Here is a 54,754-nt window from a genome sequence, read left to right as displayed (position 1 = left end):
GCGGCCGCCCTGGATCATCCGATGCCATGGCCCGTCCTCGTCGTCGGCGCGCTGATCTGCGCGGGAGCGGCGCTCGCGCCGGACCTCGACCACAAGGCGGCGACGATCTCCCGCGCCTTCGGGCCGTTCTCACGCGGCTTGTGCGAAGTGGTCGACAAGCTCTCGTACGCGGTCTACAAGGCGACGAAGAAGCCGGGGGACAAGCGCCGGACCGGCGGTCACCGCACGCTCACCCACACCTGGCTGTGGGCCGTGCTGATCGGCGGCGGCACCTCGGCGCTGGCGATGACCGGAGGGCGCTGGGCTGTCCTCGCGATCCTCTTCGTGCACCTGGTGCTCGCCGTGGAGGGACTGCTGTGGCGGGCCGCACGGGTGTCCAGTGACGTCCTGGTGTGGCTGCTCGGTGCGACGAGCGCCTGGATCCTGGCCGGCGTCCTGGACAAGCCGGGCAGCGGAGCGGACTGGCTCTTCACCGGACCGGGTCAGGAGTACCTGTGGCTGGGGCTGCCCGTCGTCCTCGGCGCCCTGGTGCACGACATCGGCGACGCCCTGACGGTCTCCGGCTGCCCGATCCTGTGGCCCATACCGGTCGGCAACAAGCGCTGGTACGCGCTCGGGCCGCCCAAGGCGATGCGCTTCCGGGCCGGCAGCTGGGTGGAGCTGAAGGTCCTGATGCCCGCCTTCATGCTGCTCGGGGGAGTGGGCGGCGCGGCCGCGCTGAACTTCATCTGAAAGGGGCGCCGCAGGTTCCGTGCGACACGGGCGCCGGCGCCCGTGGGCGGCCCCCGCATCGATCGGGACGGCCGGCCCCGAACGGTCGTGCGTCCCGTACAGGGCGGCCTTTCGGCACGGCCCCTCGGTGCGGCACGGAGGACGGGGCACCGCGTGCGGCGTTCGGCCCAGCAGCGGGTGCCGGTGCCCGCGACCGCCGGTAGCGTCCCCGCCGTGAGCACACCGACACCCGAGTGGGAGGACGAGTCTCCCGGTGCGATCATCGGGCCCGATCGGTTGCTCGCGTTCGGTGACGCGGTCTTCGCCATCGCGATCACCCTCCTCGCCCTCGACATCACCGTGCCCGGCGATCTGGAGGTCGGCGCCCTCGGTACGGCGCTCCACCGGGCCCTCTCCGACATCGGCGCGTATCTGCTGAGCTTCGTCGTCATCGGTGTGCTGTGGCTCAGCCAGCACACCCTGTTCCACCGCGTCGCCCGGCTCGACTCCTGTCTGCTGTACCTCTATCTCGCGCTGCTCGCCGTGATCGCCGCACTGCCGTTTCCCACCCGTCTGATCAGCGAGTACGCGGACACCACGGCGGCGACCGCCGTGTACGCCGGATCCATCGCCGTCGCCTCGGGCCTGATCACCGCGATGACACTGCGGCTGCTGCTGCGGCCTGCCCTGGCCACTCCGGGCACGGCGCCCCGACGGCTGCGTATCGCCGTGTACGAGGGGCTGGTCATGGTGGTCGTCTTCGCCGCGTCGGTGCCCCTGGCCTTCGTCTCGCCGAAGATCGCCCAGTACTGGTGGCTGGCTGCGATCCCGGCGCGCGTCTGGCTGTCCCACCTGACCCGCTCGGTCCCGCCCCGGCCCTGACCCGGCTAGCAGGCCGGCCCCGGGCCTCCGTCGAGCAGCGCCGACAGCAGTCCGCCGAGCACCTCGCGCTGTGAGGAGGTCAGGGGCGCCAGGATGTCCTCCGCGGCCGCGCGCCGGGCGCCGCGCAGCTCCCGCAGCGTGGTGCGTCCGAGGTCGGTGAGCTCCACGCGCACCACGCGGCGGTTCGTCGGATCGGCCACCCGGCGGACGCGGCCGCCCGACTCCAGCCCGTCCACCAGGCTGGTGACGGCGCGCGGCACCACCTCCAGGCGGTCGGCCAGATCGGCCATCCGCGGCGCCCCTTCGTACTGGGCGACGACCCGCAGCAGCCGGGCCTGGGCCGGGGTGATGCCGATCGGCTGCAGATGCTGCCGCTGAATGCGGTGCAGCCGCCGGGTGAGCCGCAGCAGCTGCTCGGCGAGCACGCCGTCCGCGTCGGGAACGGGGCCTGGAGTGGTCATGCACGGACGATATCAGGACGATGTTCATTGTGAGTATAGGTAATAATGAGCTATGCTCTTCGAGCTGTCAGGTCCTGATCCGCGGAAGGAGCCCATGCGCACCCACGACGGTCCGTCCTGGACACCTCCCGATCGGCCGCTGGACCCCACGCGGCCCGCCCAGCCCGCCCAGGTGCGGCGCATCCTCGGGCTCTTCCGTCCCTACCGGGCGCGGCTCGCCGTGGTGGGGCTGCTGGTCGGAGCCTCGTCGCTCGTTTCCGTCGCCTCGCCGTTCATGCTGCGCGAAATCCTGGACACCGCGATCCCGCAGGGCCGCACGGGCCTGCTGTCGCTGCTCGCCCTCGGGATGATCGTCGCCGCCGTGACGACGAGCGTGTTCGGTGTTCTGCAGACGCTGATCTCGACCACGGTCGGCCAGCGTGTGATGCACGACCTCCGCACCGGCGTCTACGCCCAACTGCAGCGCATGCCGCTCGCGTTCTTCACCCGGACGCGGACCGGCGAGGTCCAGTCCCGTATCGCCAACGACATCGGCGGCATGCAGGCGACCGTCACCTCCACGGCGACCTCACTGGTCTCCAATCTGACCGCCGTCGTCGCCACCGTCGTGGCGATGCTCGCGCTCGACTGGCGGCTCACGGTCGTCTCCCTGGTCCTGCTGCCGGTCTTCGTCTGGATCAGCCGCCGGGTCGGACGCGAGCGCAAGGCCATCACCACCCAGCGGCAGAAGCAGATGGCGGCCATGGCCGCCACGGTCACCGAGTCGCTGTCCGTCAGCGGCATCCTCCTCGGCCGCACGATGGGCCGGGCGGACTCGCTCACCCGGTCGTTCGCCGACGAGTCCGAACGCCTCGTCGATCTCGAGGTCCGTTCCAGCATGGCCGGCCGCTGGCGGATGGCGGTCATCGGCATCGTCATGGCCGCGATGCCCGCCTTCCTGTACTGGGCGGCGGGTCTTGCGCTGCAGTCCGGCGGATCCACGATCTCGATCGGCACCCTGGTCGCCTTCGTCTCACTGCAGCAAGGGCTGTTCCGCCCGGCCGTGAGCCTGCTGTCCACGGGTGTCCAGATCCAGACGTCGCTCGCCCTGTTCCAGCGGATCTTCGAGTACCTGGACCTGCGGATGGACATCACAGAACCGGAGGATCCGGTCCGGCTGGCCGAGGTGGCGGGGGAAGTACGGTTCGAGGAGGTCGGTTTCCGCTACGACGCCAGGAGCGGGTCGACGCTCGAAGGCATCGGGATCACCGTGCCGGCCGGTGGGAGCCTCGCCGTGGTCGGGCCCACCGGCTCCGGCAAGTCCACGCTCAGCTATCTCGTGCCCCGGCTCTACGACGTCACGGAGGGCCGGGTCACCCTGGACGGCGTCGACGTCCGCGACCTCGACTTCGACACCCTCTCCCGGGCCGTGGGCGTCGTCTCCCAGGAGACGTACCTCTTTCACGCGTCGGTCGCGGACAATCTGCGCTTCGCCAAGCCGGACGCCACCGATGCCGAGATCGAGGCGGCGGCGCGGGCGGCGCAGATCCACGACCACATCGCCTCGCTGCCCGACGGCTACGACACGCTCGTGGGCGAGCGGGGGTACCGGTTCTCCGGCGGTGAGAAGCAGCGGCTCGCCATCGCCCGGACGATCCTGCGCGATCCACCGGTGCTCATCCTGGACGAGGCCACCAGCGCGCTCGACACCCGCACCGAGCAGGCCGTTCAGCAGGCGGTCGACGCACTCTCCGCCGGACGCACGACGATCACCATCGCCCACCGGCTCTCCACCGTGCGCGACGCCGACGAGATCGTCGTCCTCGACGGCGGGCGGATCGCCGAACGCGGGACGCACGAGGAGCTGATGGAGCGGAACGGGCGCTACGCCGCTCTGGTGCGCAGGGATGCCCAGCTGGCGCCGGTCGCGTCCTGAGCGTCCGGTCGTTCTTCCCGCCGGCCGCCGTGCAGAGAGCGGTGCCGTGCACTGTGCCGTGCGTCGCGCCCCGACCGTCGAACGTGAACCGGGCCTCTGCCGTCCGTCGTCACTGGGCCGGTTCACCGTGGGGGTGACGGCGCGGATTCTGTTGTGTGTGGTTTTGTCGGGTTAGCGTGCCCTTATGAAGAGGGAGTTCCCGAAGGCCCGGCGCCGTCGGCGCCGGCTCCGTCTGACGCGCCGCGGCCGACTGCTGCTGTTCGCGGGCGTGGTCGGCCTGATGGGTGCGGTGACGGCCGTCGTCCTGACGCTGCTGCCCCAGTCGAAGAAGAGGGCCACCGAGCCCCAGGCGCGGCCGAAGACCCTGCTCGTCCCGGAGGGGTGGCGTTCCTCCCAGGTCTACGCCGCCGTGGACAAGGCGCTCGGGGTCCGGGCCGGCACCACCCTTCGGACGGCGACCGCTGCGGGCTCGCGGTTGAGGCTTCCGGCGGAGGCCCGCGGGAATCCCGAGGGCTATCTCTTCCCGGCGACCTATCCCGTCGGCCCCGAGTCGTCCCCGGGCAGTCTGCTCAGCTTCATGGTCAACACGGCGGGCCATCGTTTCGGCACCTCGTCCCTCACCGACGGGGTGCGGCGCCATGGCATGACGCTCCATCAGGCGGTGATCGTCGCCAGCATCGTCCAGGCGGAGGCGGACAGCGCCGAGGACATGGCAAGGGTGGCACGCGTCGTGCACAACAGGCTCGCCCGGAACATGCCGCTGCAGATGGACTCGACCCTCAACTACGCGCTGAACCGCTCCACCCTCGACACCACCCGTCAGGACACCGGACTCCGGAGCCCCTACAACACCTATGCGCAGAGGGGGCTGCCGCCGACGCCGATCGGGAACCCGGGCGAGGCGGCGATGAAGGCGGCCGTCGGGCCGGCGGAGGGCGACTGGCTGTACTTCGTGACCGTCCAACCCGGTGACACGCGCTTCACCGCCGACTTCGAGGAGCACAACCGCAACGTCGCCGAGTTCAACAGGATCCGCGGGAGGGCGGGGTCCGACACCGGGTGACCGGTCGGACCCGGCCCGGGGGCTCCGGGTGCCGCGGACGTCCTGCGAGGGCGCCTCAGCCGGGGAGGGCGGCCAGGTCCCCGGCCGCCTCGTCCGGCGGCAGCGGGTCCCCGGACGACACGGCCGCGGGCCCGTGGCCCAAGAGCCGCATGATCTCCCGGACCGCGGCCCGTCCGGCCCGGTTGGCACCGATCGTCGAGGCGGACGGACCGTAGCCGACGAGATGGACGCGTTCGTCCCGAACCGCGCGGGTCCCCTCCACCGTGATGCCGCCACCCGGCTCTCGCAGCCTCAGGGGCGCGAGATGGTCGATCGCGGCGCGGAACCCGGTGGCCCAGAGAATGACGTCCGCCTCGACCGCTCGGCCGTCGTCCCACACCACGCCCTCCGGGGTGATCCGGTCGAACATCGGCATCCGGTCGAGGACGCCCTGCTCGCGGGCCCGCCGGATAGCGTCGTTCAGCGGCAGGCCCGTCACCGACACCACACTCCGCGGCGGCAGCCCCTTCCGGACCCGCTCCTCCACCAGGGCGACCGCCGCGCGACCCTGCGCCTCCCCGAACGGGCCCTCACGGAACACCGGCGGCTTCCGGGTCACCCAGGTCGTCCCCGCCGCCATCTCGGCGATCTCCATCAGGTGCTGGGTTCCCGACGCGCCGCCGCCGACCACGACCACCCGCTGCCCGGCGAACGCCTCGGGGCCCGGGTACTGGGCCGTGTGCAACTGCCGACCGCGGAAGGTCTCCTGGCCCGGGTAGTGCGGCCAGAACGGCCGGTCCCAGGTGCCGGTGGCGTTGATGAGTGCCCGTGCGGCGTACGTGCCCTCCGACGTCTCGACCAGCAGCCGGCCGCCCGCGCCCTCGCGCACCGCCCCGACGTGGACGGGCCGGTGCACCCGAAGCCCGAAGGCGTCCTCGTAGCGCGTGAAGTACTCGCCGATGACCTCGGAGGACGGACGGCCCGCGTCGGCGCCGGTCAGCTCCATGCCGGGCAGCGCGTGCATGCCGTGGACCTTGCCGTACGTCAGCGAGGGCCACCTGAACTGCCACGCACCGCCGGGTCCCGGCGCGTGGTCGAGGACCACGAAGCCGACATCGGCGCGCAGACCCGCTCGCCGCAGGTGGTAGGCGCCGGACAGCCCGGCCTGTCCGGCGCCGATGACGACCACGTCCACGTCTCGCACCGCGAAGTTGTTCACGGTTCTACCAACGATGGGGGAGTCGTGGATCTTCCCGTCCGGAGAGGACAGCGGGGGCCGCCCCGGACCGCGGGCGGGACCTCGCAGGCGGGTCGTTCACGATCAGAGGAAGGTGACCCCCTGGGCCAGCGGTAGCTCCTCCGAGTAGTTGACGGTGTTCGTGGCCCGGCGCATGTACGCGCGCCAGGCGTCCGAGCCCGACTCGCGGCCCCCGCCGGTCTGCTTCTCGCCGCCGAACGCGCCTCCGATCTCCGCCCCGGAAGTGCCGATGTTGACGTTGGCGATCCCGCAGTCGGAGCCGTCGGCGGCGAGGAACCGCTCGGCCTCCCGCTGGTCCCGGGTGAAGATCGAGGACGACAGGCCCTGGGGGACGTCGTTGTGCAGTGCGATCGCCTCCTCGAGCGTCCGGTAGGTGAGGACGTACAGGATCGGCGCGAACGTCTCCTCGCGGACGATGGGCGTCTGCCCCGGCATCCGCACCACCGCCGGGCGCACATAGGCCGCCGAGGGCGCCTGCTCCCGCAACCGGCGATCGCCTCCGGTCAGCAGCTTTCCGCCGTCCGCCTGCGCCGTGTCGAGGGCCTTCGCCATGGCCTCCAGGGCCCGCTCCGAGATCAGCGGCCCCACCAGGGTGTCGTCCCGGAACGGGTCGCCCACCGGCAGCCGGGTGTAGGCGTGGACGATACGCGTGGTGAGATCGTCGGCGACGTCCTCGTGCACGATCAGCCGCCGCAGGCTCGTACAGCGCTGACCGGCCGTGCCGGCCGCCGAGAAGACGATGGCACGCACGGCCAGGTCCAGGTCGGCGGCCGGGGTGACGACCGCTGCGTTGTTGCCGCCGAGCTCCAGCAGGCAGCGCCCGAAGCGGGCGGCGACCCGGGGGCCCACCTCCCGCCCCATGCGTACCGACCCGGTGGCGCTGACCAGCGCCACCCGCGGATCGTCGACCAGCCGCTCGCCGCATTCACGGCCGCCCAGCAGCAGTCGGTGGATCCCGTCCGGGGCACCCGTCTCCGCGGCCGCCCGGCGAAGCAGGGCATCGCACGCCACGGCTGTGAGCGGGGTCAGCTCGGACGGCTTCCACACCACCGGGTCGCCGCAGACCAGCGCGATCGCCGTGTTCCACGACCAGACCGCGACGGGGAAGTTGAAGGCGGAGATCACCCCGACGACCCCCAGCGGGTGCCAGCTCTCCGACAGCCGGTGGCCCGGTCTCTCCGACGCCATCGTGCGCCCGTACAGCTGACGGGAGAGACCGACCGCGAATTCGCAGACGTCGATCATCTCCTGCACTTCGCCCAGAGCCTCGGAGCGGATCTTCCCGGCCTCGACGGTGACGAGCTCGGCCAGGTCCTCCCGGTGCGCGGCGAGCAGCTCACCGAGGCGCCGGACCACCGCTCCGCGGCGCGGGGCCGGAACGGTGCGCCACTCCCCGAAGGCCGCCGCAGCCTCCGCCACGGCCCGGGCGGTGTCCTCGGCCGAGGTGGCGGGCAGGGTGAAGAGCGTCTCCCCGGTCAGCGGCGTCCGGGCGGAGAGCCCGCCGGCCGGGCCCCCCGATCCGGCCCGGGGCACGGGCGCGCCGCAGCGGTGCAGCGCCCTCGCGGCCCGGTCCCGAAGGGCGTCCGTGCCGGGCAGTGCGGTGGTGGTCATGCTGCGCTCTCCTCGGTTCGTCGTGGTCGTCGTGTTCGTCGTGTTCGTGGCAGGCTCTCGGGCCGGTGGTCCCGCTCCACCCGGGCTCCGCCCCGTCCGCCGTACGGGCCGCTGCTCATCGCCCTTCGGGGCACGGGCGGGCCCTGCTCAGTGAGCCGGCCTGCTGGGCGGCGTAGAGGTCGAAGGGGTCGTGCACGACGCGTCCGATCGCCCCGGACAGCCACGCCTGGTCGTAGTGGGCCCCGGTCTGCGCCGCGTCGCGGGCACCGGGGTCGGTGAGGTTCGACTGGAAGATCCCGGCCGCCGAGCGCGGCAGGAAGTCCTCGTACACGATCGGGCGGGCGGTGACCCAGCCGCCGTCAAGCAGGCCGCCGACATCATCCGGGGGCGTCCGCCCGTCCCGCGGCCGGTGCCGGACGGCCTCGTAGGTGAAGTACCCGAGCCCGTCGGCGGCCAGCCGGTGCTCGGTCCGGGGGAAGTGCGCCGCCCAGTCCTCCACGGGCCCGTCGACGAGCCGGTCGTACAACGCCCGGCCCTCGCGGCTGAGGGCGATGCCGCGTGCCTCGACCTCACCGAAGCGCACCCTCAGCGAGCCCTCGGAAAGGCTGCCGTCCGGCTCCCGGAACACACGGGGTTCCGCCAGCGCGCGGAAGGACGTCTGGCGCAGCAGCACCTCGGGGCCGTCCCATCGCGGGGGCCCCTGGATCCGGTCGATCATCGAGACGCCGAGGGCCTCCATCCGGTGGTAGAGGTCGTCGATGTCCAGCACGCGCGGGGTGAGGTGGTTGACGTGCGTGCTCGTCACACCGCCGATGTCGGCGGCGACCGCGGAGACCTTCTCCAACTCCGCGTACCAGACCCGGTCCACGGGCTCCGGGGACAGCTCGAACGCGGCGACCGCGAGGTGGAGGAAGCGTTCGGCACGATCCCCGTCGAGCCCTCCCTCGCGTTCGGCGCGCCCGGCCAGCTCGAGCAGTTCGGGCGGGAACAGTTCGCGGCGGTCCAGGAACGCCTCCAGCCGTCTGTGCAGGTCCGTGTCGAAGAATCGGCGGTCCGCCGGCGTGAGCACGGAGGTGAAGACCCGGAACGGATTGCGGGCCAGCTCTTCGGGGGTCACCGGGCGGAACGCGGTCGAGACGACCGGTACGGAACTGGCCGCGGCTTCCCGCAGATCGTAGAAGCCGACCGGCTCCATACCGAGCGCGGCGAAGATCTGTGCCGCCCGGCGCAGTTCGCCCGGGGTGCCGACCCGGATGGCGCCGTGCCGTTCCGCCGTGACCCGTTCGATACTGCCGAATCGCTGGGCCCGTTCCCCGCCCGCCGCCCGCATGACCGTGGCGTTCACCCGGCCGGCCACCTCCACCAGCGTGGTGTAGGCCGGCACCTCCGCTCCGTACATGGCGGAGAGCCGGCGGGCGAAGGCGGCGCGGAGCCGCCAGGTGGGGACGGTCGTCGCCATGGGAGCCTCCCGGGCGGTTCGGGGCCGAACGGCGGGGCCGTCCGGTCGGCCGTCAGATGATGTGGGCCTCCGGGCGGGCGGTCGCCCGGGAGCCGGCCGGGGCGAAGCGGGTCGCGGCCAGCGGGCCCACGTCGAGGAACGGCTCACGCCCCAGGTACAGATCGCGCACGATCTCGCCCACCGCGGGCGCCTGGAGGAAGCCGTGCCCGGAGAACCCCGTGGCGTACAGGAAACGGCGTGCGCCGGGCGCCTCGCCGATCAGGGCGTTGCGGTCCGGCGTCATCTCGTAGAGCCCCGCCCAGCCCCCGCCGGCCGGCTCCAGCTCCGCCAGCGCGGGTGCGACACGGGCCGCGGCGGCACGGAACGGCTCCAGCCACTCCTCGGTGAACTCCCTTCCGAAGCCGGGTTCCTGGCGTGGGTCGGAGAGCCCGAGGACGAGACCGCCGGCGTTGTCGCCGTGGAAGTACAGGGTGGACGTGAAGTCCAGGGTGAACGGTATGCGCGGCGGGGCCGGGACGACCGGTCCGGTGAGGGCGATCTGGCGGCGCAGCGGGACCACGGGCAGGGAGAGGCCGGCCAGCGCGGCGATCTCGCCCGACCACGCTCCCGCAGCGCAGACAACGGTGCCGGTACGGACCGTGCCGGCGGTCGTGCGCACGGCGGTCAGTGCCTCGCCGTCGCGCTCGAACCCGGTGACCGCGCAGTGCGTGCGCACCCTCGCCCCGAGGCCCCGGGCCGCCCGCAGATATCCGAGCACGGCGGGCCCGGGCAGCGCGAAGCCGTCGTCGGGGGAGTGGGCGGCCGCGATGATCGCGTCGGGGTCGAGGAAGGGGCACAGCCGGTGGGCCTCGCGTGGACGGACGAGTCGGCTGTCCACACCGAGCTCCCGCTGCACCGCTGTGGCCTCGCGGAACGCCGCCACGTCCTCGTCGCGGCGCAGCAGGAACAGATAGCCGACCCGGTCCAGTCCCACGTCCGCACCCGGCCGGTCGCCGAACTCCCGCCACGCCCGCAGACTGCGCTGTCCCAGCCGGATGTTCAGCGGATCCGAGAACTGCGCCCGCACACCGCCGATCGGCTTTCCCGAGGAACCGGAAGCCGGTGTGTCCCGCTCCAGGACCAGGACGTCACGGACTCCCGCCTCGGCGAGATGGAACGCCGTGCTCGCGCCGATGACCCCGCCCCCGATCACCACCACCTCGGCCGTGCGGGGGAGCGGCTCGGAGCCGTGCGGTTCCCCGAGGGCCTGACGAGCGGTCTCGTGAGCCATGAGGCCATGGTGACCGCGGGGACGCCCCCGCGTCCATGGAGCGTGCGGAAGCGCCCCGTGCCACCGGCGGTCGAAGGCGGCTCCACGCGGACGCGCGATCCTGCGGCGCGGGCGGGAGGATGGGACCATGCCCCAAGCCTTCACCACCCGAGTCCTCGACCTCACCACCGGCACGGCGGAGGCCGTGACCGATCTGACCGGCGCGTGCGAGAAGTTCCTCGCCGAGGCCGCCGACGGCCGCGACGGCCTGCTCAACGTGTTCGTGCCCCACGCCACCGCGGGCATCGCGCTGATCGAGACCGGCGCGGGCAGTGACAACGACCTGCTGTCCGCGCTGCACGTACTGCTTCCCGCCGACGACCGCTACCAGCACCGCCACGGCAGCCCGGGCCACGGCCGGGACCACGTCCTGCCCGCGCTGGTGCCGCCTCACGCCACCCTGCCCGTCGTCGGAGGGAGGCTGGAACTCGGCACCTGGCAGTCGATCTGTCTGGTCGACACCAACAGAGATAATCCGGAGCGTCAGGTGCGGCTGTCGTTCCTCGGGTAGCGGCGGGTGCGGGTGTCGTTCCTCGGTATTACGGCACCGTAGGCCGGATCTGCGGCCCCACCAACTGACAGTCCGGGCGTGCTCGGAGTGGGCATCTCGCCGCCATCGGAGACGCCGCGTGGGCCCACGCCGACGAGCGTCGAGCGCTGGAGGGTATCCAGTCCATGAGCGTCCTTTGTGAACTGCTGTTGCGCGAGACCGTTGCCGGACGCGTCTCGGCTGGTCTCGATGCCGCGCCGCGCGCCCGGCAGCAGACCGAGCCGCGCGAGGAAGCCGCGGGCGCCGTTACCCCGTCCCTGCTCCACTCCGCCGCCTGAGACCTTACGGAGTCCGCTGTGACCGAGCGTGCCGCGGAGTCCACTGGCCCTCGCATCCCCATGCCCGAGAAGACCCCGGCCGCGCTCCGCGTTGCCGTCGGGCGCCTCGACCCGACTGTCCTCGCCACGTTTGATCAGCAGTGGGATGAGGCGATGCGCCAGGCCCGCGATGAGTACACCCTCTCGCCGCCCCGTGCTTTCGTCGAGCACTGGTGGTCATGGGTCGGAGTCGCCCGCTTCCCGCGGCGCCTGGCCCGCTTCCGTGAGTGCGAGCGCATCGTCAGCGAGTCGGACGATCGCGCCGAGCGCCGCGCCGCCGCGAGTGAGCTGGCTTCGCTCCTCGCCGAGGCCGTCGCCGCGTGAGTGACCAGTGCCGGCGCCGGTGCTGGTCGACGCCTTCCATGGACTGGTGGTGCGCGAAGTGTGAGAGACCCGTCACGCCCGCACGGCAAGACCTGGCGCCCGGACGCCGGCCAGGCAGCGTGTGCCCTGAGCGCCGCCGACCGCGGCCGCACGCCTCGGTCGCAGGGCAGGGCGCCTCGGTACGCCGGCGCCACGACTGTCCCGACGCAGCGTCCGAGCCGGCGAGCTGGTTTGCCTCCGACCGAGTGCTCGTTGGTACGAATCGAGAGTCGGCAGAGGGCATGTTGGTGACGCCAAGCCCGTTTCGCGGAGTCTTCCATGTTCGGGAGGGCGGTTGGTGCGAACAGTCCGTCTTTCCTTGGGGGATCGAAGCAGCATGGCCGACGAGCGTCGCTGCCCCGCACCAACGCCCCCGGCGCCTGCCGCCGTTGGGATGTGGCGCCCGGGCCGGCCCGGTCCCTCGTGAGGGTGCGCCGCCACGGTCACCGTGCCGGTCTCGTCCGCTGTCCGGGTGCTCCGCGCGGCCACCGGCCTGTCACGCCCGCCGCTGCCGTACTCGGCGGGCGCCACGGCGTCACAGGGCCGGGGCCGACCGCTCGATCCAGTCGTACGCCGCCTGTGCCGTGAACTCCGCCTGTCCGCCCGGAAAGATCAGCCCGGCGGTGCGGAAGGCCTCGTCCGTGGCGGTGTCCGGCAGGTAGGGGACGGCGATGCAGCGCATACCGGCTGCGTGCGCCGCCGCGGCCCCGGGTGGGGCGTCCTCCAGGACCACGCAGCGAGCCGGTTCCGTGCCCAGCCGGTGCGCGGCCTCCAGGAACACGTCGGGACTCGGTTTCCCGTGCGCGACCTCCTCGGCGGAGACGAGTGTGGTGAGGAACGCGTCGAGACCGGTACCGGCGAGCACCGCCTCGATGGCGGCGCGGGAGGAACCGGAGGCCACGGCCATGGGTACGCCCGCCGCGTCGAGCAACTCCACGAGCTTCCGCATTTCCGGGTGGACATGTATGCCCGTACGGGCGAGCTCCAGATAGGCGCGGTTCTTGCCGGCCAGCAGATCATCGATGGACGCCTCGAGCGCGTACTCCTCGTTCAGCCGCTCCAGGGTCTCGCGGGTGCCGATTCCGATGAAGCGGGTGTGGTGCTCCCATGTGAAGTCCGTGACGCCGTACTCGGCGAGGACGCGCCGGCCCGCTTCGTAGTAGTTCGGTTCGCTGTCCACCAGCGTTCCGTCGAGATCGAAAATGACCGAAGTGTGCGCAGTGCTCATGCTCCCAGGATGCCAACCTGCCGTCCGGGCCGGGGTCAGCGCACCATGCGGGTGCGTCGGCCGACCGACTCGACCAACGGCAGCATCCGGTGCGGCACCCGTTCCCGCAGTGCCATCTCCGTCCGTGTGCGGACGACGCCCGGCAGATTGATGAGGCGCTGGATCACGTCCTCCAGATGGCCGTTGTCCCGGGCCACCACCCTGGTCAGCAGGTCTCCGCCGCCCGTGATGGAGAACGCCTCGACGATCTCCGGCACCTCGGCCAGCGCGTCGCCCACGTCGTCCAGATGCCCCTGAGTGACCTCGATGTGGACGAATGCCAGCACCGGATGACCGAGCGCGGCGGCGGACAGCACCGGGCCCGTGCCCGTGATCACACCGTTGCGTTCGAGACGGTCGATCCTTGCCTGGAGGGTTCCGCGCGCGATACCGAGGACGCGCGCGTACTCGCGCACGCTGGTGCGCGGCTGCTCGATCATCAGCCGCAGGATGCGGGTGTCGAGTTCGTCCACCGCCATGGCCGTCGGCCTCCCTGCAGCGCGTCGTTCCCCTCCGCGACTGTACCAATGGCACAGTCGTACGGTCCGGCCCTCCTCAGGTCTCCTCCTCCAGCCGGATGGCGGCTTTGAGGTCCTCGTGCGCCCTGCCCGGCTCGCCCTCCTGGGATTCGAGCAGCGCGGCGGCGATGGCGTCCAGCTTCCGCTGGAGCGCACGCTCGCTGCGCAGCTCCGAGTTCTTCAGCAGCGCCAGAAGCATCAGGGTGACAGCCGTCATGCACTCCCCGGCGAAGATCTTCCACTTCAGGGAGACGTCCGCGAAGTGCACCGCGACCACGCCGGCGACCACCAGCAGACAGAGTCCGAAGAAGGCCGGTGAGCTGGTGAAGTTCGAGGCCCTCTCCGCGAGCCGGTCGAACCTTCCCGGCCTGGGCCCGCCGCGGTCGGCGGGATGCTGCGTCGTCATCGCCCGCTGCCTCCTTCCGGGCCGCCGAGCGCATCGGCCGCGACCCGGGGGGCCGCCACCGGCCCTTGGTGCGCCTCGTCCAGGTCGTTCGCACGCAGTGCGGCCGAAGGGCGGATCGTCGCCACCCGGCCACGGACGTCCGGGACCGTTCCGCCGTCCTCGCCCGGGACCGGCCGCGGCTGCGGTGCGCCGCATCGGGCGGAGCCCCGGAAGGACGAACCGAGCGGCGCCCTCCCCGCGGACCGGGTCCGTGTCGCGTCCCGGAACAGCGGGTGCCCGCGGCTCCCGGCGGTGGCCTTCCGCTGCCCGGTCGGCCGTGCGCGCCGACCGGTGAGGAACGGCGTGGCGTCGTGGTCGACCCCGTTCCGCCCCTTGCGCCCACTCGCCCGCCGTACGGCCCGTCCGACCGTTCCACCCGTGGCTCCGGTCATCGAATCACGCTTCCCTTCGTTCCCGTGGCGTTGCCGACCGCCGGGCTGCCACGGGCGTTCGTCGCCGCCGGGCCGGTGCGGGATCCGGCACCGGCCCGGTCGGTTCCGTACACCGTGCGCATGCCCACCGGGCCCCCGCAATCGGGCGGCGGCGCGGCCGGGGAGGACCGGTGGGCGCTCCCGCGGGCGAGGTCCGCCGACGGGTCGGTTCCCGGGTTGCCGCGATTCCCGCCGGGCATGCCTGACGGGATCCCCGGTGCAACGCGGCGCGGGACGGAACCTGAGCGGGGCGGACGGCGACGCCGCCGAACCGCTCCGGGAGCCGAGGGCCGTCCGGACCGGGGTGCGGATCTTCTTCGCTCCCTGCCTGCGCCGGCAGGGACCGTTCCCCGACGCCCGCCCGCTTTCGCGCGGCGCCAGTGCGAGGCCGTCGCCGCGGCTAGGGGGCAGGAGTGTGGCGGAGAGCACGTGGCCGGGCCGCGAGGCGACGCGCGGCGGGGTTCCTCACCGCAGGTGGGTCCGGCGGCGGCCCGGGCGCACCTGACTGGTCCGATGGCTCCCCCGCTAGGGCGCTTCGCCGTCCGATACCTGGCCAATGGCCCATAGGTTCTGGGCCGGCTTGAGCCAGTGGGGCAAGGGATGCTCTCATATACCTGTCGATGGCGCTGCGGACTCCGCGGCGCCTTTTTCATGCCGGTACGTCGAAAGGGCGGGAAGAAGTGCTGAAGAGGGTGTTCGTGGCTCCGGACCCGGGGCTGCTGCGGCTGCGCAGCGCCACGCGGGCCGTCCTCGGCATCGGCTTGGCGGTGGCCGTGTGCGCGCTGACGGGCCACACGCTCACCGCGGTCATCACCGGGGGGCTCGCCGCGCTCCTCGCTCTCTTCACGGTCACCGACCCGCGGGTCCGCGACCAGGCCGTCACCACCGCCCTGCTGCCCGTGGTGGGTCTTCCGGTGCTCGCCCTCGCGGCCGGTCTGCACGCCACCCCCGGCGCCCGCGACGTCGCCTTCGTGGCCGTGGCCGGCGCCGCGGTCTACGCACGGCGCTGGGGCCCGCGCGGGCACGCCCTCGGTGTCTTCGCGTTCATGACCTTCTTCGTGACGCAGTTCCTGCGCACGGTGCCGCCGCAGATCCCCGAGCTGTACTCCTCCGTGGTCCTCGCGGTCCTCGCGGCCTCCGCCGTCCGGTTCGGCGCCTGGTGCTTCGAGCGGCGGGTGCCGCCGTCCGCGGCCCCCGTGCTTCCGGCAGGAACGGGGCTCGGCCGGACGACCACCCGGCAGGCCGTCCAGGTGACCGTGGCCGGGGCGTTCGCCCTCGCCGCCGGACAGCTGCTCTCCGACGAGCGCTGGTACTGGGCCGTCGGCGCCGCCTGGTGGATCTTCGTCAACACCAACGCGCGCGGCGAGACGCTCGTCAGGGGCTTCCGCAGGGTCCTCGGCACCGTGCTGGGTGTGGCCGCCGGGCTGGCCGTCGCCATGCCCGTCCAGGGCGCGCTGCTGCCGACGGCCGTGCTGGCCCTGGTGTGCGTCTTCGGGATCTTCTACAGCGCCCCGGTCTCGTACAGCTGGATGATGTTCGCGGTGACCGTGCTCGTGTCGCTGCTGTACGGACTGCTCGGAGCCCTGGGACCAGCCCTGCTCGCTCTGCGTCTCGCCGAGACGGCGGTCGGCGCCCTGGGCGCGGCGCTGGCGCTGGCGTTCGTGCTGCCCGTCACGACCCACTCGGCGACCAACGCCTGGATCCGGCTGACCGTGCGGTGCGTGCACGAGTGCACCACCGTCGCGATGCGCAGGCTCGCGGGGGACGAGACCGCCGACCCGGCGCCGCACGCCGCAGAACTGGAGCAGCTCCTCGCCCGGGTGCGGATGTCCCTGGCGCCACTGGTCCACCCCTTCAGCCCGCTGCGCGCCCGCAAGGCCCGGGCCCGGCAGGTCCTCGTACTGCTGGACGACTGCGCCCGCGAGGTGCGCGGGCTGGCCGCCGTCGCGGCGGACCCGTACGCCTCCCACGACGCCCGGCTCGCCGCGGCCTGCTGGCGGGTCGAGGCCGCGGTGCACGCACTGGAGTCGGACGCCGAGCCCGGCCACGCCCCGGCCCCCGCGGGCGTCGGCGGGGGCGCGCACCAGGACCCGGGTGTGGAGGCCGCGCTCACGCATCTCCATGGCCTGGAGCGCGCCCTCGCCGGACTCGCGACACCGCTGCGCACGTCCCCGCGGGCGCCGCTCCTCACCGTCTGACACCACGCGCGGTCCCGCCCTGTGCCTTCGGTGTTCCGGCCGCTCCCGCGACCCGCTGGGCTCCCGCTCGGTGCACCGCCCCGCGGCGGCGGGGCGCGGTCCCGGGTGCACCGGCCGACGGCGCCCACCGGCGCGCGTCCGGACGCACGCGCGTCCGCGGGGACCCCGTGCGCCGGGTGGCGGCTCCCAACCGGGCACGTTCATCTGGCATTTACAGGGTGGATCAGGCCAGGTTCGGGGTAGATCGGGCGGCATCCACATCGCCTTCACACACCGGGGTGCGCACCATGCGGAAGTTCCTTCGTAGAGCCGCCGTCCGCAAGTCCCGCCCGTCGGATCCCCAACCGGCCGGAGCGCAGCTCGCCAGGGCGGAGCCCGCTCCTCCGCCGGGGCAGTGCCCGGTCGGCCACTCCGGGCCCGCCGGAACGGCCCCGGTGCGGCCCGCACCGGTCGCCGACCTCGCACAACTGCGCAAGGAGGCGGAGGAGTTCCTGCGGCTCTACCACCGGGAGGAACGCGGGGCGGGCGACCCGACAGCCCGGATAGCCGCCGTGCGCGCCGAGATAGACGCTACCGGTACCTACCGTCACACCGCGGACGAACTCGCCCACGGGGCACGCGTGGCCTGGCGCAACAGCAACCGCTGCATCGGCCGCCTCTACTGGCGTTCCCTGCGCGTCCGTGACCGCCGCGACGTGCGCGACGCCGACACCATCGCCGCGCAGGCAGCCGCCCATCTGCGCGAGGCGACGAACGGTGGCCGGATCCGGCCGGTCATCACGGTCTTCGCACCCGACGCCCCCGGCCGCCCCGGTCCTCGCATCTGGAACGAGCAACTGGTGCGGTACGCGGGCTACGCCGACGGCGGCGGCCGGGTCACCGGCGATCCGCGCAACGCCGGGCTCACCGCGTACGCCACGGGCCTCGGGTGGCCGGGTGGTCCCGGTACGCAGTTCGACGTACTGCCGCTGGTGGTCCAGGGCAGCGACGACAAGCCCCGCTGGTTCGCACTGCCGAACGATGCCGTGCACGAGGTCCCCTTGCGCCACCCGGAGGACGACTGGTTCGCGTCGCTGGGGCTGCGCTGGCACGCGGTACCCGCCATCTCCAACATGTGCCTGGAGATCGGCGGCATCTGCTATCCCGCCGCCCCGTTCAACGGCTGGTACATGGGCACGGAGATCGGTGCCCGCAACCTCGCCGACACCGACCGCTACGCCCTGCTGCCGGTCGTCGCCGCGCGGCTGGGCCTCGACACCTCCACCGACCGCACCCTCTGGAAGGACCGCGCGCTGGTCGAACTCAACCGTGCCGTGCTGCACTCGTTCGACCGGGCCGGCGTGACCATCACCGACCACCACACGGAGTCGCGCCGCTTCCTCGCCCACCTGGAACAGGAAGCCGGCCGGGGACGCCGGGTGGGGGCCGACTGGTCCTGGATCGTGCCGCCGATCTCCGGCGCCGCGACCGCCGTCTTCCACCGCACCTACGACACGATGCAGGCACGCCCCCTGTTCGTCCACCACCCGGAGGCGCTCGCCCGGGCCCGGGGCGAGGAGCCTGCACCGGAGGCCGTACATGGGCCCGGCCTGGTCTAGACCGCCTGCTACCGTCGGTCGGGAAGGGCACACGGCCGGCTGGCGGTAGCGCCGGACGGCGCGGCACCAGGGGAGGCCCCAGTGGAGCACGGGAACGCGCTACGGGCGTTCATCGGGTCGTTCACCTCGGCGGGCGGCCGGGGGATCGTCACGGCCGCCGTCGACCCGGCGACCGGTGCCCTGACGGAGACCGCGGCGACCGACGCAGTCGCCGACCCGTCGTACCTGGCGGTGGGCAAGGGGGAGAGCGGGCCCGTGCTCTACGCGGTCTCCGAGACCGAGGAAGGGGCGGTCGCCGCCTTCGACGTCCGTGGCGGGGGGCCGCCCCGCCCGCTCGGGGCGCCGGTACCGGTGAACGGCTCGGCACCGACCCATCTGTCCCTCGTCCCCGGCCTGCTGCTGACCGCCAACTACGGCTCGGGCAGCGTCAGCAGTCTCCCACTCGGCCCCGGTGGCCTGCCCGGACCAGCTGTCGGCGTCCTGCGTCACCAGGGCCGGGGACCGCACCCGGAGCGGCAGCGCGAACCGCACGCCCACCAGGTGCTCCCCGATCCCACCGGGCGGTGGGTGCTCACCGTCGACCTGGGCACCGACTCGGTCCGGGTGTGTGCGCTCGATCCGGCGGGCGGGGCTGCGCCGGTGCTCCACTCCGAGACCGCGCTGCCACCGGGCACGGGCCCCCGCCATCTCGCCTTCCATCCCGCCGGGGAGCACGTGTACGTGCTGGGCGAGCTGCGTCCCGCGCTCACCGTGTGCCGCTGGGACGCGCGCCGGGGCACGCTGGAACCGCTCGGCGAGGCGTGCGTGCTCCCCGACGGGTACGACCCGCCCAGCCATGCCTCGGCCCTGGCCGTTTCCCGCGGCGGACGCTTCCTTTGGGCCGCCAACCGGGGACACGACTCCATCGCCGTGCTCCGGCTCGGCGCCGGCGGGGACGAGCCGGAGCACGTCACGACCGTGCCCTGCGGCGGCCACTGGCCGCGCGATCTGGTGCTCGGACCCACCGGCACCCGGCTGTACGCGGCCAACGAGCGCTCCGGTGACGTCACCTGGTTCGACATCGACGCCGGGACCGGTGTGCCGCACCGGACGGGTTCGCTCGCCGTCCCGGCTGCGTCCTGCGTGGTCTTCGCCTGAGCCCTGCGGCCCCTCCGGGCCTGACGCAAGGCACGCAGGACGCGCGAGCCCCGAGAGCCCGTGTACGGAAGTCCTCGTACGCCGCAATGAGGCCGGGACCAGAGGCGGCCCCGTACTCGCGAGTGCCGGTTCACCCGGGGTCCGTACCCGCGACGGGCACACACGAAGGGCCCGCGTCGACGCGGGCCCTTCGTCCGTGCGGAGCGGCGACCTGTCAGCGCGACTGGACGCCCTGCGGCTGGGGCGTGATGCCCAGCGTGGTCGTGTACTGCGACAGCACCAGCTTGCCGATCGCGGGGTAGGCGCCCAGCGGCTCCGCGGCGGAGCACCCCGCCTCGGCGGCGGCGGCCTCGAGCAGGCCCTCGGGCACCTCGGGACCGACCAGGTGCGGGGCCAGCGCGAGCTGGGAGGAGCCGGAGACGCGCAGTTCCTCGGCCGTCGCCGCGATCGCGCCCTCCCGGTCCAGGGCGGCAGCCATGACCGGCACGGCGAGCCGCGCGGCCAGCAGCATTCCGGTGATGCCGGCGGCCTGCACCGCCTCGTCGCCGCCGACCGTGGCCAGGACGATGCCGTCGGCCGCGGTGGCTACCGTGAACAGGCGCGCCCGGTCCGCACGGGCCAGACCCGCCTCGGACAGTCGCACGTGCAGGGCCTCGGCGAGCAGCGGGTGCGGGCCGAGGACGTCCGTCAGCTCCGCGGTTGACTTGCTGTCCATGACGGCCTGGCGGATCCGGCGGACCAGGGCGCTGTCCGGGCCCGCGAGCAGCGGCACCACGACGGAGGCCGGGCCCTCGGGCTCGGCGACCTCGCGGCCGGCCGCCTTCGCCAGTTCGTAGCGCTCGGCGCGCAGCGCGGCGGAATGGGTCAGCACGCTCCCCAGCGTGGGGTACTCGGCGTCGTCGCCGTCGATGTAACCGATCGCGGCCTCGAGGCCGGGCAGCTCGGAACGGGCGATGCTGACGACTTCCTCGGCGAGGCTGCGTATCGCGGACGAGGGGGTGCCGGGCACGGCGAGAACGAGGGTCGGCGCGCCCTCGGGTGCCACCACGGGCTCCGGGCGGCGGTGCCGCCCGGGCTGGCGGGGTCGCGGCATTCGTACAGGGAGGCCGGATGCGGGCCCAGTGGGGGAGCTCATGGCGCCGCATGCTACTGGTTTCGTCGTCGTGCCTGCTCAGGGAGGGGTCGGTCGAGTACCGTCTGTCCGTGTTTACCCGATGAGTTCGTTAACAGGTGCCTGTCCAGGTCTGTCCGTCAAGGGTGGTTGTGAGGGTGAGCAGGTGCGGATCCTGCGGCAACCTCAGCGTGCCGCAGGCCAGCGCGGCGGCTACGGTCAGCGAACCGGCGAGCGGATCGCCCGCCGCCGACACCGGCCGGGCGTAAGGAAGTTGCCGGGCGAGAGCATCCCGCACCGGGGCGAGGAGCGGATCGCCCATCCTGAACAGCCCGCCCGTGAGGGCGACTTGACAGTCATCCCCCGCTGGGGGCGGACAGACGGCGGCGGCCGCCGCCGCGATGTGGTCCGCCGCGTCGGCAAGGATCCGCGCGGCGACCGAGTCGTCCGGCGCGCAGCGGGCGACCTCGGGTGCGAACGAGGCCAGCACGGCCGGCCGGTCGGTGCGCGGGTACAGCAGCCCCGGCAGCCCCGCCGCCGGCCCGAAGACGGCCTCGAGCCGTTCCAGCAGTGCCGGGGAGCCCCCCGCACGCCCGTCGTGGGCCCGCAGCGCGGCCTCCAGCCCCGCCCGGCCGATCCAGGCGCCCGAACCGCAGTCACCGAGCAGATGGCCCCAGCCGTCGGCACGGCGCCAGCCGGCGAGGTCCGTGCCGGTCGCGATCAGGCCCGTGCCGGCGGCGACGACCACTCCGGGGCGCTGGCCGAGGGCGCCCACGTAGGCCGTGACGGCGTCGGCGGCGAGCGCGACCTGAGGCACCCCCAGCTCGCGCGAGAGCGCACCGGGCAGTACGGCCCGCAGTTCGTCCCCGAGAGTCGCCATTCCGGCCGCCCCGACCGCGACGGCGACGGGGGCCTCGGCCCCGGCCCGCAGCAGAAGCTCGCGGGCCATCGGCAGCAACTGCTCCAGCAGATGGGCGGCTTCGATCCCGGCGGCGCCGGTACGGACGGGCTCCCGGGACGCGGCGGTCAGCGCCGACGGCGGGTCGGCGGCCGGGGCGAGGGCGACGCGCAGGCCGGAGCCCCCGGAGTCGGCCCCGAGGACCCAACCGCCCGCGCCGCCCCCGGTCATGGCAGCCGCCAGTCCACCGGCTGCGCACCCTGACGGACGAGCAGGTCGTTCACCCTGCTGAACGGCCGGGAGCCGAAGAAGCCGTAGTCGGCCGACTTCGGGGAGGGGTGGGACGACTCGACCGCAGGGAGGTCGCCGAGCAGGGGCCGCAGATTGCGGGCATCGCGGCCCCAGAGCACGGACACGAGCGGCTTGCCGCGTGCGACGAGTGCGCGGATGGCCTGCTCGGTCACCTCTTCCCAGCCCTTGCCCCGATGTGCGGCCGACCTGCGGGGCGCGGTGGTCAGCGCCCTGTTGAGCAGCAGCACGCCCTGCCGGGTCCACGGCGTCAGATCGCCGTTCGACGGCCGGGGCAGCCCGAGGTCCGTGTGCATCTCCCGGAAGATGTTCTCCAGACTGGCCGGCAGCGGCCGTACTTCGGGTGCCACGGAGAAGCTCAGCCCCACTGCGTGCCCGGGCGTCGGATAGGGATCCTGGCCGACGATCAGGACGCGCACCTCGTCGAACGGCTGCTGGAAGGCGCGCAGCACATGCGCGCCCGCCGGCAGGTACGTCCGCCCCGCGGCGATCTCCGCGCGGAGGAAGTCGCCCATCGCGGCGATGCGTTCGGCCACGGGGTCCAGGGCGTCCGCCCACCCCGAATCGACGATCTCTTTCAACGGTCGTGCCACGAGGCGTCACTCTACTGGCCGCGCGGGGCGCCTCCTCAACCGACCGTCGCGGCCCGGACACACAGCACGTCCGGCAGATGGGAGGCCAGCTGCCGCCAGCTGTCCCCGTCGTCCGCGCTCGCGTACACCTCGCCGTTCCGATTGCCGAAGTAGACCCCGGCGGGGTCGGCGCCGTCGGTGCACATCGCGTCGCGCAGCACGGTGCCGTAGTGGTCCCCCTCGGGCAGCCCGTGCGACAGCGGCTCCCACGTCGCGCCCGCGTCGGTCGTGCGGTAGACCCGGCAGCGCCGCTCGGCCGGGACCCGGTCCGCGTCGGCGTTGATCGGGAAGACATAGGCGACGCCGGGGCGGTGCGGATGGGCGACGACGGAGAAGCCGAAGTCCGACGGGAGTCCCGCGCCGATGTCCGTCCACCGGGTGCCTCCGTCGTCGCTCCGGTACACCCCCCAGTGGTTCTGGAGGTAGAGCCGGTCGGGATCGCCGGCGTCCTGGGCGATCTTGTGGACGCACTGCCCGAACTCCGGGTTCGGATCGGGCAGGAAGACCGCCGACACCCCCTCGTTGGACGGGTTCCAGGCGGCGCCTCCGTCCTGGGTGCGGAACACCCCCGCCGTGGAGACCGCGACGGTCACCCGGCGGGGGTCCCTGTCGTCGGTGACCACGGTGTGCACGGCCTCGCCGCCGCCGCCGGGAACCCATTTCGAGCGGGTGGGGTGCTCCCAGAGCGGCCGGACGAGCTCGAACGTCTCCCCTGCGTCCTCCGAGCGGAACAGCGCCGCCGGCTCCGTCCCCGCGTACACCACGTCCGGGGCCGAGGGGCCCGCCGGATGGAGCTGCCAGACCCGCTCCAGGGAGGCTCCGGTGTCCTTGGGGAACCTCACCGCGGGCTTGGCCGGTTCCGTCCATGTCGCGCCCAGGTCGTCGGAGTGGAACACCGAGGGGCCCCAGTGGGCGCTGTCCCCGCCGACCAGCAGCCGCGGCACGGCCCCGCGGCGTGTGTCGATCCCGATCGAGTACACGGCCTGGGCGTTGAAGTGGGGGCCGTCGAACTCCCACCGGCCGTCTCTCCCGTGCCCCAGGAAGAGCCCCTTGCGCGTGCCTACCGCCAGCAGAACGTCGGTCATCGCCGACACCTCCAGGACGCCGTTGTCGCGAACGGGAGCCAGTCTGCACCCACCCACTGACAACGGCCCCCGGACGGGGCCTTCCCGCAGGTCGGCCCGGCCGTGCCCGGCGCGGTGCGCATCCGTGCGCGGACCGGCCCGCCTCCGGGCCCGGCCCGTGGGGCCCGCGCGGCTCCGGGCCGGGCGGGCCCCACGGGCTCAGACCGAGCGGTGGTACTGGTCCGGGATCCGGACCGTCCCGCCCAGTTCGTGTGCGGCGAGCCGCGCCCACGAGGGGCTGCGCAGCAGTTCCCGGCCGAGCAGCACGGCATCGGCCTCGCCGTTCGCGAGGACCTTCTCGGCCTGTTCCGGGTCGGTGATCAGACCGACGGCCGCCACGGGCAGCGCCGTCTCGCTCCTGACCCGGGCGGCGAACGGCACCTGGTAGCCGGGGCCGACCGGGATGCGGACCCGGGCGGCGTTCCCGCCCGAGGAGACGTCGAGCAGGTCCACGCCGTGCTCCCTGAGCAGCGCGGCGAAGCGCACGGTGTCGTCGGCGGTCCAGCCGTTCTCCTCGAGCCAGTCGGTCGCGGAGATCCGGAAGAACAGCGGGAGCTCCTGCGGCCACACCGCCCGTACGGCGTCGACGACCTCGAGCGCGAACCGGGTGCGGTTCTCGAACGAGCCGCCGTACGCGTCGGTGCGGTGGTTGCTGTGCGGGGAGAGGAACTCGCCGATGAGGTAGCCGTGGGCACCGTGCACCTCGACCACCTCGAAGCCCGCGTCCAGCGCCCGGCGGGCTGCCTCCGCGAACCGGGCCGGGACGTCCGCGATCTGATCCGTGGTCAGTTCGTCGGGCACCGGGTACCCCTCGTCGAACGGGACCGGACTGGGTGCGACCGGCTGCCAGCCGCCGGAGTCCGGGCCCACCGGCCCGCCGCCCTTCCAGGGCCGGTCCGTGGAGGCCTTGCGTCCGGCGTGCGCGAGCTGGATGCCGGGGACGGTGCCCTGTTCCCTGAGGAAGCGGGTGATCCTGCGGAAGGCGTCGGTCTGGGTGTCGTTCCAGATCCCCAGGTCGTGCGGGGTGATCCGGCCCTCGGGGGCCACCGCGGTGGCCTCGACGAGGATCAGTCCGGTGCCTCCGGCGGCCCGGGCGGCGTAGTGGGCGAAGTGCCAGTCGGTGGGGACGCCCGCGTCCGGTCCCGTGGCCTCGGCGCTGTACTGGCACATCGGTGCCATCCACACGCGGTTCGGGATCGTCACGGACCGCAGGGTGTACGGCTCGAACAGTGCGCTCACGGCGGACTCCATTCACGGCGGGGCGAAGATGATGCTCGTACGATAGCCTTCGTAGTACGGTGATTGTCAAACTACGATGACTCTCGTACAAGAGTCGGCCCGGCCGCACATGACCGCCGCGAGGGGGTGCCGGTCGTGGAGTCGGTCAGTCCGCTCCCGTGCAGTCGCGGAGCGGGTCGAGGTCCAGATCGGCCCCGTCGAGCTTGGCGGTCAGCATCGACAGGCGCTCCTGCAGGTCGCCGATCTCCTCCAGGGAGAGCCCGGTGGCCGCGGCGATCCTGCGGGGTACCAGAGCGGCCTGCTCCCGCAGGTCGGCACCCGCGGTCGTCGGTCGCACGGTGACCGAGCGCTCGTCCTCGGTGCTGCGCCGGCGCTCCACGAAGCCGAGCGCCTCCAGGCGCTTGAGCAGTGGCGAGAGCGTGCCGGAGTCCAGTCGCAGGCGGGTGCCGATCGTCTTCACCGGCAGCTCGCCGTGCTCCCAGAGCACCAGCATCACCAGGTACTGGGGGTAGGTGAGGCCGAGGTCCTTCAGGATCGCCCGGTAGACGCCGTTGAAGGCCCGTGAGGCCGCGTGCAGCGAGAAGCAGATCTGGCGGTCCAGGCGGAGGATCTCCGGGTCCGGCGCGGCATCCGGTGTCGTCTTCATGGGTCCAGGGTACCTGCCTCGCGAGCCATTGAGTTGTGCACAACTGAATTGTGTGCTCTAGTGATGGCTGTCCGGACCGCCCCAGGGGTCCGGCTCCGACGACCAAGGGATGGTTCTCCATGAACGCGCTGTACACCGCTGTCGCCACCGCGAACGGCCGCGAGGGGCGTGCCGTCAGCTCCGACGGCCGGCTGGACCTGCCGCTCGCCGCTCCCGCCGCCCTGGGCGGCAGCGGCGAGGGCACCAATCCGGAGCAGCTCTTCGCGGCGGGGTACGCGGCCTGCTTCGCCAGCGCGCTCGGCCTCGTCGGCCGTCAGGCGAAGGTCGACACCGGCGACATCTCGGTGACGGCCGAGGTGGGCATAGGCAAGGACGAGGACGGCGGCTTCGGGTTGGCCGTGGTCCTGCGCGTCGAACTGCCGGCCGCACTCGAGGGCGAGACCGGCGAGCTGCTGGTCAAGCAGGCGCACCAGGTCTGCCCGTACTCCAGGGCCACCCGCGGCAACATCCCCGTCGAGCTGATCGTCGAGTAGTCGGCAGGTCCGGTGGGCGGCGGGGCCGACGGGAACCGCCGTGGCGTCCCGGCGGGGGCGGGCACCGGCGGGGCCCCGCCGGTGGTCGGGTCCGGTGGGCGGGCACCCACGCCCCGGGAGGCCGATCGTGCCGCCCGCGCCGCCGGTCGGGGGAACGAGCCGCCACGGCGCGGGGTCGGCGTGCTCGGCGGTGCGGCGGCCCGTCCGGCCCGCCGCACCCTCGGTGAACTACGACGAATTTCGTACGATGGGAGCCCCGAACCGAAGTGGAGCTCCCGTGACCACCGCCGCCGGCCCCCGCCAGCTCGCCCATCCCACGCGCGACGAGATCCGGCTCGAGGGCGTGCTCCAGGCGCTCTCCGACCCGGTGCGGCTACGGGTGGTGCGCGAGCTGGCGACCGCCGAGTCCGAGCTGTCCTGCTCGTACTTCGATCTCCCCGTGACCAAGTCCACCTCGACCCACCACTTCCGCGTCTTGCGGGAGTGCGGCGTGATCCGGCAGGTGTACCGGGGCACGGCGAAGATGAACGGGCTGCGCCGCGACGACCTGGACGCGCTGTTCCCGGGCCTCCTCGACAGCGTCCTCACCGCCGCCGCCGGCGAAGCGGCCCGTCTCGGCACCGGCTGACCGCGTCCCGCTGCCCGTCGGCCCCGCTCGCCACGCGACCACCGTGACCGCGGCACCGGCGGGGGCGCCCGCTCGCTCCGGCGCAAGAGCGGGCGCCCCCGCCCCGTCCGGTTCGGGCGACCCGATCCCGTCGGCCGCCGTACCGCGTCAAGCCGCCGGGAGCCGCGGAGCCATGCCGACACCGGCCGCGTCCAGCAGCCCGTCCCAGTCGGCGATCTTCACCGAGCGACGCCCCAGCGACCGGCCCAGTACCGTCTCGGCCTCCTCGATCGCCAGCCAGCCCGGCCACTCCACCGGGCGCAGCCCCGCATCGCGCAGTACGTCCAGCGGTTCGTCCGGGAGCTGGCGGGCCGACAGCGCGGGCGCGTCCTCGAGGACCGAGGCCACCGTCTCCTTCGCACAGGGCCTGTTCGTGCCGATCACGCCGGTGGGGCCCCGTTTGATCCAGCCCGCCACGTACTCGCCCGGCGACGGCGAGCCGTCCCGCAGGACCCGCCCGGCCTCGTGCGGCACCGTGCCCCGGGCGGCGTCGAACGGCAGCCCGTCCAGCGGTGCTCCGCGGTAACCGACCGCCCGCAGCACCAGCTGCGCCTCGATCTCCTCGTACGTGTCCGTGCCGCGCACCCCGCCCGTGCCGTCCGGCACGGTCCGCTCGAAGCGCACTGCGGCGACCCGTCCGCCCTCGGCGAGCAGTTCCACGGGACGCAGGAAGAAGCGCAGCCGGATGCTCCGCGCCCGGGCGCGCGAGGCGCCCTCGCCGGCCGTCGCCCAGCCGCGCACCACGTCGACGTTGCGCCGGTTGACCGCCGGCAGCCCCGTCGCGTCGGCGTAACCGGGGTCCAGGGCGAGGTCGGCGGGCTCGACGCCCACGGCCGCGTCCGGCAGCGCGCCCAGCTCGCGCAGCTCCTTGGTGGTGAACTTCGCCTGCGACGGGCCGCGTCTGCCCACCATGTGCACCTCCCGCACCCGGCTGCCGGCCAGCGCGCCCAGTGCGTCCCGCGGCACGTCGGTCGGCAGCAGCTCCGCCGCTCCGCGCGCGAGGATCCGGGTGACGTCGACTGCGACGTTGCCCACCCCGATGACCACCGCCGACCGGGCGCCGAGGGCGAATCCGCTGCCCGCGGCGTCCGGGTGGGCGCTGTACCAGGACACGAAGTCGGTGGCCGAACAGCTCCCGGGCAGGTCCTCGCCGGGCACCCCCAGCCTTCGGTCCTTCGCGGCCCCGACGCAGTACACGACCGCGTGGTAGAGCCGCAGCAGACGCGCGGGCGTCAGGCCGTGCGTGCCCACCTCGACGTTGCCGACGAATCCGATCCGCTCGTCCTCCAGGACCGTCCGCAGGGTGTTCTGCAGGGACTTGATCTTCTCGTGGTCGGGCGCGACGCCGTACCGCACCAGCCCGTAGGGGCACGGGAGCCGGTCCAGGACGTCCACACGGACGTCCGGCACGAGGGACTGCTGGACGAGGGCCTGAGCGGTGTACACCCCGCTCGGCCCGGATCCGACGACGGCGACTCGAAGCACGGCTGCGCTCCTTCCGCAGGGTGCTTCCAGCATTGCACCGGGCAGGCCGCACGGTAAGTCTCACATCGTGCGCATACGGTTGATCTCGGCCGTCTGCTGCGCGATCACATCATTGGCCATTTCCTCCACCTGGACGTTGCTCCCCTCGGACAGCACGCTCGCTCCCATCGTCAGTGCGCCCTGGTGGTGAGTGATCATCAGCTTGAGGAACAGCTCGTCGAAGGCCCTGCCGTCGGCTGCGCGCAGTCGCGCCAGCTGTTCCTCGGTGGCCATGCCCGGCATCGCGCCGTGGTCATGGGCACCGTGACCGTCCGTCGTCTCTCCCTCGGCGTGCGTTCTCAGCCAGCCCCGCATCGCACCGATCTCGGGCTCCTGTGCGGCCCGGATGCGATCGGCGAGACGCTTCACCGGGGTGCCCGCGGCCCGCTCGGGTACGAGCGCCGTCATCTCCAGCGCCTGGGCGTGATGGACGATCATCATCCGGACGTACGCGACGTCCGCGGCGTTCGGGCTGTCGTCCGGCAGCTCCTTCGCGGCCTCCTCGGGGGAGAGCGTCCTCGCGGGCTCGCCCGGCTTCCCCGGGGCCACGACCACCCCGCCGCGCTCGCCCCCGGCCCTCGCGCCGCCGTCGGACCCCGACTCGCAGGCTCCCAGGGCGAGTACGGCCACGGTGACGGCCGCGACGACTTTCATTACGTCCCTGTTGCCATCTGTTGATATGGGCATGCCGAGGACGATACTGCCGGGGTCAGTGCATGGTTCAAGCACGGAATGGAACTAGGGGAGGAAAACGGTGACCCCGTTGCACACCACCCGCGTGCGGCGCAGACGCCTGGGCGTGGCGACAGCCGCGGCAGGGCTGCTGGCCACTCTGCTGACGGCCGGACCCGCCGCCGCCACACCGGACCCCGGAGACGTCCCGGCCGAGAGGAAGGTCTCGTCCGAACAGGCGGCAGCCGCGAGGGCCCTGACGAACAGTGGCGAGATTCCCGCGGTGGACGAGGTCGTCCACAGCGACAACATCCGCCATCTCGCGAACATCCCGAAGGACGCCCTCCCGGGCACCAACTCCGACCTCGCCTTCCAGGGCAGGTACGCGTTCGCCGGCAACTACGACGGCTTCCGCGTCTTCGACATATCCGACCCGCGCGCCCCGAAGACCGTCGCCCAGGTCCTGTGCCCGGGCTCCCAGAACGACATCTCGGTCTCCGGGGACCTGCTCTTCCTCTCCACCGACTCCTCGCGGAGCGACGACTCCTGTGCCAGCACCAGTCAGCCGGCCACGGAGAAGTCCTCGTGGGAGGGCCTCAAGGTCTTCGACATCAGCGACAAGCGCAATCCGAAGTACGTGGCGGCCGTCGAGACCGCGTGCGGCTCGCACACCCACACCCTCGTGCCCGAGCGGCGCAACGTGTACGTGTACGTGTCGTCGTACTCGCCGAACGCGGCCTTCCCGGACTGCCAGCCGCCGCACGACGGCATCTCCGTCATCAAGGTGCCGCGGAACGCCCCGGAGAAGTCCGCGGTCGTCGGCTTCCCGGTGCTGTTCCCGGGCGAGGGTCCGGACGGCGGCGGCAACCCCGGTGCGCCCACCAACCCGGGCGTCTCCAAGACGACCGGCTGCCACGACATCACGGTGCTGCCGGGCGAGGACCTCGCGGCCGGCGCGTGCATGGGTGACGGCATCCTGTTCGACATCCGCAACCCCGAGCGCCCGAAGGTCATCGACCAGGTCCAGGACAACGTCAACTTCGCGTTCTGGCACTCGGCGACGTTCAACCAGGACGCCGACAAGGTGGTCTTCACCGACGAGCTCGGCGGCGGCGGGGGCGCGACCTGCAACGCGGAGATCGGCCCGAACCGCGGGGCCGACGGCATCTACGACATCGTCGGCAGGGGCGACAAGCGCAAACTGGTCTTCCGCAGCTACTTCAAGATCGACCGGCACCAGGCCGCCACCGAGAACTGCGTGGCGCACAACGGCTCGCTGATCCCGGTGAAGGGCCGCGACATCATGGTCCAGGCCTGGTACCAGGGCGGCGTGTCGGTGTGGGAGTTCACGAACTCCGCCAAGCCGCGCGAGATCGCCTACTTCGAGCGCGGCCCGCTCTCCACCGACCGCGTCACCACGGGCGGCTCCTGGTCGGCGTACTACTACAACGGCCACATCTACTCGAACGACATCGCCAAGGGCTTCGACGTGCTGAAGCTCGAGGACCGTCGTACCGACGCGGCCAAGCGCGTCCGGATGCACGAGCTCAACGTGCAGACCCAGCCGGACTACTTCGACCGCCACGCCCACTGATCCGCGCCGTCGCGGTGCCGCCCGCCGGGGCGGCACCGCGCCTTCCCGGTGCGGCCGCGCCGGGTCCTCCGGGTCGGCCCTTACCGGGCCGCCCCGCCGGCGGTCCGGTCCGAATCACGGTGCGACGCCCCGCCGGGCGGCTCACCGCCGGGCGGGAAGCCGAGCTCCCAGTCCAGCCCGTACCGCTGGAACAGCTCCGCGCGCAGCCGTGCGCGCGGCATCGGCGCACCGGGCAGTGCCACCGCGAAGACCGCGCCCATCAGCAGCGCGCGCAGCAGCGGGTAGTCGGCGTCCACGTCCGGGGACCCGTACCGTCGCACCGCGTCGCGCAGCAGGAGGGCCAGGCGCTGCTGCTCGGGGCACTGGACGAACCCGTCGGCCTGCAGGATGCCCGCCATGTGCGCGCGCATCAGCACCGGCCGGTCCACGGCGAGGCCCAGGATCGCGTCGATCGCCCGGGCCAGTCGCTCCCGCCCGTCGAGGGTGCGGGGCTCGCGCTCCAGCGCCTCCTCCAGCGTGAGGTGCATCAGCCGGTGCACGGCCGACTGGAACAGCTGGCGCTTGCCGGCGAAGTAGTACGAGACCAGCCCGCGGGCCGAACCGGCCCGGTCGGCGATGTCCCCGAGCGTGGTCGCCTCGTACCCCCGCTCCCCGACCAGGTCCACGGTCGCCTGGAGCAGACGCTCCCGGGAACGCCGACGGAGCTCTTCATTGACCGATGCGCTCCGCGGGGACATGCTTAACTCCTGCGTTGACTGGCTCTGAGCCAATATACTCAGCGCGACCCGTGGCGAGGCGCTCGTGTGCCTGGTCAACGGGGGTGACCGGTCGGACCGGGCGACGCGGGGGATCGCCCGGTCCGATCCGTTCCGCCCTGGATCCGCTCACGGACCCCGGGAGCCGCGGCCTGCGGCTTGTGTCTCCGTTGTCCGTTCTTGTGTGCCCCATTGCCACGGTCGCCCACCGGTGCTCCGCCCACGGCGTTCCGGTTCACGCACCCACGAGTCCGAGTACCGGACGCAGGCCCTCGGGCCGCTCCTCGACCGGCAGATGGTCCACGAAGTGCACGGCGCAGCCCAGCAGTGCCGCCCCGCCGTCCGCGCTTCGGTCGTCGCCGACCATCAGGACGTCGCGGGGATCCTCCCCGAGCGCCTCGCAGCCGGCCCGGAACAGCCGGGCGTCCGGCTTCTGCACCCCGTGCCGGTACGACAGCACGTACGCGTCCACGTAGCCGTCCAGCCCGTGCGCCCGGAACACCGGTCGCGGGTCCCAGCCGATGTTGCTGACCACCGCGACGCCCGTGCCCAGGCGCCGCAGCTCCCCGAGCACCTCCTCCGCGTCCGGGTACGGCCGCCACGCGGACGGGGCCTTGTGCCGCTCGTAGAGCGCGTCGTAGAGCCGGGGGTCGGGGAGCTCCACCCGGCGGGCGAGGCCCACGTAGGCGTCCCTGTGCCGCTGTGCGTCCCGGTCGCGCGTCCACCACAGGTCGGCCAGCGCCTCGGGGACCAGCTCGGGGGTGGAGCCTCCGGGCAGCGCCCCGGCCGCCTCCAGCTCGCGCGCGTACCGCTCGAACGCGTCCTCGCCGACGGAGATCCCCGTCTCGTCGAGGGCGGCCCGCAGCCAGGAGGTGACGGATTCGATCCGGAAGAGCGTTCCTGAGAAATCGAAGAGCACGCCTTTGATCGCCATGGGGTGATCCTCCCGGCGTCAGGGCTCCCGGTTCAAGGCCAGCCGTTCGTACGATCCGACCGCCACGGCGACCACACAGATCCCGAGCAGCCATCCGGCCAGCACGTCCGTGAGCCAGTGCACCCCCAGATAGAGCCTGGTGAAGCCCACGCCCAGCACCGAGACCGCCGCGAGCAGGGCAGCCGTCCGCCGCAGCCCCGGACCGGCCCCCGTCCGCGCCAGCAGCCAGAGGAGCAGCCCGCAGGTGACGGTCGCCGTCATCGCGTGGCCGGACGGGAAGGCGGCGTAGTGGGCGTAGTCCACGGGTTCCGACCAGACCGGGCGCTGCCGCCCGACCAGGACCTTGAGGAGCTGCTGCACCGCCGAGCCCAGCAGGCTCGCCGCCGCGACCCACAGGGCCGGCAGACGCTCGCCGCGCCACAGCAGGCCGAGGACCACCGCGACCACCAGGGCGCGCATCGTCCACGGGTCCCACACCCAGTCGCTGAGGATCCGGTTCGCACGGGTGAATCCCGGCTCCGCCAGCGCGGACTCGTGGAGCGCGACGGCGACCGTACGGTCGGCCGACACCAGCGGCTCCCAGCCCACGGCAACCGTCACCAGCAGCAGCACGGTGACCACGGCGGTCAGCGAGGCGGTGCGCGCCCCTGGGACCGGAGTGCCCCGCTCCGGGGTGGGGGTGCGTGGGAGGGGGGTGGAGGTGGGGGTGGGGGGACGCATGGGAGGGATCCTGCCCCCGATCCGCCCTGCTACTGCCCCGACCGGTCAGGTTCACCGGGTCGCGGCACAGCGCACCGGGCGCCGCGGCCCTCCCGGCGAACCCTCGGGTCAAGGCGCTGGTCAGTTCAGAGCGCTCAGACCCGGTACGAACGCCACCAGCAGGGGGACGACGGGCACCAGGACCGCGGCGGCGGTCAGCCGCAGCCGCCTGCCCGCGGTGAGCCGGGGCACCGGAGCCAGCAGGCGGTTCACCCGCTGGTGCAGCTGGGCGTCGGGAGCCGGGCAGGGACCGAAGACCCCGCGGTGTTCGTTCAGCTCGACCAGCGCGAGGGCGATCGTCAGCCGTCCGAACCGGCGCGAGGCCACGTCGTCCGCGGCCAACTCGACCAGCCGGTGCATCTCGTCGCGGAACGCGGCGAAGACCGGGACCTGGGGAAAGCCGTTGGCGAGCGCCGCCGAGCAGTGCAGCAGCCAGTCGTGGCGCGCCCTGGCGTGCCCCTGCTCATGAGCCAGCACCGCGTCGAGCTGACGGCCTTTCAGCCGTCGCAGGGCGGCCGTGGTGATGACCAGCTGGGGCGCGGCGCCGGGCAACCACCACGCGTCGGGGCGTTCGCCCTCCAGCACCACCAGCGGATCGTCCCCCGGGTCCTCTCCGGGCAACAGGGGGGCGCGCACGAGGAGTTCGGCCCTGCGCCGCTTGCGTCGCGCGTGCGCCCGGTGGATCTCCCGGGTGAGCATCGCCCCGGTCCACAGGCCCCCGCACGCCAGCGCGACGGCCAGTACCGCCGACCACGGCCCGCCCGCGCCCAGGGCGTACGCCTCGACGACCGCGCTCGGTGCGGGTGCGAAGACCGGCCCCCGCACCGCCTGCCAGGCGGCGGCCGCGCTGATCGTCATGGAGAGTCCGAAGCTCAGCAGTACCGCCGCGACCACGCACTGCCACACCCACAACGCCACCACCGGCTCGCGCTCCGGCCAGTCGGCCCGCGACATCAGCCGCGGCGCGACGACGGCGGCCAGTGCGCCGAGCGTCAGCAGCGCGAGGGAGACCATCATGGGCACCAGACTATGAGGGGCGCGCTACTCGCAGGTATGGCTTCACACGGCAAGTGATGTACGCCACGGCCCCCGCGCTCAGACGGTGAGGAGCATGGCGAGCATGGCGACGCCCATCGAGACCCGGCACGCCAGGGCCAGCTCGGGACGGGCCCCCCAGGCCGGGACAGGGCCGCCCGCGGGCGCCGCCACCGGCACCAGCCGGGAGCCCGCGCGCAGGACGAACACCGTGAAGTAGACGAGCAACACCCCCGTCACCAGCGGCACTCCGCCGGCCCCCGGCGCGCCGCGGTGCTCCCCGTGGCCGCCCGCCGCGAACGGGGACATCGCCACCGCCATGTACACCATGGCCAGCGAGCCGACCAGATGGTGCAGATGGTGCGCGCCGCCGCGGGAGATCCGAGTGGCCCACAACGCTCGCAGGCCCACCGTGCCGAACAGGGCCGCGAACAGCAGCCAGCCCCACGTCGGAGCCGGCGCCACGGCAGCCGGCACGGCCATCGCGGCCATCCCGAACCCCATCAGCGCCTCGTCCGTCGCCGCGCTGCGCGCCGGGCCCGCACAGCAGCGCATCCGCACGACGCAGTACGTGCCGGACGCCGCGCACAGTGCCACGAGCAGCCAGCCCGGCAGCGCCGCTCCGTGCACCGCACACCTCCCGGCTCGACGTGTCGAGCAGGGCATGCCCCACGGGGGTCGGGCGCATACGAGCGCACGGGTGTACGCGGGGCGCTCGCGGGGGCCCGCGCGGCGGCGTACGCCGCACGGCGAGCCTTCCCCGCCCGGTGTCCGGGACGGTTCCGCCCCGCTCAGGGCCGGTGGCGCAGCGGATGGTCCTCGGGCACCTCGACCACGGCGATCCGCACCCCGTCCGGGTCGGTGAGCCACATCTCGACGAGCCCCCAGGGCTCCCGCCGCGGCGGCCGTTCGACATCGGCCCCGTGCGACAGGACGTGTCCGTAGGCCGCCTTGGCGTCCGACACCTGGAGCCACAGGGCGAGGCCCGGGCCGGGCGGGGTGTCGGAGCGGCCGGAGACCTCCAGGAACCCGCCCCCGAGGAAGTAGACGGTCCCGCGATCCGGCCCGCTGCCGAACTCGCGGTAGATCTGCAGGCCCAGCACGTCCTCGTAGAACCGTCGGGACCGCTCGGGGTCGGTCGGCCGCAGCAGGATGCGACTGCTCAGCACGTGCATCATGGTCTCCACGTTAGACCGCCGGTGCGCCGCGCCGAGGTCGGGCGGACCGCGCGTCCGGGCCGACCCGCCGCGGCACGCCGCGAAGAGGAGAACGGAGAACCGCCCCATGGAGACCGCCCCGCCCCGGCACCCGGCGCAGCTGTCCTTCCACGACGCGACCGATGCCGATGTGCCCGCGCTGGTCGAGCTCATCGAGTCGGCCTACCGCGGGGACTCCAGCCGAGCAGGCTGGACCACCGAGGCCGACATCCTGGACGGCCAGCGCACCGACCCGGAGGGCGTGCGCCAGGTGATCGGGGCGTCCGGCAGCAGGCTGCTCGTGGTGCGGCGCGGAGACGAAATGGTGGCCTGCTGCCAGCTCGAACACCGCGGCGACGCGGCGTACTTCGGCATGTTCGCCGTGCGCCCGGGACTGCAGGGCGGTGGACTCGGTCGCTTGGTCATCACCGAGGCGGAGCGTCTCGTCCGCGAGGCGTGGGGCGTCACCGAGATGCACATGACGGTGATCTCGGTGCGTGAGGAGCTCATCGCCTGGTACGAGCGGCGCGGGTACCGCCGTACGGGACGGATGACGCCGTTCCCGTACGGCGACGAGCGGTTCGGCGTTCCGCGCCGCGCCGACCTGCAGTTCGAACTGCTCGTGAAGAACCTGGACGGCTGAGGCACGGCCTTCCGCAACGCCTGTGGCACCGCGGAAACCGGACCGGTCCGCCGGTCCGGTCCGGCCCGCCGCCGGGGCCGTCAGGCCGTGAAGCGGCCGGTGCGCCGGATCTCCGGGAAGTCGGTGGTCGCGCCGTCGAGTTCGAGGGCGCGCACCAGCCGCAGATGGTCCTGGGTGTTGACGACCCAGCCGATGACCCTGAGCCCCTCGTCGTGGGCGTGCTCCACCGTCTCCAGCGTGAGCCGGCGGATGTTCAGCGCCAGCGTCGGGGCGCCGACGGCCTGCGCGCGCTCCACGATGTCGCTGCCCCACCGGCTGGCGACGAGGGCCGTGCGCACGCCGGGTACCAGTGCGGCGATCTCCCTGACGGCGTCGTCCTGGAACGAGGTGACCTCGATCCGCTCCGCCAGATCCCGCTTGATCATCACGTCGGCGAGCACCCGCGCCGCGGCCGCGTCCTTGATCTCGACCTGGAGCGGTGCGCTCACCGCGTCCAGGACCTCCTCGAGGACCGGGATGCGCTCGCCCTGACCGGCGTCCAGCTCCCGCAGCTCGGCGAGGGTCTTCTCGGCGATCGGCCCCGTGCCGTCGGTCGTCCGGTCCACATCGGCGTCGTGCATGACGACCAGTGCGCCGTCCTTGCTGAGATGGAGATCCAGTTCGATCGCGTCCATACCCGCGCGTTCCGCCCGGACGAAGGAACGCAGGGTGTTCTCCGGTTCGACACCCATGACCCCGCGATGACCGATGGTGAGGAAACTCAAGATCTTCTCGCTTCCGTCGATGTGTCGGGCTCGGGCCGTTCTTGTTGCGGCTCCCGCGCGGTGACACCCGCCCCCGCGCGGCTCGGCCGCAGCCTAGTGGCCTGCGCCTCGGCCGCACCCGGTCGTGCATGAGGTGCCGGGCTTGGGGGAACGCGCTCTTCCGGCGCCGCGCCCCGCGACGGGCTCACTCGCGCGTGGGCGAGTCCTCCGGGCCTTGACGGCGTGCGGGCCGAAACCCGCCCCGGTGGTGCCGCCTGCCCGACGTTCCGAAGCCATCGCCCCGAATGGCCTAGGTCACAGTAAAATCTGCGGTGACCATGGGGGTGAGGCAGGATAATTTCCCAGGGTTCCCCTTGTACGGGAGAACCGGGCATGGATACGGTGTCTTGACGCGAGGTTCTCCCGTGGAGGAAGTGACATGACGGAAATTCTTGTGCAGAACGCTGCGACGGACGCGGCGACGGCCACGGCGGTGGTCGAGCATCCCGCGTGGCAGATGCTCAAGGACGCCGTCGAGGAGATCAGGCCCTGGCAGTCCGAGGACGGTTCCATCGACTTCGGCGCCGACGGCGCCCCGGTGCGCGCCGCCGCCGAGTACGCGATCGAGCGGGTGACCGCCGCCGTGGAAGAGCTCTCGCCGCTGCTTCCGCATGACGCCGCGTACCACCGCGCGCTCGTCGCCGACCTGCGCAAATGGGCCGACAGCGGTTTCGGGGTGCCGGACTTCCTGGACTCGCTGCTGGCGTTCCAGCCCGCCGCCGACCGCGTGGACGGCCTCCAGCACCTGGTGGTCTTTCCCATGTACACGCAGAACGGCAATCCGGACCGCAACCTGGAGGCCGTCGTTCTGCGGATGGTGTGGCCGGACTGGCTGGCCGAGCTGGAGGCGACCCGGTACGACAACCCGCTGTTCTGCGGGATCACCTTCGAGGACTTCACCGCCGGCTACGACACCAACTCGGCCGTGCTGTTCCCCGAGACCATAGCCGTGCGCGAGGCCCCCGAGCGGTTCAGCTGGGGCGGCATCTTCTGCGACCGCGAGGCCGCCCGCTTCCGCCGGGTGACCGAGGCCGCCGTGGAGATCCTCTCGATCGACCTCCCCGAGGACGTGGCCTCGATGGTCCACGACCAGGAGCGCTGCGAGAAGGCCTTCGTCCTGTGGGACATGATCCACGACCGCACCCACAGCCACGGTGACCTGCCGTTCGACCCCTTCATGATCAAGCAGCGCCAGCCGTTCTGGATGTACGGCCTGGAGGAGCTGCGCTGCGATCTCACGGCCTTCAAGGAGGCCGTGAAGCTGGAGGCCGAGGGCAACGAGCACGGCCGTGACGTCCAGTACGCCGTGCTGTTCGACCGGATGTTCCGCTTCCCCGTCACCGGCGACCGGGTGCGCAACTACGACGGCCTCGGCGGCCAGCTGCTCTTCGCGTACCTCCACAAGCACGACGTCGTGCGCTGGACGGACAACACGCTGAGGGTGGACTGGGAGCGGGCCCCGCAGGTCACCAACCAGCTCTGCGCCGAGATCGAGACGCTGTACCGCGACGGCATCGACAGGCCGAAGCTCGTCCACTGGTTCAAGGCGTACGAGCTGGTGTCCACCTATCTCGCTCCGCACCCCGGCTCCCGCTGGGCGAAGGGTCCCGACGCCCTGGACCTGAGCCAGCCGCCGCGCAAGCTCGTGGACGACGTGCTTCCGGACGAGTTTCCGCTCAGCATGTTCTTTGAGGCGCTCTCCAAGAAGCTGAAGGGCGTGATCGCTTCCACCAAGGGCATCACGGCCCGGTCCGCCGAGCGAGTCGCCGCGTGAGCTCTCGGACGGAGGAGACCAGCACCATGAATGCGAACGGCAACGGGGCCCTCGACGGTGCGGTGATCGCGGTCGCGGGCGCGGCGGGTCCGGCGGGCCGCGCCACCCTGCTCCGCCTCGCCGAGGCGGGCGCGATCGTCGTGGCGTCGGACGCGGACACCGAGCGACTGGCGCAGGCGGTCGACGAGGCACGGTACGCGCACGGCGGTGCGACCGTCACCGGCGACACCGTGGACCTGCTCGACCCGACCGCGACCCGGGAGTGGGCCGCGCAGACCGAGAAGGAGTTCGGCCGCGTCGACGGCCTCGTCCATCTCGTCGGCGGCTGGCGCGGCAGCGCGACCTTCGGCGAGACCGACCTGAGCGATTGGCAGCTCCTCGAGAAGCTGCTGATCCGCACGGTCCAGAACACCTCACTCGCCTTCCACGAGGCGCTCAAGCGCAGCGACAAGGGCCGCTTCGTGCTGGTCAGCCAGTCCGGGGCGGCGAAGCCCACCGAGGGGAACGCCTCCTACGCCGCGGCCAAGGCCGCGGCGGAGGCGTGGACCCTGGCGCTCGCCGACTCGTTCCGGAAGGCCGGGGGCGAGGAAGGTCCCCGCGCGGCGGCTGCCATCCTGATCATCAAGGCGCTCGTGCACGACGCGATGCGCGCCGAGCGCCCGAACGCCAAGTTCGCGGGCTTCACGGACGTCGAGGAACTGGCCGAGGCCGTTGCCGGAGTCTGGGACCGGCCCGCCCAGGAAGTGAACGGACAGCGCCTGTGGCTGACCCCCGAGCCGTGATACCGACGAGAACCGACGCCCGCCGGCACCACGACCCCGACGTCCGGGGATTCGCCAGCGACAACTACGCGGGCGGACACCCGGAGGTGATGGCCGCCCTTGCCCTGGCCAACGGCGGCCACCAGGTCGCCTACGGCGAGGACGAGTACACCGACCACCTCCAGCGGATCATGCACAGCCACTTCGGCTCCGGTGCCGAGGCGTTCCCCGTCTTCAACGGCACCGGCGCCAACGTCACCGCGCTGCAGGCGCTCACCGACCGGTGGGGCGCCGTCGTGTGCGCCGAGAGCGCCCACATCAACGTGGACGAGGGCGGCGCCCCGGAGCGGATGGGCGGGCTGAAGCTGCTGACCGTACCGACCCCGGACGGCAAGCTCACCCCCGAGCTCGTCGACCGGCAGGCCTGGGGCTGGGAGGACGAGCACCGCGCCATGCCGCAGGTCGTGTCGATCACCCAGAACACCGAACTGGGCACGGTCTACACGGTGGACGAGGTACGCGCGATCGTCGACCACGCCCACGGGCTCGGTATGAAGGTCCACCTCGACGGGGCGCGAATAGCCAACGCCGCGGCGTCGCTGGACGTGCCGATGCGCGCGTTCACCAACGCCGTCGGCGTGGACGTCATCTCGTACGGAGGCACCAAGAACGGCATGCTCTTCGGCGAGGCCGTCGTCGTGCTCAACCCCGACGCCGTCAGCCGTATGAAGCATCTGCGCAAGATGTCGATGCAGCTCGCCTCGAAGATGCGGTTCGTGTCCGTGCAGTTGGAGGCGCTGCTCGCCAAGGACCTGTGGCTGCGCAACGCCCGGCACTCCAACGCCATGGCGCAGCGGCTCGCCGAGGGCGTCCGGGCCGTGGACGGGGTGGAGATCCTCTACCCGGTGCAGGCGAACGCGGTGTTCGCCCGGCTGCCGCAGGAGGTGAGCCGGCGGCTCCAGAAGCGCTTCCGCTTCTACTTCTGGGACGAGGCGGCCGGGGACGTCCGCTGGATGTGCTCGTTCGACACCCGTGAGGAGGACGTGGACGCCTTCGTCCTCGCGCTGAAGGAGGAAATGGCGCGCTGAGCCTTGAGCGGCACCGACTCCTGACGATGCATGGGTATGCGATCGGCTGAAAGTCCATTGACTCTCGGCCGGTCGCGTTCCTATGCTCGCGCTCCATGGAGCTCATCCAGCAGGTCCCCGAGATCTCCGCCTATCTCGCCTCCGATGACGTCATCGATCACGAGCATCCGCTGGTGCGCGAGACGTCGGCCGGCCTCCGCTCCGGTGTCGCTGATGCATACGAATACGCCAGGGCGGCCTTTGAATTCGTCCGTGACGCCATCCCGCACTCGTACGACGCGAACGACCTCCGGGTCACCTGGCGGGCGTCCGACGTCCTGGAGCAGCGCACCGGGATCTGCTACGCCAAGGCGCACGCCCTGGTCGCCCTGTTGCGGGCGGGATCCGTCCCCGCCGCGCTCTGCTACCAGAAGCTCGGCGTCGTCCACGGGCTCGTCGCGGTCCGGATGCCCGGTGGGCGGACCTGGCACCGTCAGGATCCGCGCGGCAACAAGCCGGGGGTGGACGCCCGGTTCTCGCTGGATCGGGAGCGGCTCGCCTTCACCCCCGACCCCGAGTCCAATGAGATGGACTATCCAGTACTGTATGCTGCACCGCATCCCAAGGTGCTGAGGGCCCTCCGGTCCGCGCGGGACCGGCACTCCCTCGCGGAGCGTCTTCCGTCCGCGCTCTGAGGGCCACCCGAAGCACGTGCCGCAGCACTCCCAGGCAAGGACGCCCATGCCTCTCACGCTCACCGTGTCCGACGAGGTCCACGGCCTCGTCCCCGGATTCACCCCGCTCGTCGTCGAGGCCCACGGCCTGGTCAACGGACCCAGCAGCGAGGCGAGTTCGGCGCTCCTCGACGACGCCGCGCGCCGGGTGGCGGAACGGCTCGGCGGTCGCGCGCCGCACGAGGACCCGCACATGGCGGCCTGGCGAGCCGCCTACAGCGCCTTCGGGGCCAAGCCCTCACGTACCCGCAACTCCGCCGAGGCCCTCGCCAGGCGCGCGCTGACGGGTGCCGGGCTGCCCCGGATCAATCTGCTCGTCGACGCGTACAACGCGCTCAGCGTGGCCCGTCTGATCCCGGTCGGCGGCGAGGACCTGGACCGCGTCCGGGGCGGGATGCGGCTCGTGCGCGCCACCGGGCAGGAGTCCTTCGTGACCGTCGCGGCGGGCGGTGAGGTCGTCGAGCACCCCGAGCCGGGCGAGATCGTCTGGTGCGACGACGAAGGCGTCACCTGCCGCCGCTGGAACTGGCGCCAGGGCCCGCGCACCCGGCTCACGGAGGAGTCCGTCGACGCCGTCTTCCTGCTGGAGTCCCTGGCCCCGATGGCCGCCGCGGAGCTCGAGGCCGCGGGCGCGGAACTCGCCGAGTCGCTGGAGAAGCTCAGCCCGGGAGCCCGGATCACGATCCGTACGGCCGGGTGACGCCCGGGTACGCGCGTCCCCTCCGGCGGGGATCCGGTCGGCTCCCCGCGACCACGGAGAGACACACCCGGAGGCAGGACCTGCGGGAATCCGCTCAGTGTGCCTCGCGGACCTCGGCCGGCGTCGGGGCCGTGCCCCCGAGGTGCGCGGGCACCCACCAGGTGTCGGAAACGTCCTTGGGCCGCACCGGATAGGCGCGCTGTGCCGACTCCAGCAGTTCCTGCACCCGCTCCCGCAGCCGACGGGTGATCGCCCCGGCGTACTGGTCGGTGGGCGCCTCCATGGGCTCACCGACGCGGATCGTCACCGGGATGTGGCTGCGCCGGAGGTTCTTCGGCCGGCCCTTGGTCCACAGTCGCTGCGTGCCCCACAGCGCCATCGGGACGAGCGGCACGCCCGCCTCCTGGGCGAGCCGTGCCGCGCCGGACTTGAAGCCCTTCAGCGTGAACGACTGCGAGATCGTGGCCTCCGGGAAGACGCCGATCACCTCGCCCCCGCGCAGCGAGTCCAGCGCGTGGGCGTACGCGGCCTCGCCCTGGTTGCGGTCCACCGGGATGTGCTTCATCCCGCGCATCAGCGGGCCCGAGACCCGGTGCCGGAACACCGACTCCTTCGCCATGAAGCGCACCAGGCGCTTCTGCGGCAGCGCGGCCAGGCCGGAGAAGATGAAGTCCAGGTAGCTGATGTGGTTGCTCACCAGCACCGCGCCCCCCGAGCGCGGGATGTTCTCCGAGCCCTGGCTGTCGATCTTCAGGTCGAGCGCCTTGAACATCGCGAGTGCGGCGCCGATGACCGGCCGGTAGACGAGCTCTGCCATGTCGGGAGAGGCCCTTCCTTCTGTGTCCCGGGGAGGGTTCTCCCAACGGAAGTTACGCAGCCGTAGGTTTTCGGCATTGGGCAGATCGTGCCCCATGTGCGGCGCTACGGCCAGTCCCCGGCGCGTCGTACGGCGAGATTCTCGTCACGTCGTGTCACCTGCACCCGCCGCGGCGCCGGCGGTGCGGCACCGTACCCACCGGGCCGGCGCCCAGCCGGGGGGAGGACGGGGGCGCGGGTACGGGGGTCGAACCGCGGCACCCGCACGTCGAGGTGGTCCACGCCCCCCGGGACCTCCCGGGGGCGGGAGCGGGAATCATTGCGCTCGTGTGCACGCTGGAGGGATGGCGACGACCGGACGTGTGCGCGGCGGTCCTCGCGGTGGCGGGGTGTACGGGCTGCCGCACCGGTGGACGAATGGGAGGTCGAAGGTGCGCGGGAAGGACGTGGAGCGTCGGCTCGGCGCGGCCGAACTGGGCGCGGAGCTGGGGGAGAGGGCGACGCTGGTGCAGTTCTCCAGTGCCTTCTGCCGGCCGTGCGGAGCGACGCGGCGCACGCTCGCGCAGGTCGCGGACATGGTCGACGGTGTCGTCCATGTGGAGATCGACGCGGAGGACCGGCTCCCGCTCGTGCGCGAGCTGGACATCCTGCGCACGCCCACCGTGCTGGTGCTCGACGCCGGGGGCCGGATCGTGCGACGGGCGTCCGGGCAGCCCCGCAAGGCGGACGTCATCGCGGCCCTCGGTGAGGCCGTCCGACGGCGCGGAACCGGCGACGGCCGGGTGACGGTCCGTGACGCAGCTCCCATCCGACCGGGCGCACTTGACTCCACGCACCGGCAATCGTCAGTCTGACGATGTGCCAACAGAACTCCTTCCCGCCGGCCGGAAGCAGCAACGGACCACCCCGGCCCACGACGCGAGCGATCGCTGTCCGGGTGTCTGAGCAGCGACGCCCCCGACCGAACCCCTCGCAGAAGGACCTCTCCATGGCGGCCACGCCCGGCCTCGGCACTCCTCGACTCGCCTCCCCTGATCTGCTGCGCTCCGTCTTCCGGCGCCATGCGGCCGGCGTGGCGGTCATCACGGCGCACGGCGACCGCCCCGTCGGGTTCACCGCCACCTCGCTCAGCTCCGTCGCGGCCGAGCCCCCGCTGCTCTCGTTCGGCATCGGGACCGCCTCCTCCAGCTGGCAGGTCGTCGCCGAGGCGGGGTACGTCGGGGTGCACATACTCTCGGAGGACCAGCGCGAGCTGGCCGCCACCTTCGCCCGCCGGGGCGCCGACCGGTTCGCCGCGCCCACCCGATGGCGTACCGGCCCCGAGGGGGTCCCGCTTCTGGACGGCGTGCTGGCCTGGCTGGTCTGCCGGGTCGTCGCCCGGGTGCCCGCGGGGGACCACCGGGTGGTGATCGCCGAGGCGGTCGCCGGCGACCCGGAGGGTGCCGGCCGTCCGCTGCTGTACCACCAGGGTCGCTTCAACGCGTTGAGGGACTGAGAGATCCCGGTTACGCAGCGTTGGCAAGGTCACAGTTCCAAGCGCTTGCTCACCGGGTAAGCAGTGGATGTACTGGCGAGTAATATTTCGTTCGGAGCGCCGGTCGCCCCGACCGGAAACCCCGCCTTCAGGCGCCTATGCTGCCTGCACAAGGCAGCTCAGTAATGACGATGCAGTAGGAGAGCCGGCGTGAGCTTGAGGATCGTTGTCTGTGTGAAGTACGTGCCCGACGCCACCGGCGACCGGCACTTCGCCGATGACCTGACCGTCGACCGTGACGACGTGGACGGTCTGCTGTCGGAGCTCGACGAGTACGCGGTCGAGCAGGCGCTGCAGATCGCCGATGAGGCGGACGACGCCGAGATCACCGTGCTGACCGTCGGTCCGGAGGACGCCAAGGACGCGCTGCGCAAGGCGCTCTCCATGGGTGCCGACAAGGCCGTCCACGTCGAGGACGACGATCTGCACGGCACCGACGTGATGGGCACGTCGCTGGTCCTGGCCAAGGCGATCGAGAAGACCGGTTACGACCTGGTCGTCTGCGGCATGGCCTCCACGGACGGCACGATGGGCGTCCTCCCGGCGCTCCTGGCCGAGCGGCTCGGCGTTCCGCAGGTGACCCTGCTGTCGGAGGTCTCCGTCGAGGGCGGCACCGTCAAGGGCCGCCGTGACGGCGACACCGCCTCGGAGCAGCTGGAGGCGTCCCTCCCGGCGGTCGTGTCGGTGACGGACCAGTCGGGCGAGGCCCGCTACCCGTCCTTCAAGGGCATCATGGCCGCGAAGAAGAAGCCGGTGGAGTCGCTGGACCTGTCCGACCTCGACATCGAGGCGGAGGAGGTCGGCCTGGAGGGTGCCTGGACCGCGGTGGACTCCGCGGCCGAGCGTCCGGCCCGCACCGCGGGCACGATCGTCAAGGACGAGGGCGAGGGCGGCAAGCAGCTCGCGGAGTACCTCGCGAGCCAGAAGTTCATCTGAGCTTCGGTCATCACCCAACCGCCCCGCACACTTCGCAAGCAGGAGAGAAGAAGTCCCATGGCTGAAGTTCTCGTCTACGTCGACCACGTGGACGGCGCCGTCCGCAAGCCCACCCTGGAGCTGCTGACGCTGGCCCGCCGCATCGGCGAGCCGGTCGCCGTCGCGCTCGGCTCCGGTGCCGAGGCCACCGCCCCCGCCCTCGCCGAGCACGGCGCGGTGAAGGTCCTCACCGCAGACGCGCCCGAGTTCGCCGACTACCTGGTCGTGCCGAAGGTGGACGCGCTGCAGGCCGCGTACGAGGCGGCGTCCGCCGGCGGCTCCCTGGCCGCGGTGCTGGTGCCGTCCTCCGCCGAGGGCAAGGAGATCGCGGCCCGTCTCGCGGTCCGCATCGGCTCCGGAATCATCACCGACGCGGTCGACCTGGAGGCCGGCGACGAGGGTCCGGTCGCCACGCAGTCCGCGTTCGCCGCCGCGTTCACCACCAAGTCCCGCGTCTCCAAGGGCATCCCGGTCATCACGGTGAAGCCGAACTCGGCCCCCGTGGAGGCCGCCCCGGCCGCCGGCGCCGTCGAGGCGCTGAACGTCACCTTCGGTGACAAGGCGACCGGCACCAAGGTCGTCTCCCGCACCCCGCGCGAGGCCACCGGCCGCCCCGAGCTGACCGAGGCCGCGATCGTGGTCTCCGGTGGCCGCGGCGTCAACGGCGCCGAGAACTTCTCGGTGATCGAGGCGCTCGCCGACTCGCTCGGCGCGGCCGTCGGCGCCTCCCGCGCCGCCGTGGACGCCGGCTGGTACCCGCACTCCAACCAGGTCGGCCAGACCGGCAAGAGCGTCTCCCCGCAGCTGTACATCGCCTCCGGTATCTCGGGCGCGATCCAGCACCGGGCGGGTATGCAGACCTCGAAGACGATCGTGGCGGTCAACAAGGACCCCGAGGCCCCGATCTTCGACCTGGTCGACTACGGCGTGGTCGGCGACCTGTTCGAGGTCGTCCCCCAGCTGACCGACGAGGTCAAGGCCCGCAAGGGCTGAGTGGGGCAGCAGCCCGTACGGGGCCGCGCGGTGACGTCACCGCGCGGCCCCGCGGCGTTCCGGGAGACGATTGACGCAGGTCAGTCACCCCGATAGCTTCACCATACGGATTGTTGATTCCGTCAGGCGGAACGACGTGAGTGTGGAGGGTGCCGAGATGGGCCAGCAGGAGAAGGTGTCGACGAGCCTCGCCGACGCGGTCAGCGAGGAGATCAGCACCTCCCTCGCACCGGTGGACGCCGAACTCGCCCGCCGGTACCCGGGAGATCCCGGCACCCGCCAGCCCGTCCACACCGTCTACGTTCCCGGCGACGCCTTCGACGCCGGGACCATCCGCTCCTGGGGCGACCGGGCGCTCGCCGCGCTGGACGAGCACGCTCCGGACGCCGCGACCTTCGGGCGGGTGCTCGGACTCCCCGACGACCTGGCGGAGCCCGTGTACACCCGGGTGCGGGCGAAGCTGGAACGCGAGCCGGTGGAGGATCTGCGGGTCGACTTCGAGGACGGCTACCACGGACGCGACGAGGACGCCGACGCCGCCCGCGCCGCCCGGCTGCTCTCCGAGGCGTGCGCCCGCGGCACTTCGGCCCCGTACTCGGGCATCCGGATGAAGTGCATGGAGGCCGCCGTACGCGACCGCGGGATCCGCACGACCGACGTCTTCCTGACCGGGCTGATGGAGCACGGCGGCCTGCCCGGCGGACTCGTCCTCACCCTCCCCAAGGTGACCTACGCGGAGCAGGTCACGGCCTTCGTCCGGCTCCTCGAAGCCTTCGAGAAGGCCCATGGGCTCGACGCGGGTCGCATCGGGTTCGAGATCCAGATCGAGACCAGTCAGGCCATCCTCGCCGCCGACGGCACCGCGACCGTCGCCCGCATGATCGACGCCGCCGAGGGCCGCGCCACCGGGCTCCACTACGGCACGTTCGACTACAGCGCCTGCCTCGGCGTGAGCGCGGCCCACCAGGCGAGCGACCACCCCGCCGCCGACCACGCCAAGGCGATCATGCAGGTCGCCGCCGCCGGTACCGGCGTCCGGGTCTCGGACGGCTCCACCAACGTGCTGCCGGTCGGTGGCACCGGCCATGTGCACGAGGCCTGGCGGCTCCACTACGGGCTGACGCGTCGCGCCCTGGCCCGCGCGTACTACCAGGGCTGGGACATGCACCCCGGCCACCTCCCGACCCGCTACGCCGCCGTGTTCGCGTTCTACCGCGAGGGCCTGGAGGCCGCGGCGGCACGCCTCGCCGCGTACGTCGTCCGGACCGAGGGCGACATCATGGACGAGCCCGCCACCGCCAAGGCGCTCGGCGGCTATCTGCTGCGCGGTCTGGACTGCGGTGCGCTCGACGACGCCGAGGTCGCGCGCCTCACCGGCCTCACCCGGGCCGAGCTCGACGCCTTCGCCCGGCCGCGCCGCGGCGATCTGACCGTCACCGCACAGTAGCCGCCGCCGGAACGGCCACCGCCGCCCGCGAGGACGTCCGGCCGCAGGAGGCCCGCCGCACCGGCCGCGGCGGGCCTCCGCAAGGGGCGGTGGGGTCCCGGTCGGACGGACGGACCGTCAGGCGCCGGGCGGTGGCACCTCGCCCGAGCCCCGGGCCAGGAGCCGGGTCGTCAGCTGCACGCGTGCCGGCGCCTCGGACACCCCGTCCAGCCGGCGGAACAGTCGCTCGGCGGCGGTGCGGCCGAGCGCGGCGGCGTCCTGGGCGATCACCGTGATGCCCAGCAGGTCGGCGAGTTCGATGTCGTCGAAACCGACGAGCGCTACCGGGGCCTCCCGGCCCGCCAGCAGCCGCACCGCCGTCACCGTCACCCGGTTGTTGCCCGCGAACAGGGCGGTGACCGGCTCGGTGCCGGCGAGCATCTCCTCCGTGGCCGCCGTCACCCGGGCGGGATCCGTCGAGCCGAGGGACACCCAGCGCTCGTCCACCGGCAGCCCGGCGTCCTCCATCGCCGCCCGGTAGCCGCGCAGCCGTTCCACCGCGGTGTGGATGCGCGGCTGGTCGCCGATGAACCCGATCCTCCGGTGCCCGTGCGCGATCAGATGCGCGACGCCCTCCCGCGCGCCGCCGAAGCTGTCGGAGAGCACGGCGTCCGCGTCGATCCGGCCGGCGGGCCGGTCCACGAACACCGTCGCCACGCCCGCCTTGATCTCGGGCTCCAGGTAGCGGTGGTCGTGACCCGCGGGGATGACGATCAGTCCGTCCACCCGGCGGGCGCACAGCGCGAGCACCAACTCCTGTTCCCGGTCGGGGTCCTCGGCGCTGGAGCCGTTGATCAACAGGGCTCCGTGCGCCCGGGCGACCTCCTCCACGGCCCGGCTCAGAGGCCCGTAGAAGGGGTCGGCCAGATCCTCCAGGACCAGCCCGATCGAGGCGGTACGACCCTTGCGCAGCACGCGCGCGCTGTCGTTGCGGCGGAATCCCAGTGCCTCGATGGCCTCCTGCACCCGGCGTTCGGTGTCCGGGGTGACGCCCGGCTCGCCGTTCACCACGCGCGAGACCGTCTTCAGCCCGACTCCGGCACGCGCGGCCACGTCCTTCATGGTGGGCCGGTTGCCGTAACGGGTGTCGGTGCGGCGGGCGAACTCGGCCACGATGAGGGGTCCTGTCGTCGTCGGGAGTGCCTGTCCGGGCACCTGGCGGATACTGCGTGCGCACGGTTCGGGGCTGTGCGAGGGTGTGGCGTCGAGCATAGGCCCTGGACAACGTTGTCAGGGGAATGGAGACTGGTGGGAGAAGCAGCTGGTCCGTCCCCGGGAGAATCGCACACCGATGCATAACGACCTCGTCGCCGCGCTCGACATCGGCGGTACCAAGATCGCCGGCGCGCTGGTGGACGGCAGCGGCCGGATCCTCGTACGGGCGCAGCGGCCGACACCGGCGCGCGAGGACGGCGAGACGGTGATGCGCGCGGTCGCGTCGGTACTGGGCGAGCTCTGCGCCTCGCCGATCTGGCTGCACGTCACCGCGGTGGGCATCGGCAGCGCGGGTCCGGTGAACGCGTCGGCGGGCACGGTCAGCCCGGTCAACGTCCCCGGCTGGCGGGGGTTTCCACTGGTGGACCGGGTGCGGGCGGCCACCGGCGGGCTGCCGGTGGAACTGGTCGGGGACGGTGTCGCGATGACCGCGGCCGAGCACTGGCAGGGCGCGGCCCGCGGGTACGACAACGCCCTGTGCATGGTGGTCTCCACCGGCGTCGGCGGCGGGCTCGTGCTCGGCGGCAGGCTGCACCCGGGGCCGACCGGGAACGCCGGTCACATCGGCCACATCAGTGTGGACCTCGACGGCGACCTCTGTCCGTGCGGGGCGCGCGGCTGCGTGGAAGGGATCGCGAGCGGCCCGAACATCGCCCGCCGGGCCCTTGAGGGCGGCTGGCGCCCCGGCCCGGACGGGGACTCCTCGGCGGCCGCCGTGGCCCTGGCCGCCGCCGCGGGCGATCCGGTCGCGGTCGCCTCCTTCGAGCGCGCCGCACAGGCCCTGGCCGCCGGAATCGCCGCCACCGCCACGCTCGTCGAGATCGGTATCGCCGTGGTCGGCGGGGGAGTGGCGGGCGCGGGCGAGGTTCTCTTCACCCCCCTGCGCCGCGCGCTGCGCGACTACGCCACCCTCTCCTTCGTCCAGGACCTCGTCGTGGCGCCGGCCCTGACGGGCACCGACGCGGGTCTCCTCGGCGCTGCCGCCGCGGTCTCGCCCGGCCCGCGTGGCCATGCGGCGGCGACGACGGCGGGCTGAGGACACGGGCGGCGGCGACGCCGAGCCGGGGCCGGGCGCGCCGGCGGGGGCCGAGCGCAGGCCGGCGGACTCCGCCACCGCGCCGAACCGCCCCCACCCAGGCGGTGGTTGGGCGCGCCGCGTACCCGGGGCCGCGATCCCCGGGCCTGCCACCCTCCGGCAGCGGCCCGCGCTTTCACGGCCGTGAGGCCGCCGCGTGTGGAACACCCCGGGCGACGCGCGCCGGCGTCGGGAGCCGGTGGGTCCGCGGTGCCCGGCGGTGGGAGGTGGTGCGGCGGCCGGCGCCCCGGGTGCGCGTGATCCGGTGACGCGTCGTCGGGCGGGCATGCCGCGGTGCTGTGCCGGAGGAACGCTCCGGCACAGCACCTGCGTCATGCGCCCGGGCCGCGCCGGATCAGTCGCCGTTGCCGTTGCCGTTCCCGTTGCCGTTCCCGGGCTTGCCGTTGCCGGGCTTGCCGTTGCCGGGGCCGTCGTTGTCGTTGTCGTCGTCCTGGTTCTGGTTCAGGGGCACCGCGATGTCGACCACCTGGACCGGGAACGCCTGGCCGACCATGGTGGCCTCACCGGTCAGCAGGTTGACCCGGTAGAAGCCGGTGGTGCCGCCGTTGGTCTGGAGAGAGGCGAAACCCTGGTTCGCGGCCTTGGCCGAGAAGTGGATGTCGAATCCGGCCGGGAGGCCGGCGTTCACCCCCAGGTCACCGGTGGACTCGAAATCGCCGCTGTTCGGCGGGGAGACGACGCCCACCTGGTCGCCGTTCGTGTCGATGACGAACAGCGTGGTGTCGGTGGCCGGTGCCATGTCGTTGTTCGTGTAGGCCGCGCCTGTCACCCCGAGGACCGTGAGGTCGGTGTCCTCCTCGGTGTTGCCGTCCTCGACGTTGTGACGGAGGTTCTGACCGGTGTCGCTGATGATCCGCAGCCGGTTGGCGGCAGCGCTGAAGTCCACGCCGAAGTGGGTGCCTTCCAGCAGGACCTCGAGCCGGTGGAGCAGGGTGGCCACCGCGGTCTGCGCATTGATGGTGTACACGCCGCCGGCGTTGCCGACGCCGTACAGCCGGCCGTCCTGCGCCCGGTAGTCGATGCCGACCAGCGTCGTGTCCTCCTGAAGTCCGGTGACCGCGCCGATCTCCTTGACGTCCTGCGGACGGTTGGCACGGAACTGCACGAGCCTCTGGTCACTGGTCAGACCGTTGACGGTCAGACCGTTGCCTCCGCCGCCGTTCTCGTTGCCTCCATCGTCCATGCCGACGGCGGTCGCCGGTGCGGCCGTGGCGATCGAGGCCGCGAGGGCAAGAGCGATAACTGCTGCACGCATAAGATCTCCGAGCTCTCTTCGGACGCCCCCATCCGATGAGGCGTCAACACGCCGACGATAAGCATGTAAATCACCGGATAGCTCCCTGAATAGACCCATAAGGCGTCGCCCGCTGCTCCGACCGAGGGAACGCGATCATCGGCGTGTCGGGCCGTCGCCGAGCGTGGCGAGGAGGGGCGTCGCGCAGACCCGGGAGGGCGGTCCGCCGGTGGAGTGATCCGCCCGCCGGTGTTCGGCCGTCTTCCGGGGATGGGCGGCAGGCGTCCGGAGCCGCGCGGACGCCGACGCCGTGGCCGGCGGGGGTGGCGATCGCCGCGACAGCATCCTTCGGAGTCCCGGGCGGTGCGACGGTGACGCACTGTGACGCACTTCCCGTGCTCATGCGAGGGCGGGGGGCGGGGGAGGAGCGGTCGCCGCGACATGTGGTGGAGCGACGGGCGCCGCTTGTGCGCGGATACGCCCCCCGCGCCGCGCCGAAATGCCCCGAGCCGGGGTTTCCCGGACCCTGACCTGCGGCATCAGGGTCATGTGCACGACAGAAGGGGGTGCGCACATGGCCTGGTACCCGGGTGCCACCAAGTACGAGCTGCAGCCCGAGTCGGACGGTCAGCCGGCCATCCGGCCCACCCAGTTCATCCTGCACAGCATCGCCGCGCCGTGGACCGCTCAACGGCTTTACGAGTACTGGAAGTCCACCAACCTCGAGTCCCATTTCGGCCTCGGCTACGAGGGCGACCTGGGCCAGTACATCGGCACCGAGACCCGTGCCGACGCCAACGCGGGCGCGAACCGGCGCCCGGACGGAACCGGCGCCGTCAGCATCGAGACCGCGTCGAACACCAAGTCGTCGGACCCGTGGACCGATGCCCAGGTCGAGCAGCTGGTCCGGCTCGGGGTGTGGCTGCACCAACGGCACGGCATCCCGCTGCGCATCTGCCGAAGCCACGACGACCCCGGCTACGGCTACCACCGTCTGCACTCCGCCTGGGCGGTGTCCGGCACCGCCTGCCCGGGGGACGCCCGGGTGCGCCAGTTCAGGAACGTCGTCTTCCCCCGAATCGTCGCCCTCGCGACCGGACAGGGCCCGCCCCAGGAGGACCCCGACATGCCGTCCATGCTGAACGAGTCCAACTCCTTGGACGTCACGCTCCGTTCCGGTGTCTGGACGGGCCTGGCCTTCACGGACGCCGTCCTGCACGCGGGGCCCCGGCGTCACTCCACCCTGGTCCACCTGCTGTTCGCCGACAGCACCCACCAGGAGGCGCGGATAGAGGGCCGGTTCTATCTGACGGACACCGCGGGCCGGAACCCGTCCGCGTACCTCTCCGTCAGCGCAAAGGGGCCGGGCGGCCACCAGTTCCAGTGCACCGCGGACGTGCCCAAGGGCCGTCATCTGCGGTTCGAGGTCCGGGCGACCACACCGGACGGATCGTCGGTGCGACTGCTCCACCGTGTCGTCTCGGGACCGTACTGGGCCCTGTGATCCGGGGCGACGGGCTCAGCGGGACTCGGCCCCCTGCTGTGGGATCACGACGAGGAAAGCGTCCGTGTCCAGATCCATGACCACCTCCGCCGGGACGCCCTCGTCCCGGCGTGCCCGCGCGAACTCCTCCGCCGGCCGGCTCCCTCGCGGGCCACCGGCGGGAAACGTCTCCAGCACCGTTCGGCGCATCCGCACCCCCTCGCTCGTCCGTGATCCCCAACGAAGCTCCGTCCGGGTGTGTTACGGCCCGGGTCCGCGCGGCGGGCGCGACGCATCCGGAGTGACGTTTCCGTGGCAGGGTGTTGCGGGCAGTCCACAGGGGGCTACGGAGGAGGGGGAACCGTGATCGTCTGGATCAACGGTGCGTTCAGCGCGGGCAAGACGACCACTGCTCGCGAGCTGATCGATCTGATCCCGAACAGCACGTTGTACGACCCCGAGGTGATCGGCGGGGCGATGCGGGCACTGCTGCCGCAGAAACGGCTCGCCGAAGTGACGGACCACCAGGACCTGCCCATCTGGCGCCGGCTGGTCGTGGACACCGCGGCCGCGCTGCTCGCCGAGGTAGGCGGGGTGCTGGTGGTTCCGATGACCCTGCTGCGCCAGGAGTACCGCGACGAGATCTTCGGCGGTCTCGCCGCGCGCCGGATCCCGGTCCGGCATGTGCTCCTCCGCCCGGACGAAACGATCCTGCGCTCGCGGATCACCGCCCGCGAGGAGCCGTCCGCACCCGGGGAACGCCCGGGGGCGGACGAGGCGGACGACCACATCGAGCGCTACCGCACCGCCCTCGGCTGGCTGAGCGCCGACGCCCACGCCGTCGACAACTCGCGCCTCACGCCGAGGGAGACCGCGGAGACCGTCGCCGAGGCGGTGCGCTCCGGCGCGGCCGGGGTCAGTGACATCGTGCAGACGGCGGAACCCACGGCCGAGACCCTCGCCGCCGGAGTCCTCCTCTTCGACGAACAGGACCGGGTGCTCCTCGTCGACCCCACCTACAAACCCGGCTGGGAGTTCCCCGGCGGGGTCGTCGAGGCGGGCGAGGCGCCGGCACGCGCGGGGATCCGGGAGGTCGCCGAGGAGATAGGGATCGAACTCGGCGCCGTACCCAGGCTGCTCGTCGTCGACTGGGAGCCGCCCCGGCCACCCGGGTACGGAGGGCTTCGGCTGCTGTTCGACGGAGGGCGGCTCACCGGCGACGACGCGGCCGAGCGGGTGAGCCTGCCCGGGGCCGAACTGAGGGAATGGCGTTTCGCCTCGGAGGAGGAGGCCGCGGGGATGCTGCCCCCGGTCCGCTACGAACGGCTGCGCTGGGCCCTGCGGGCCAGGGAACGCGGGACGGTGCTGAACCTGGAGGACGGCGTCCCCGTCCGATGAGTACGGGGCGCGCGCGTCCGGTGCCGCCGGGTGCGTCGAGTCGGCCGGACGGCCGGACGGCCGGACGGCCGGCGGTGCACGGTCAACGGGCGGCCCGGCTCGCGACGCATGGGCCGGACTCGCGCCCGGAAGCGAACCGTGCCGCGCCGTCCCGTGTCACGGCGCGGCCTCGGCCGCACCACTCAGGACGACGGCCGCGTCCTCCGTGAGCGGGTCGCCGTGGCCGAAGCACACCGTGGACGGCGCCAGGGACGCCAGCCTCCGCACCGACTCCACCGCCCGCTCACGGTCCACGTTGAAGACGCCCGGCATGACCCGGCCGACTCCCGCGACCGCGTCCCCGGTGAACAGGACCCCGTGGCGGGGCAGATGGACCGCCACCGAGCCGTCGGTGTGGCCCGGGACGTGCACCACCCGGGCCCCGCCGCCGAAGTCCAGCTCGTCGCCGTCCTCCAGCTCCCGGTCCACCCGCACCGGCGGCGCCACCGGGACCGTGAGGGCGTGCTCGTACAGCGGGCGTTCCCAGTCCAGCAGCACCGGTTCGGGCACCGGAGCCGTGCCGCGGATCACCGGAGCGTCCAGCCGGTGGGCCGGCACCTCGGCTCCGAACCGGCGCGCGAGTTCCCCGGCGGCGCCGATGTGGTCCCGATGGCAGTGCGTCAGCACGATCCGGCGCAGCCCTGCCGGATCGGCGCCGAGCGAGCGGACCGCCCGCTCCACGCCCGGTGCGGCTGTCACGTCCCCGGCGTCGATCAGGGTGAGCACGTCCCCGTCGCGCTACAGGAAGGCCTGGCCGATGCGGAAGCGGAACATGTGCAGTTGCGGCAGTACCTCGATGACATCCATGCGGCGAACGTACGCGGTGACGGCCCGTCGCCACCCGGATCCACGCTCTCGGCGAAGTTCGCCGAGAGCGTGCACCGGGCCCACGGTGCTCCCTAT

Annotated in this window: 56 protein-coding genes and 1 pseudogene (2 of these 57 only partly in view); 27 read left to right on the top strand and 30 right to left on the bottom strand. The window is 72.7% G+C overall.

The features are described from left to right. Positions 1-732, top strand: partial view of a metal-dependent hydrolase gene (locus AB0J10_RS24790; protein WP_363064674.1) — the 3' portion only. It extends 60 nt beyond the left edge of the window; 732 of the gene's 792 nt are visible here — the last part of the coding sequence; its start codon lies beyond the left edge, outside the window; the stop codon is at positions 730-732. 213 nt (positions 733-945) lie between these two features. After that, positions 946-1,593: a TMEM175 family protein gene (locus tag AB0J10_RS24785; protein ID WP_363064673.1), complete on the top strand. Its 648-nt coding sequence runs from the start codon at positions 946-948 to the stop codon at positions 1,591-1,593. A gap of 5 nt (positions 1,594-1,598) precedes the next feature. On the opposite strand, the gene AB0J10_RS24780 is transcribed toward AB0J10_RS24785, so the two are convergent. Continuing rightward, on the bottom strand, positions 1,599-2,054 hold the full coding sequence (locus AB0J10_RS24780) for a MarR family transcriptional regulator (RefSeq protein WP_363064672.1): 456 nt from the start codon (positions 2,052-2,054) through the stop codon (positions 1,599-1,601). A 94-nt stretch (positions 2,055-2,148) separates the two neighbouring features. Here AB0J10_RS24780 and AB0J10_RS24775 point away from each other — a divergent pair, with 94 nt between their 5' ends. Together AB0J10_RS24775 and mltG are read left to right on the top strand one after the other, a co-directional pair. Further along, positions 2,149-3,969 carry an ABC transporter ATP-binding protein gene (locus AB0J10_RS24775; protein WP_363064671.1) on the top strand — a complete coding sequence of 607 codons (1,821 nt, stop codon included), beginning with the start codon at positions 2,149-2,151 and terminating at the stop codon, positions 3,967-3,969. A 184-nt stretch (positions 3,970-4,153) separates the two neighbouring features. Next, the gene (gene mltG, locus AB0J10_RS24770; RefSeq protein WP_363064670.1) at positions 4,154-5,032 is read left to right on the top strand and encodes an endolytic transglycosylase MltG; all 879 of its coding nucleotides are present in this window, start codon (positions 4,154-4,156) and stop codon (positions 5,030-5,032) included. Between the two features lie 55 nt (positions 5,033-5,087). On the opposite strand, the gene AB0J10_RS24765 is transcribed toward mltG, so the two are convergent. From AB0J10_RS24765 to AB0J10_RS24750, 4 genes are all read right to left on the bottom strand, one after another. Next, positions 5,088-6,230, bottom strand: coding sequence for an NAD(P)-binding domain-containing protein (locus tag AB0J10_RS24765; protein ID WP_363064669.1), 1,143 nt, complete (start codon positions 6,228-6,230; stop codon positions 5,088-5,090). 102 nt (positions 6,231-6,332) lie between these two features. Continuing rightward, on the bottom strand, positions 6,333-7,880 hold the full coding sequence (locus AB0J10_RS24760; protein WP_363064668.1) for an aldehyde dehydrogenase family protein: 1,548 nt from the start codon (positions 7,878-7,880) through the stop codon (positions 6,333-6,335). Between the two features lie 115 nt (positions 7,881-7,995). Beyond that, positions 7,996-9,339, bottom strand: a complete 1,344-nt coding sequence (locus AB0J10_RS24755) for a VOC family protein (RefSeq protein ID WP_363064667.1) — start codon at positions 9,337-9,339, stop codon at positions 7,996-7,998. A 52-nt stretch (positions 9,340-9,391) separates the two neighbouring features. Beyond that, the gene (locus tag AB0J10_RS24750; protein ID WP_363064666.1) at positions 9,392-10,609 is read right to left on the bottom strand and encodes an FAD-binding oxidoreductase; all 1,218 of its coding nucleotides are present in this window, start codon (positions 10,607-10,609) and stop codon (positions 9,392-9,394) included. 127 nt (positions 10,610-10,736) lie between these two features. Here AB0J10_RS24750 and AB0J10_RS24745 point away from each other — a divergent pair, with 127 nt between their 5' ends. The 3 genes from AB0J10_RS24745 (at position 10,737) to AB0J10_RS24735 (ending at position 11,839) form a co-directional block, all read left to right on the top strand. Continuing rightward, positions 10,737-11,159: a secondary thiamine-phosphate synthase enzyme YjbQ gene (locus tag AB0J10_RS24745; RefSeq protein ID WP_363064665.1), complete on the top strand. Its 423-nt coding sequence runs from the start codon at positions 10,737-10,739 to the stop codon at positions 11,157-11,159. A gap of 164 nt (positions 11,160-11,323) precedes the next feature. Further along, positions 11,324-11,476 carry a hypothetical protein gene (locus AB0J10_RS24740; protein WP_363064664.1) on the top strand — a complete coding sequence of 51 codons (153 nt, stop codon included), beginning with the start codon at positions 11,324-11,326 and terminating at the stop codon, positions 11,474-11,476. Between the two features lie 18 nt (positions 11,477-11,494). After that, positions 11,495-11,839: a DUF6247 family protein gene (locus tag AB0J10_RS24735; protein WP_363064663.1), complete on the top strand. Its 345-nt coding sequence runs from the start codon at positions 11,495-11,497 to the stop codon at positions 11,837-11,839. A gap of 574 nt (positions 11,840-12,413) precedes the next feature. Here AB0J10_RS24735 and AB0J10_RS24730 read toward each other — a convergent pair. The 3 genes from AB0J10_RS24730 to AB0J10_RS24720 form a co-directional block, all read right to left on the bottom strand. Continuing rightward, on the bottom strand, positions 12,414-13,106 hold the full coding sequence (locus AB0J10_RS24730; protein ID WP_363064662.1) for an HAD-IA family hydrolase: 693 nt from the start codon (positions 13,104-13,106) through the stop codon (positions 12,414-12,416). 35 nt (positions 13,107-13,141) lie between these two features. Further along, entirely contained in the window at positions 13,142-13,624 is a 483-nt protein-coding gene (locus tag AB0J10_RS24725; RefSeq protein WP_363064661.1) for an Lrp/AsnC family transcriptional regulator, read from the bottom strand. A 76-nt stretch (positions 13,625-13,700) separates the two neighbouring features. Beyond that, entirely contained in the window at positions 13,701-14,069 is a 369-nt protein-coding gene (locus tag AB0J10_RS24720) for a low affinity iron permease family protein (protein ID WP_363064660.1), read from the bottom strand. Between the two features lie 1,150 nt (positions 14,070-15,219). On the opposite strand from AB0J10_RS24720, the gene AB0J10_RS24715 reads away from it, so the two are divergent. From AB0J10_RS24715 to AB0J10_RS24705, 3 genes are all read left to right on the top strand, one after another. Further along, positions 15,220-16,737 carry an FUSC family protein gene (locus AB0J10_RS24715; RefSeq protein WP_363064659.1) on the top strand — a complete coding sequence of 506 codons (1,518 nt, stop codon included), beginning with the start codon at positions 15,220-15,222 and terminating at the stop codon, positions 16,735-16,737. A gap of 434 nt (positions 16,738-17,171) precedes the next feature. Further along, positions 17,172-18,335 carry a nitric oxide synthase oxygenase gene (locus AB0J10_RS24710; protein ID WP_363064698.1) on the top strand — a complete coding sequence of 388 codons (1,164 nt, stop codon included), beginning with the start codon at positions 17,172-17,174 and terminating at the stop codon, positions 18,333-18,335. 81 nt (positions 18,336-18,416) lie between these two features. Beyond that, the gene (locus AB0J10_RS24705; protein ID WP_363064658.1) at positions 18,417-19,472 is read left to right on the top strand and encodes a lactonase family protein; all 1,056 of its coding nucleotides are present in this window, start codon (positions 18,417-18,419) and stop codon (positions 19,470-19,472) included. A gap of 214 nt (positions 19,473-19,686) precedes the next feature. Here AB0J10_RS24705 and AB0J10_RS24700 read toward each other — a convergent pair whose 3' ends face one another. The 6 genes from AB0J10_RS24700 to AB0J10_RS24675 form a co-directional block, all read right to left on the bottom strand. Further along, entirely contained in the window at positions 19,687-20,607 is a 921-nt protein-coding gene (locus tag AB0J10_RS24700; protein ID WP_363064657.1) for a hypothetical protein, read from the bottom strand. Between the two features lie 88 nt (positions 20,608-20,695). Beyond that, entirely contained in the window at positions 20,696-21,712 is a 1,017-nt protein-coding gene (locus AB0J10_RS24695) for a BadF/BadG/BcrA/BcrD ATPase family protein (RefSeq protein WP_363064656.1), read from the bottom strand. Then, a complete protein-coding gene (locus tag AB0J10_RS24690) occupies positions 21,709-22,371 on the bottom strand; it encodes a uracil-DNA glycosylase (RefSeq protein WP_138057892.1) in 663 nt (220 codons plus the stop codon). Before AB0J10_RS24690 ends, AB0J10_RS24695 begins: the two co-directional genes overlap by 4 nt. Positions 22,372-22,418: 47 nt before the next feature. Then, positions 22,419-23,507, bottom strand: a complete 1,089-nt coding sequence (locus AB0J10_RS24685) for an exo-alpha-sialidase (protein WP_363064655.1) — start codon at positions 23,505-23,507, stop codon at positions 22,419-22,421. Positions 23,508-23,705: 198 nt separating this feature from the next. Further along, on the bottom strand, positions 23,706-24,785 hold the full coding sequence (locus AB0J10_RS24680) for an NADH:flavin oxidoreductase/NADH oxidase (protein ID WP_363064654.1): 1,080 nt from the start codon (positions 24,783-24,785) through the stop codon (positions 23,706-23,708). Positions 24,786-24,930: 145 nt separating this feature from the next. Then, the gene (locus AB0J10_RS24675; RefSeq protein WP_363064653.1) at positions 24,931-25,431 is read right to left on the bottom strand and encodes a MarR family transcriptional regulator; all 501 of its coding nucleotides are present in this window, start codon (positions 25,429-25,431) and stop codon (positions 24,931-24,933) included. Between the two features lie 119 nt (positions 25,432-25,550). Here AB0J10_RS24675 and AB0J10_RS24670 point away from each other — a divergent pair, with 119 nt between their 5' ends. Together AB0J10_RS24670 and AB0J10_RS24665 are read left to right on the top strand one after the other, a co-directional pair. Then, positions 25,551-25,964 (top strand): organic hydroperoxide resistance protein, encoded by a 414-nt coding sequence (locus AB0J10_RS24670; RefSeq protein WP_363064652.1) that lies wholly within the window; start codon positions 25,551-25,553, stop codon positions 25,962-25,964. Between the two features lie 277 nt (positions 25,965-26,241). Continuing rightward, on the top strand, positions 26,242-26,592 hold the full coding sequence (locus AB0J10_RS24665) for a transcriptional regulator (RefSeq protein ID WP_363064651.1): 351 nt from the start codon (positions 26,242-26,244) through the stop codon (positions 26,590-26,592). A gap of 147 nt (positions 26,593-26,739) precedes the next feature. On the opposite strand, the gene AB0J10_RS24660 is transcribed toward AB0J10_RS24665, so the two are convergent. Together AB0J10_RS24660 and AB0J10_RS24655 are read right to left on the bottom strand one after the other, a co-directional pair. After that, on the bottom strand, positions 26,740-28,116 hold the full coding sequence (locus AB0J10_RS24660) for an FAD-dependent oxidoreductase (RefSeq protein WP_363064650.1): 1,377 nt from the start codon (positions 28,114-28,116) through the stop codon (positions 26,740-26,742). Positions 28,117-28,176: 60 nt separating this feature from the next. Beyond that, a complete protein-coding gene (locus AB0J10_RS24655; protein WP_363064697.1) occupies positions 28,177-28,809 on the bottom strand; it encodes a DUF305 domain-containing protein in 633 nt (210 codons plus the stop codon). A gap of 100 nt (positions 28,810-28,909) precedes the next feature. Between AB0J10_RS24655 and AB0J10_RS24650 the strand changes: the two genes are divergently transcribed. Next, entirely contained in the window at positions 28,910-30,421 is a 1,512-nt protein-coding gene (locus AB0J10_RS24650) for a hypothetical protein (RefSeq protein ID WP_363064649.1), read from the top strand. An 80-nt stretch (positions 30,422-30,501) separates the two neighbouring features. On the opposite strand, the gene AB0J10_RS24645 is transcribed toward AB0J10_RS24650, so the two are convergent. The 6 genes from AB0J10_RS24645 to AB0J10_RS24620 all read right to left on the bottom strand — a co-directional run bounded on the left by AB0J10_RS24645 (position 30,502) and on the right by AB0J10_RS24620 (position 35,082). Next, the gene (locus AB0J10_RS24645) at positions 30,502-31,158 is read right to left on the bottom strand and encodes a helix-turn-helix domain-containing protein (RefSeq protein ID WP_363064648.1); all 657 of its coding nucleotides are present in this window, start codon (positions 31,156-31,158) and stop codon (positions 30,502-30,504) included. 253 nt (positions 31,159-31,411) lie between these two features. Further along, positions 31,412-32,110, bottom strand: a complete 699-nt coding sequence (locus AB0J10_RS24640) for an HAD family hydrolase (RefSeq protein WP_363064647.1) — start codon at positions 32,108-32,110, stop codon at positions 31,412-31,414. Positions 32,111-32,128: 18 nt separating this feature from the next. Beyond that, positions 32,129-32,830 carry a phosphatase PAP2 family protein gene (locus tag AB0J10_RS24635; RefSeq protein WP_363064646.1) on the bottom strand — a complete coding sequence of 234 codons (702 nt, stop codon included), beginning with the start codon at positions 32,828-32,830 and terminating at the stop codon, positions 32,129-32,131. Positions 32,831-32,950: 120 nt separating this feature from the next. After that, on the bottom strand, positions 32,951-33,886 hold the full coding sequence (locus AB0J10_RS24630) for a M56 family metallopeptidase (protein ID WP_363064645.1): 936 nt from the start codon (positions 33,884-33,886) through the stop codon (positions 32,951-32,953). Between the two features lie 78 nt (positions 33,887-33,964). Continuing rightward, complete coding sequence (locus tag AB0J10_RS24625) at positions 33,965-34,534, bottom strand: DUF5134 domain-containing protein (RefSeq protein ID WP_363064644.1); 570 nt, start codon at positions 34,532-34,534, stop codon at positions 33,965-33,967. A gap of 161 nt (positions 34,535-34,695) precedes the next feature. Further along, positions 34,696-35,082 carry a VOC family protein gene (locus AB0J10_RS24620; RefSeq protein WP_363064643.1) on the bottom strand — a complete coding sequence of 129 codons (387 nt, stop codon included), beginning with the start codon at positions 35,080-35,082 and terminating at the stop codon, positions 34,696-34,698. Between the two features lie 106 nt (positions 35,083-35,188). On the opposite strand from AB0J10_RS24620, the gene AB0J10_RS24615 reads away from it, so the two are divergent. Beyond that, complete coding sequence (locus AB0J10_RS24615) at positions 35,189-35,743, top strand: GNAT family N-acetyltransferase (RefSeq protein WP_363064642.1); 555 nt, start codon at positions 35,189-35,191, stop codon at positions 35,741-35,743. A gap of 80 nt (positions 35,744-35,823) precedes the next feature. On the opposite strand, the gene AB0J10_RS24610 is transcribed toward AB0J10_RS24615, so the two are convergent. Further along, positions 35,824-36,507, bottom strand: a complete 684-nt coding sequence (locus tag AB0J10_RS24610) for a glycerophosphodiester phosphodiesterase family protein (protein ID WP_363064641.1) — start codon at positions 36,505-36,507, stop codon at positions 35,824-35,826. 418 nt (positions 36,508-36,925) lie between these two features. On the opposite strand from AB0J10_RS24610, the gene AB0J10_RS24605 reads away from it, so the two are divergent. From AB0J10_RS24605 to AB0J10_RS24585, 5 genes are all read left to right on the top strand, one after another. Next, on the top strand, positions 36,926-38,320 hold the full coding sequence (locus AB0J10_RS24605; RefSeq protein ID WP_363064640.1) for a DUF6421 family protein: 1,395 nt from the start codon (positions 36,926-36,928) through the stop codon (positions 38,318-38,320). A gap of 26 nt (positions 38,321-38,346) precedes the next feature. Beyond that, positions 38,347-39,102, top strand: coding sequence for an SDR family NAD(P)-dependent oxidoreductase (locus AB0J10_RS24600; protein WP_363064639.1), 756 nt, complete (start codon positions 38,347-38,349; stop codon positions 39,100-39,102). Next, a complete protein-coding gene (locus AB0J10_RS24595) occupies positions 39,081-40,169 on the top strand; it encodes a low specificity L-threonine aldolase (protein WP_363064638.1) in 1,089 nt (362 codons plus the stop codon). Before AB0J10_RS24600 ends, AB0J10_RS24595 begins: the two co-directional genes overlap by 22 nt. 95 nt (positions 40,170-40,264) lie before the next feature. After that, the gene (locus tag AB0J10_RS24590) at positions 40,265-40,843 is read left to right on the top strand and encodes a transglutaminase family protein (RefSeq protein WP_363064637.1); all 579 of its coding nucleotides are present in this window, start codon (positions 40,265-40,267) and stop codon (positions 40,841-40,843) included. A gap of 46 nt (positions 40,844-40,889) precedes the next feature. Next, positions 40,890-41,582, top strand: a complete 693-nt coding sequence (locus AB0J10_RS24585) for a phenylalanine--tRNA ligase beta subunit-related protein (RefSeq protein ID WP_363064636.1) — start codon at positions 40,890-40,892, stop codon at positions 41,580-41,582. Positions 41,583-41,676: 94 nt separating this feature from the next. Here AB0J10_RS24585 and AB0J10_RS24580 read toward each other — a convergent pair whose 3' ends face one another. Continuing rightward, the gene (locus tag AB0J10_RS24580; RefSeq protein ID WP_363064635.1) at positions 41,677-42,399 is read right to left on the bottom strand and encodes a lysophospholipid acyltransferase family protein; all 723 of its coding nucleotides are present in this window, start codon (positions 42,397-42,399) and stop codon (positions 41,677-41,679) included. A gap of 359 nt (positions 42,400-42,758) precedes the next feature. Between AB0J10_RS24580 and AB0J10_RS24575 the strand changes: the two are divergent. From AB0J10_RS24575 to AB0J10_RS24555, 5 genes and pseudogenes are all read left to right on the top strand, one after another. Further along, positions 42,759-43,153 (top strand): annotated as a pseudogene (locus tag AB0J10_RS24575) (thioredoxin family protein); the annotation flags it as partial. Between the two features lie 233 nt (positions 43,154-43,386). Next, the gene (locus AB0J10_RS24570) at positions 43,387-43,893 is read left to right on the top strand and encodes a flavin reductase family protein (protein WP_363064634.1); all 507 of its coding nucleotides are present in this window, start codon (positions 43,387-43,389) and stop codon (positions 43,891-43,893) included. A 189-nt stretch (positions 43,894-44,082) separates the two neighbouring features. Beyond that, entirely contained in the window at positions 44,083-44,868 is a 786-nt protein-coding gene (locus tag AB0J10_RS24565) for an electron transfer flavoprotein subunit beta/FixA family protein (protein WP_363064633.1), read from the top strand. Between the two features lie 57 nt (positions 44,869-44,925). Continuing rightward, positions 44,926-45,900, top strand: a complete 975-nt coding sequence (locus AB0J10_RS24560; RefSeq protein WP_363064632.1) for an electron transfer flavoprotein subunit alpha/FixB family protein — start codon at positions 44,926-44,928, stop codon at positions 45,898-45,900. 157 nt (positions 45,901-46,057) lie between these two features. Then, positions 46,058-47,347 carry an aldolase/citrate lyase family protein gene (locus AB0J10_RS24555; RefSeq protein ID WP_363064696.1) on the top strand — a complete coding sequence of 430 codons (1,290 nt, stop codon included), beginning with the start codon at positions 46,058-46,060 and terminating at the stop codon, positions 47,345-47,347. A 117-nt stretch (positions 47,348-47,464) separates the two neighbouring features. On the opposite strand, the gene AB0J10_RS24550 is transcribed toward AB0J10_RS24555, so the two are convergent. After that, a complete protein-coding gene (locus AB0J10_RS24550; RefSeq protein ID WP_363064695.1) occupies positions 47,465-48,499 on the bottom strand; it encodes a LacI family DNA-binding transcriptional regulator in 1,035 nt (344 codons plus the stop codon). A gap of 178 nt (positions 48,500-48,677) precedes the next feature. Here AB0J10_RS24550 and AB0J10_RS24545 point away from each other — a divergent pair, with 178 nt between their 5' ends. After that, the gene (locus AB0J10_RS24545) at positions 48,678-49,637 is read left to right on the top strand and encodes an ROK family protein (protein WP_363064631.1); all 960 of its coding nucleotides are present in this window, start codon (positions 48,678-48,680) and stop codon (positions 49,635-49,637) included. Between the two features lie 394 nt (positions 49,638-50,031). On the opposite strand, the gene AB0J10_RS24540 is transcribed toward AB0J10_RS24545, so the two are convergent. Continuing rightward, positions 50,032-50,952, bottom strand: a complete 921-nt coding sequence (locus AB0J10_RS24540) for a DUF4394 domain-containing protein (RefSeq protein WP_363064630.1) — start codon at positions 50,950-50,952, stop codon at positions 50,032-50,034. A 553-nt stretch (positions 50,953-51,505) separates the two neighbouring features. Between AB0J10_RS24540 and AB0J10_RS24535 the strand changes: the two genes are divergently transcribed. Continuing rightward, positions 51,506-52,435 (top strand): N-acetylmuramoyl-L-alanine amidase, encoded by a 930-nt coding sequence (locus AB0J10_RS24535; protein WP_363064629.1) that lies wholly within the window; start codon positions 51,506-51,508, stop codon positions 52,433-52,435. 15 nt (positions 52,436-52,450) lie between these two features. Here AB0J10_RS24535 and AB0J10_RS24530 read toward each other — a convergent pair whose 3' ends face one another. After that, positions 52,451-52,624: a hypothetical protein gene (locus AB0J10_RS24530; RefSeq protein ID WP_269731676.1), complete on the bottom strand. Its 174-nt coding sequence runs from the start codon at positions 52,622-52,624 to the stop codon at positions 52,451-52,453. A gap of 153 nt (positions 52,625-52,777) precedes the next feature. Here AB0J10_RS24530 and AB0J10_RS24525 point away from each other — a divergent pair, with 153 nt between their 5' ends. Continuing rightward, on the top strand, positions 52,778-53,812 hold the full coding sequence (locus tag AB0J10_RS24525) for an NUDIX domain-containing protein (protein WP_363064628.1): 1,035 nt from the start codon (positions 52,778-52,780) through the stop codon (positions 53,810-53,812). A 156-nt stretch (positions 53,813-53,968) separates the two neighbouring features. Here AB0J10_RS24525 and AB0J10_RS24520 read toward each other — a convergent pair whose 3' ends face one another. The 3 genes in view from AB0J10_RS24520 to AB0J10_RS24510 are tightly spaced (at most 12 nt apart) and all read right to left on the bottom strand, a layout consistent with a single transcriptional unit that may run on beyond the window. Further along, entirely contained in the window at positions 53,969-54,577 is a 609-nt protein-coding gene (locus tag AB0J10_RS24520) for an MBL fold metallo-hydrolase (RefSeq protein ID WP_363064627.1), read from the bottom strand. Between the two features lie 12 nt (positions 54,578-54,589). Then, a complete protein-coding gene (locus tag AB0J10_RS24515; RefSeq protein ID WP_363064626.1) occupies positions 54,590-54,742 on the bottom strand; it encodes a hypothetical protein in 153 nt (50 codons plus the stop codon). 8 nt (positions 54,743-54,750) lie between these two features. Next, a protein-coding gene (locus AB0J10_RS24510) for a dipeptidase (protein ID WP_363064625.1) crosses the window boundary here: on the bottom strand, positions 54,751-54,754 show its end. It continues 1,361 nt past the right edge of the window; 4 of the gene's 1,365 nt are visible here — the last part of the coding sequence; its start codon lies beyond the right edge, outside the window; it ends in the stop codon at positions 54,751-54,753.

Source organism: Streptomyces sp. NPDC049887, assembly GCF_040656535.1.
Lineage (GTDB): Bacteria > Actinomycetota > Actinomycetes > Streptomycetales > Streptomycetaceae > Streptomyces.
Note: the sequence above shows the minus strand (reverse complement) of the source record. Positions and strands in the feature narration are given on the sequence as shown.

Excerpts from the sequence above, each read along its gene's own strand:
- AB0J10_RS24720 (WP_363064660.1), bottom strand. The coding sequence starts at position 14,069 with ATGACGACGCAGCATCCCGCCGACCGCGGCGGGCCCAGGCCGGGAAGG.
- AB0J10_RS24540 (WP_363064630.1), bottom strand. The coding sequence starts at position 50,952 with ATGCGTGCAGCAGTTATCGCTCTTGCCCTCGCGGCCTCGATCGCCACG.
- AB0J10_RS24570 (WP_363064634.1), top strand. The coding sequence starts at position 43,387 with ATGGCGGCCACGCCCGGCCTCGGCACTCCTCGACTCGCCTCCCCTGAT.
- AB0J10_RS24685 (WP_363064655.1), bottom strand. The coding sequence starts at position 23,507 with ATGACCGACGTTCTGCTGGCGGTAGGCACGCGCAAGGGGCTCTTCCTG.
- AB0J10_RS24730 (WP_363064662.1), bottom strand. The coding sequence starts at position 13,106 with ATGAGCACTGCGCACACTTCGGTCATTTTCGATCTCGACGGAACGCTG.
- AB0J10_RS24585 (WP_363064636.1), top strand. The coding sequence starts at position 40,890 with ATGCCTCTCACGCTCACCGTGTCCGACGAGGTCCACGGCCTCGTCCCC.
- AB0J10_RS24740 (WP_363064664.1), top strand. The coding sequence starts at position 11,324 with ATGAGCGTCCTTTGTGAACTGCTGTTGCGCGAGACCGTTGCCGGACGC.
- AB0J10_RS24620 (WP_363064643.1), bottom strand. The coding sequence starts at position 35,082 with ATGATGCACGTGCTGAGCAGTCGCATCCTGCTGCGGCCGACCGACCCC.
- AB0J10_RS24750 (WP_363064666.1), bottom strand. The coding sequence starts at position 10,609 with ATGGCTCACGAGACCGCTCGTCAGGCCCTCGGGGAACCGCACGGCTCC.
- AB0J10_RS24635 (WP_363064646.1), bottom strand. The coding sequence starts at position 32,830 with ATGCGTCCCCCCACCCCCACCTCCACCCCCCTCCCACGCACCCCCACC.
- AB0J10_RS24555 (WP_363064696.1), top strand. The coding sequence starts at position 46,058 with ATGGGCCAGCAGGAGAAGGTGTCGACGAGCCTCGCCGACGCGGTCAGC.
- AB0J10_RS24580 (WP_363064635.1), bottom strand. The coding sequence starts at position 42,399 with ATGGCAGAGCTCGTCTACCGGCCGGTCATCGGCGCCGCACTCGCGATG.
- AB0J10_RS24675 (WP_363064653.1), bottom strand. The coding sequence starts at position 25,431 with ATGAAGACGACACCGGATGCCGCGCCGGACCCGGAGATCCTCCGCCTG.
- AB0J10_RS24760 (WP_363064668.1), bottom strand. The coding sequence starts at position 7,880 with ATGACCACCACCGCACTGCCCGGCACGGACGCCCTTCGGGACCGGGCC.
- AB0J10_RS24695 (WP_363064656.1), bottom strand. The coding sequence starts at position 21,712 with ATGACCGGGGGCGGCGCGGGCGGTTGGGTCCTCGGGGCCGACTCCGGG.
- AB0J10_RS24745 (WP_363064665.1), top strand. The coding sequence starts at position 10,737 with ATGCCCCAAGCCTTCACCACCCGAGTCCTCGACCTCACCACCGGCACG.
- AB0J10_RS24670 (WP_363064652.1), top strand. The coding sequence starts at position 25,551 with ATGAACGCGCTGTACACCGCTGTCGCCACCGCGAACGGCCGCGAGGGG.
- AB0J10_RS24780 (WP_363064672.1), bottom strand. The coding sequence starts at position 2,054 with ATGACCACTCCAGGCCCCGTTCCCGACGCGGACGGCGTGCTCGCCGAG.
- AB0J10_RS24645 (WP_363064648.1), bottom strand. The coding sequence starts at position 31,158 with ATGTCCCCGCGGAGCGCATCGGTCAATGAAGAGCTCCGTCGGCGTTCC.
- AB0J10_RS24630 (WP_363064645.1), bottom strand. The coding sequence starts at position 33,886 with ATGATGGTCTCCCTCGCGCTGCTGACGCTCGGCGCACTGGCCGCCGTC.
- AB0J10_RS24590 (WP_363064637.1), top strand. The coding sequence starts at position 40,265 with ATGGAGCTCATCCAGCAGGTCCCCGAGATCTCCGCCTATCTCGCCTCC.
- AB0J10_RS24535 (WP_363064629.1), top strand. The coding sequence starts at position 51,506 with ATGGCCTGGTACCCGGGTGCCACCAAGTACGAGCTGCAGCCCGAGTCG.
- mltG (WP_363064670.1), top strand. The coding sequence starts at position 4,154 with ATGAAGAGGGAGTTCCCGAAGGCCCGGCGCCGTCGGCGCCGGCTCCGT.
- AB0J10_RS24615 (WP_363064642.1), top strand. The coding sequence starts at position 35,189 with ATGGAGACCGCCCCGCCCCGGCACCCGGCGCAGCTGTCCTTCCACGAC.
- AB0J10_RS24560 (WP_363064632.1), top strand. The coding sequence starts at position 44,926 with ATGGCTGAAGTTCTCGTCTACGTCGACCACGTGGACGGCGCCGTCCGC.
- AB0J10_RS24600 (WP_363064639.1), top strand. The coding sequence starts at position 38,347 with ATGAATGCGAACGGCAACGGGGCCCTCGACGGTGCGGTGATCGCGGTC.
- AB0J10_RS24640 (WP_363064647.1), bottom strand. The coding sequence starts at position 32,110 with ATGGCGATCAAAGGCGTGCTCTTCGATTTCTCAGGAACGCTCTTCCGG.
- AB0J10_RS24775 (WP_363064671.1), top strand. The coding sequence starts at position 2,149 with ATGCGCACCCACGACGGTCCGTCCTGGACACCTCCCGATCGGCCGCTG.
- AB0J10_RS24545 (WP_363064631.1), top strand. The coding sequence starts at position 48,678 with ATGCATAACGACCTCGTCGCCGCGCTCGACATCGGCGGTACCAAGATC.
- AB0J10_RS24530 (WP_269731676.1), bottom strand. The coding sequence starts at position 52,624 with ATGCGCCGAACGGTGCTGGAGACGTTTCCCGCCGGTGGCCCGCGAGGG.
- AB0J10_RS24725 (WP_363064661.1), bottom strand. The coding sequence starts at position 13,624 with ATGGCGGTGGACGAACTCGACACCCGCATCCTGCGGCTGATGATCGAG.
- AB0J10_RS24700 (WP_363064657.1), bottom strand. The coding sequence starts at position 20,607 with ATGAGCTCCCCCACTGGGCCCGCATCCGGCCTCCCTGTACGAATGCCG.
- AB0J10_RS24655 (WP_363064697.1), bottom strand. The coding sequence starts at position 28,809 with ATGAAAGTCGTCGCGGCCGTCACCGTGGCCGTACTCGCCCTGGGAGCC.
- AB0J10_RS24605 (WP_363064640.1), top strand. The coding sequence starts at position 36,926 with ATGACGGAAATTCTTGTGCAGAACGCTGCGACGGACGCGGCGACGGCC.
- AB0J10_RS24755 (WP_363064667.1), bottom strand. The coding sequence starts at position 9,339 with ATGGCGACGACCGTCCCCACCTGGCGGCTCCGCGCCGCCTTCGCCCGC.